Below are 41,921 nucleotides of genomic sequence, written 5' to 3'. Positions count from 1 at the left end.
GACGGCAAACCAACCGGATTCATCAACACAATAGTCAGCTCTGGCCTATCGGCGAGCCGTTCTTAGTTATTGGCAAATCGTCCTTTTTTCTAATTGTTATTGTTCTGGTTAATTTTGTTAAATTAGGGAAAATTTATTTATCATGAGAAAATCAGAATCTGTTACAAAGTTTGCGAATTTGTTTGTTAAGTTTTTAGAAGAAAAGGACATTAATGTATTGATAGGATTGAAAAGAGAAATCCTAGTTCTATATAAAACTATCCCTTTTAACGAATCTAAAACAATCATAAAGAATCAAGAATGCGTTTATTAGATATTACTACAGATTCATATATTAATAACATTGCTAATACAGACGCTTTATCTCTTCTTTTTGGAGATTTTCATAGACTTCTAATACTTCTTCCCGAATCTCTTTTAGATGATTGAGGTTTTCAATTTTCTTATTCAAGTATTCTATTTCTGATTTTAGCGATATAGTTAGTTGTTCAATTAATACATTTTACATTTAATTTCTATTTTGACACGGGATACCGCAAGTTTAATTACTTTATATTTATCTATTAAAAATAAACTTTATATGAAAAATTCACTTCTACTATTTTTTATTGTTGCTTTTATTTCTTGTTCATCAGATGACAGCTCTTCAAATAACTCTCCTTATAATCCTCCATCTTGGATTCACGGAACTTGGGGACTTGCTAAAACTGAATTCTCTGACGAAAATCCTTTTTATAAATTTACTTCCGATAATGTTTGTCAATTAACCCAAGTTTCTTCGCTATGTTGGAAAGAGTCAGTTATGGACTTCCCACAAATTCATTCAGGCTCAGACAGCAGTTCTGACACTATTTATGAATCGAAATTTGTTAGCGTTGGCGGAACTACAATTACTTTGAACTTTCAAAAAGTATCTTCGTCAAAAATTCTGTGGTTAAATAGTGGTTCCTCTGAAATTGAACTTGTAAAACTAAAATAACTATGTTCACACTTGAAGTTCTAGATTCTATCCTTGCATCTTTTCATAAAGAGACAACCCATAAGAAATATTTTAAAACTATAGAAATTCTCCTTTATCAAAATATTATTTATAAGAATAAACTAACACATTTGATGATAGAAAAATCTTTGGAAAAACTTATTTCAGATAATTATGTTGTTAAGATAACCTCCGAAACTCTAACTAAAGATTCCACAGATATATTTACTTATGAGCTTACTTGGGAAGGAAATTTCTTTTTATTCCAAGGAGGTTATATGGGAGAATATTATAGAGAGAACGAAGAAAAACAACGTTTAATTAAAGTTGAGAAGGAGCAATTAACTAACGCCCAAAAAATAGAGGAACAATCCAAAAAGATGACGTCCTTAACAAGAGTTCTTGTTGTTTTGACTGCTGTAGCCTCTTTATACTACCTGATGGAAATTGGGAGATTTCTATATCCACATCTTTATAAGTATTTTTAGCTACACTCCTTGTAGATATATAATACCAAATTCCCATTACAAGTCCTGTAATGAATAAGGTTGTTACTGTTAACATTATAAATAATCCTGCTATTAGTATCATTTTTAGTTATTGTTTCTTTGTTTTTACGACGTTTCTTTTCTTGGATGTTTGCCAACAATGTTATATTAAACATTATGTTCTACGTCAGAAATTGTTTATTCTCCCAATGCCATCTGCAATAATTTTCAATTAACCATTCCTCTTTTTATGTTCCTTTCCTAAGTCCTCAAGAACTTTTACAATCTCTGGGTTATATACAGTTACTTCTTTACCAGTTTTTTTATTGACAATTGTAACTTTAAGTGGAAGATTCTTAGTCTTAGTCAGATTATCAAACTCGTTTTGTAAAACCTTTCCAAGTCCAGTATCTACAGGTGACTCTTCATTTATAATCAAATCATGATATCCTACTTCTAATAATTCAATAAGTTTGTTCGTATGTTCATTATTAGGTTGATAGACATTATTCATCCATTGACTAACCGTAGTATGGTGCACATCAAGTAAAACAGCAATTAATTTATTATTAACCCCTTTAAGTTTAGCCACTTCTTTTATTCTATTCCTGACTTTATTATTAATCATTTTAAAACAATGTTTTTTTTATAACAAAAGTTTGGGTATTACTCAAACTTTTGTTATGTTTGTATTATAATTAATGCGACACTAATAGTTAGGCGCTTAGCGTTTTAACTCATGATGTCTCTCTATATGGGAATAATCCGGTAAATTGTCACCCTAGAGAGTCAACCATAAGGTCGCCTTATTTGGATTTTTCATATCTTTGAATCTTCCAATGGGCGGTCTATGCGTTTGTACTTCGATGGGTAAGAGATTTATCTCTAAGGTTTTCGACCGGATTTCCACACATTATCGAAGGAGCTAGACCACTTGTTGGTTATTTTCAAAACTTCATAATATTTCCCTAAGAGAAACATCGTTCCATAATTTCAATTGTGAGAACGATTTTTTGTTTTTAGCCAGTAGTCTTCACTACTTTCTTAGAAAGAAAATGGCTTCAAAAAATCATACTCGCAAGAGATGCTGTAATAGTTGGGTGTGACACCTAAATATTGCAACATCCAAAACCGCCCTAGGTTCCCCATTTTTTGGAAGAAACCCAGTTTGGTGCTTATTTTAAAACGCGACAGCTTAAAAGTAGTATCAATCTTAACGTTTTCCAAATGTTTTGAGGTTTTACCTAAAATATAGGACAGAAAGGGCTTTTACAAAACAATACTAACATTTTAAAACCAACTCATTTGCCTATGCTTACACCTCATAACTGATACCATACAACACCAATGGAGCTTGCCATAAATACCTCGCTATTGCCAACTGCAATCCTCCATCCCTAAGAAATGGCAGCACTATAAAAAAATAGTGCCACATAGCGAGCAATTGGATTTAGTCTTTTGGGAATGGGCTGCCGGTTAATGGAAAACTGGTTAAGGCCGGCGGCCCCGCTTCCCTTATCACTTAATATAGATGCCTATGACATAAAATTTACAAAAAAATAAATTGGTCAACCTATAGATTGACCAAAAAAAAGACCCGCTCCCAGTTTTCGACGACGTTGGAGCAGGCCAAAAGTTAAAATAAATGTATCACTTTAACCATTACAAAACTATGACAAAAAATCATAACTTGTGTAGGCGGCCGCGTATATATGCCTGCTGTCTCTTCTTCCTAAGTATTTCCCTGACCCTTTCTGCCCAAGACCTGCTGGTCTCCGGCCAGGTTACCAATGGGCAATTGCCCATCTCTGGCGCCAATGTGCTTATAAAAAACACCAATACGGGTGTGGTATCTGATTTTGACGGGCGCTATACCCTTACGGCCAGACCAACGGACAGCCTCCAAATTTCCTATTTGGGCTATACCTCCCTTACCATCCCCATCCAAGACCGCAGTACCATCAACATCATCATGTATGAAGATGCCACCGCCCTGGGCGAGGTACGCATCAATGCGGGGTATTACAGTACCACTGACCGTGAAAAAACGGGAAGTATTGCACGGATTACGACCAAGGATATTGAAAAACAGCCGGTCAATAACCCGTTAGGGGCCATGCAGGGTTATCTGTCTGGGGTAAATATTGTCCAGAATACGGGCGTTCCGGGTGGTGGGTATGACATCCAGATCAGGGGAAGGAATTTTATTAACGGAGGCACCGTTCCATTGTACATCATTGATGGTGTGCCCTATGGGTCGCTCTCATTGGAATCTGCCGATATCTCTGCGGGCATCAACGGCGCTGATATCAGTCCGCTAAACGCTATCAACCCTTCCAATATCGAAAGCATTGAAGTTTTAAAAGATGCCGATGCCACTGCTATTTATGGCGCTAGGGGCGCCAATGGCGTAGTCCTGATCACTACCAAAAAAGGAAAGGCAGGAGCCACACAGGTAACTGTAAACCTAAGCAGTACACTCGGGCAGGTGTCCCATTTTCTGGATCTGCTGAAAACTCCCGAGTACTTACAATTAAGACGGGAAGGCATTATTAATGATGGCCGCGGGGATCGTTTGGAAAATCCACAGTTTAATTACCTGTATCCTGAACTTAAAACGTGGAGCCAAAATCGTTATACTGATTGGCAAAAAGAACTTATTGGTGGCACGGCCTACCGCAATGTTGCGCAGCTCTCCGTATCGGGAGGTGGTGCCCAGACCCAATTTTTAATCAGCGGTGGGTATCAAAAGGAAACCACGGTTTTTCCGGGAGAGTCGAATTACAAAAAAGCTTCTGCGCTCAGTAACATCAACCATCAATCCAGTAATGAACGGCTCAATATTACCATGACCGCCAATTACACGAGTGAACAGAACCAAATGCCCCGCACGGATTTGTCGGGTGTGGCCTATAGGTTACCGCCCAATGCGCCCGAGCTCTACACACCAGAAGGTGAGCTTAACTGGGAAAACAACACTTGGGACAATCCTTTGGCAACGTTGGAGGAAGATTATAATGTCCGTATAAATACCCTGCTGACCAATGTGGGCGTTGCTTATAAATTACTTTCCAAACTGGAATTGAAAGCGAATTTAGGATATAACACCTACCAGCTTGACTCCTATAAATTGCTGCCCAATACGGCCAGAAATCCCAAGTTTGGGTTCACGCCGCAAGGGTATTCTTCAATCACGACAAATAACAGCTCACGCAACAGTTGGATTGTGGAACCACAATTGCACTGGAAGGAAAATTGGAAGGATCTTGATCTGGATGTCCTGGTGGGAACCACTTTTCAAAGTCAGACTTCAGAACAGTTGGTACTTAAGGGCAGAGGATTTTCAAGCAATAGCCTGTTAAAAAATATTGCCGCAGCAAATAGTATGGAAGTCAGGGAAGCGGACGATAGTGACTATAATTATCAGGCTTTTTTTGGTAGGGTCAACTTAAAATTAAAGAATACATACATACTAAACCTGACTGGCCGACGGGATGGCTCTTCACGCTTTGGCCCCAACAGGCAATATGGGAATTTTGGAGCCGTCGGTGCTGCTTGGATATTTTCAGAAGAAGCTTTTTTGAAGACCAATAAAATCCTTAGCTATGGAAAAATCAGAGGCAGCTACGGTACCACCGGGAGTGACAATATAGGCGATTATAAGTTTTTAAATACCTATAACGTTACCGGTTCCAATTACAACGGCACCTTGGTTTTGGAGCCTACCGGAATCTTTAATCCCCTATTTGGTTGGGAAGCCAATAAGAAAATGGAAGCAGCTCTGGAGCTGGGCTTCCTTAAGGATCGCATTGTAATAAATACGGCCTGGTACCAAAATAGATCCTCAAATCAACTGGTCGGGATTCCATTGGCAGCTACCACTGGCTTTGGCAGTGTGACGGGTAATTTTGATGCTACTGTTGAAAACACGGGGTTAGAGATAGATTTAACTAGCATTAATATCCGTAGTGCAGACTTTCAGTGGAAAACTACATTTAATATCAGCGTTCCCAAAAATAGATTGGTAAAATTCCCCGGTTTGGAAACCTCCACCTTCTCATCCGACTATATCATTGGCGAACCCTTATCTATTATTCGTCTCTACCGATCGCTTGGGGTAGACCCTCAAACTGGTATCTATCAATTTGAAGATTATAATCAGGACGGTGAAATAACCAGCCTGGACGATCGGAATTTTATTGAAGATTTGGCGCCCAAATTCTTTGGAGGTCTTGGAAACACGGTCACTTATAAGAATCTTTCCTTGGATGTTTTTTTCCAATTCAAAAAACAAAAGGCATTTAACCATTTAAGATATGCATCGGCACCTGGGATTCTAAACAATGCACCTTCCTATTTTTATGACAGATGGCAAAAAGCTGGAGACATAGCACCACTAATGATGGCTACCAGTGGCGGTAATTTTAGTTTATTCCCCAGCAGGTTCAATTATAGTTCGAGCAACAAAGCGTTTTCCGATGCTTCTTTTATAAGGCTCAGAAATGTTTCTTTGAATTATAACCTCCCGAAGGGAAACAATAAAATGGCGATAAGCATCTATCTGCAGGGTCAGAATCTATGGACGGTCACAAAATTTGATGGTCCCGACCCTGAGCAACCTTCACATGTGGCCCTGCCCCCCTTGCGTCAAATAACCTTGGGCACTCAAATTGGCTTTTAACTTAAAAACAATCTCATGAAAAATCACATTTCCCATTTAATATTCCAATCAAGATTCTACTCTAATGGTATCCATTTGAAAAGGTACCTTAAAACCTGCTGTTTATTTTTGGCTGTGGTGTCCTGCTCTAATTTTATTGAAGTGGATGCACCAAAAAACGTCCTGATTTCGGAAACCGTTTTTGAGAACGCTTCAACCGTAGAATCTGCCATGGCAAATATTTATTACCGTATGAGAGAGGAAGGAATGGCCACCTATGGATTAAGTGCCCATCTGGGACTCTATGCCGACGAGTTGGACTACTATTATGCTGATTTCAATTTACTCTCCCTTTATACCAATAGTCTACTGCCAGAAAATTCTATCGTTTTGGAATATTGGAAAAACACCTACAGCATTATTTATGCAACAAATGACGTCATTGAAGGGGTTACTAAATCAACCACGTTAACCGTAGAGGAAAAAGAAAAATTCAAGGGACAAGCTTTATTTATACGTGGTTATCTGCATAGCCTATTGGTTTCCCTTTATGGTGACATTCCCTACATAAAAACAACCGATTATATAGAAAACAACACTACTGCACGTAGGCCCAAAAACGACGTTTACCAAAGCATATTGGCAGATGTGGTTTTAGCGCAAAGTCTCATGACTACCGATGATCCAACAGGGATGTCTGTTATTCCAAACCGATCTGCCGCCACTGCGCTTTTAGCCAACATCTATTTAAAATTGGAGAATTGGGAATTGGCTGAACACAATGCTACCGAACTTATTGAAGCTTTTCAGCTGGAACCGGACCTCAACAAGGTGTTCATAAAAGACTCCAAGGAAACAATATGGCAATTTAAAGATGACCTGATTACCAGCAGGAACACCTTTCAGGCCAATCAGTTTATTATAAAGGCCATCCCCGGCCAAACATATTCTCTCACCAATACAGTGTTGGACGCTTTTGAAACGGATGATCTGAGACGTTCGAGTTGGGTTGGGAGCTTCACCAGCAACGATGGATTGACTACCCTATACTATCCCTATAAATATAAGGCCAGTTTGAGCGACAAGGAATCTTTGGAATTCTCCATTGTTTTTCGATTGGCAGAGCAGTACCTGATCCGTGCGGAGGCTAGGGCACATCTAGGGAATGTATCGGGTGCCAAAAACGATTTAGATGTTATTAGAAATCGCGCGGGCCTGGAGGCCACTACCGCTGCAACAAAAGTGGATATATTGGATGCGATCCTACAGGAACGTTTTGTAGAATTATTTTCGGAGCAGGGACATCGGTGGTTCGACTTAAAACGTACAGGCAGGGATGGCGACATATTAGGCGCTTATAAACCCAATTACCAACCCACTGACGCACTGTGGCCTATCCCAGAAACTGAACTGGAGATTAACCCCAAACTGAGGCCTCAAAATTCTGGATATTAATTGACTTTTAAAATTGGGCTTGGCATTCTGTAATTGAAAGGAATCCCCTGCCTATCATCCTTCTTTACCAAATAAAACCGCAATAAAAATGAGATTGTATGTATTAATATTCTGTATGCTGATACAATTCAAAAGTTTTAGCATACCTAAAGTAACACAGCTTGAAGCTATCAGTGAGCGTTTAGAAACGGAAAAGACCTTTGATTCCAATTTCATCAGCGCATCCCTAGAAAATGACAAACTCTATTTTGGAATACCTGTAGCAATGCTCAACCAGCCCATGCTGTTGGTCAATCACTTTGATGGCCTTAGCATTGAGTTTAAGAACATCGTCTGGAAGATCCATGATAATCGGATTTTTCTGGAATCTTCCTCTACTGTCCAATCCTCGTCAGGGGTCATCATTCCCGTTGAGAAAGACCAACCCTTGAGCCAAAAGATTATATCCATATTTCCAATCTTAAAGGAAAAGCGGACCGACCAAAATATTTGGATTAATGCCACTGACCTGTTTACAGATCATACAATAGCCAAATGGAACCTCTTTTCTGAATTGAGAGCTCTAAAGGAACATTCGCGTATAACTGATGTCAAATATCTTCCAAACGAAATTATTGTAAGGACTCTGCAGGTAAGTTCAGAAAATGGTGAAACTTGGTCTTCATCGGTTGACTTTAGTGTTTATCTTCTGCCCAAACCAATGACACCCAGGCTATTTGACCATCGTATGGGGTTTGGCAGCGAAGATCAATCCAGTTCCAGTACCATTAATTATAAACCAGAAAGTCCGCTCGCAAATATTACCAGATGGCGCTTGGAAAAAAAAGATAGTGATCTGCCAATGAGTGAACCCATCAAACCAATAACCTTTTTTTTACCAATGGACATCCCAAAAAAGTGGACACCTTATGTGAAAGCTGGCATTTTGGAATGGTTGCCAGCATTTGAAGCAGCAGGTTTTAAAAATGCCCTTGTGGTAAAAGAGGTCTCCCATGGGGATTCAGATTTACATTTTAACAGTGTCAACAGTTCTATGGTGAGATGGGGAGATCAACGCGATGTTAGAGGATTTGAAGATGCCGAAGGAGGCACTGTAATGACGATAGTGGATCTAAGATCCGGTGAAATTTTAAAATCAGATCTATTCATCGGTGCATCCTATTTAAGTTTAATGGATAGGTATTTTGTAAGTTGTGCTCCCTTGGATGACCGCACCCTGCACTATCCTTTTCCCGATGAATTAACGGGAGCATTGATCCAATCTCTGGTTGCACATGAGGCAGGCCATGCTTTTGGTTTAAGAGATGGCCATTATGGAGAGTATGCCTATCCCTTCGAGAAAATGCGTGATGCCGAATGGTTAAAGACCATGGGTCACACCCCTAGCATCATGACCTATGCCAGGAATAACAACCTTCCTCAACCAACAGATCATATCCCGGCATCACTACTACTTCAAAAAGTTGGTCCAACTGATTTGTACAGTATTCGATGGGCCTACACACCATATGACGACACAACCCCTGATGTTGAAGGCACTGCTTTAGAAGCGATGGTTAGGGAACAAGATTCAGTAGCCTGGTATAGATACAACATACCTGTTTACGAACAAATTGGACCAGGATCTACAAATGAAGTTGTTGAAAATAATGATCCCATAAAAAGCACCGTGCTAGGATTAGCCAATCTAAAAAGGGTGATTGAACTATTGCCCATCGTCAACCAGAACCAAAAAGATTATGCGCTTATAGAACGACTTTACGGACAAATTCTGACCTATTGGTATAAGCAAATGGAACATGTGATGTCCTTAATCGGTGGTTACCAAATTCAATATAAATGCCCATCCCAACTAGGCGGTGTATATACCCCCATTCCCCGCATTGTTCAGGAGGAAGCGATGACCTTCCTGATCAAACATGCGTTTTCCGCACCTGAATGGTTGGTCAATCCATCATTTTCTGATACATTCAAATATTCGACGTATCGAGATCAGCTTATGGAATATCAAAAATTAGTGTTATTTGAACTCATAAGCCAACGCAGAATGAAACGATTTGGAAGGATGGAGTTCCATACCGACTATAAGGGCATATCACATCAAATGTTGACCACATTACAATCGGGTCTGTTTGCGGAACTAAATACACCTATACCCAAAGTAAATTCTCGAAAACAGGAAATACAACGCATATATATTGATGCGTTAATGGAAGCGATTTCCCAAAAGGGAGGAACATTAAATGCTGTGGGAAACACCATGTATGATGGTCGCTCCAAAAGTCTGTTTATGAATAATTTAGTAATCCTTAAAAAAGAACTGACAAAACAGGTAAAGAAAAAGATGGACCCTGAAACCTCGGGTCATTTAAAACTGCTATTACACCAGATGGATGGCATTCATTAAAACACAAGATAACTATTAGATAGCAGAAAAGGTGTCAACTGTGACACCTTTTCATCAAAACTTCAATCACCTCTTATTGTTTTTTAATAAATAAGGGTGTAGACAGATCCTCATCTGCAAATAATTGAAAGTCTTGGTACATACAAGGAATTTGTCCAACTGTAGGACAATCTGTACCCCCTGTCAATCGCTGAACACCAGGAATTGCAGGATCATCGTAAAAAGCAGGGCTACTATTTGTAGTCTCTGTTGCAAATGCCAATCCCATTGCAAAAACTACTGCAATAATTGGCAATACGGATTTAAAAACTTTTGTTTTCATAATATTTAAATTTATAAATTATGATCTACTCTATTGTTCAGGTTTTCGATCTTCCCCTGTCACTACGTAGTATTTTTGTAATTGAAATCATGTTTCCGGTTCCTTTCTATTAGAATTCCAATCAAGTCCTGCCCAATAAAAAAAACATTAAAAATCAAATGCTCCTTCCACCCCAACGCGTCCAATACGCCACCGCAGGAACAGGGGACATTGGCAGCAAGATTTATTATGGTAAGGATATATGCGGTAAACAGGAGTATCAGGAAAAAGGAGAGATAGAAACCCAAAAGGCGGGTCTTTCCAAAACATAACAAACCCGCGATCAGCAGTTCTAAGAGAATTACCCCATGAGATACCCAGGCTACAAACCCACCAAAAAATAAAAATTGCTCCAATTGTGCTTGAAAGGTTTCAAAATCCAAGAGTTTACTCATCCCTGCATACACGAACAACAGGATGAACAGCAAACTGACCACCGGCGGTATATTTTTCAGGAAAGATCTTGGCACTTTCATATCATTTGATTTGATATGGTAAAGGTCGTTACTTACATTTGATCTTAAAGGAGTATTATTTGCCTAATCGGGATTAATTTACTTGTAGTCAATACTATATGTCTTTGAAAAATCAATTTTTACGGAGCTCACTTGGAGAAAACCCATATCGGTTTTTGAAGGATCTCGAAAAGTGCGACATCGTTTTAAAACCTGACATCTGGGATGTGTCAGAAGTGCTTTAGGGGCATACGGTTGGTTTTCTTTAATCTGAAAGTCCATTCCCTTGAAGGTTCGTTGATGTTCAATTTTTACATAGTATTTTATATCATCGATGGTAATGGGTCGTCCATTGATTTCACGATTAAACGAAGCCACACAATCCTTCATAATCTCACGGGTGTATTTTTATAGATCCTCGCTATGGTCCTGCAACCGTTTCAGTTCGTATTTTGAGGAGTCTACGGTAATAGAATAAAACCGTGGTTCGTGCTTTTCAAGTTTTGCAGTATTGCCATCAATTTCCCTGACCACTTCCTCCCCTAAAATGCCCTCGCCATATTGGTTAAAGAAATGTTCCTTTTCCTGTTGCTCCAAGCCTTGGTTTTCCTTCTCCAGATAGCCAACAAAATCAGTCGAACTTTTAGAATAATTGCCTCCCATTTTTTGAGCTGTGATCGTGAGGTACATTACCTATAATTTAAAGTTCATTTTTGAGATTTTGCTTTTACCGCTTCGCTCTCCCTTTGGTCGTGAATCTCGTAGACTCGATTTCGCGAAAGTGAACTTCCTTTTTTTCCTCGGCATATTTCTTTTCCACTATCAAAGGTTTTTTGTTTGGCTGTTCTGTCTCAAAAAGGGATTGAATCATTGCAACCGTAGGCTTGGTTTGGGTCTTTTCAACATCCCTTATTATAGCGATTACTGCATTGATTCTTTTAAGCAACTTGGCTTCGATGGTTCTCCCTGTCGGACCTAATTTTTCTTTTGGTGATATCTCGTTATAGAAGAAAAAGTCAAGAATGGCTTCCATCGTTTCCGTATGTGTCTTGAAGTGTTTTTTTGAAAATTCCTGAAAACGTTTGGCAGTTTTCCTTTTGAACCTGATGGTGATGAATGAATCCATTTTCTTTCGCTTTTTTGTGTGTTTGACGTAAATCCATCCCAGTTTACAGGTGGTTTCGGGGCATTTGACGCAAATTGATGAAATCTAAAAAATCAATTAATTTTCAAGTAATTGAAAATCAATTATTTATAAACTAAAAGGAATATGTAACGTGGCTCTGCCCGTTACCCTCTTGCTAAACCGTTCGGTAATTTTCTTTTCAAAAACGGTACGCCGGATATATTCGCTAAGGCTCAATCCTGAGGCTGCTGACTTAATATTCAAGAGCTTCTTTTCGTAGATGGAACATCTGAACTTGACCAGATCACTTTTCCCCTTAAACACTCTTTTTTTTTCTTTGCGACCATCGGGAGCAAACGAGAATGTGTCCACAGACACACATCTCGAATTCCTACCCAGAATAATTCCCATTCCATTGGCATCCGTTTCCATATCCAATTCCACACTTTCAGAATATTTGAGTAATTGGGCAGGAATCTTTAGAACCTGCTGCTGTTTCTTGTCCCGTTCAATTTCATTCTTTTCTCTCATGGCACAAAAAGTCGTTTAAATCCTTATGGTCTTTATAACCGTAACTTCCATCCAGAACATGGCCGTATTTGTTTGTCAAATAAAGTGCTGCCTTTTTTCCCGCTTCATCGTTATCTAAATAGAGATGTACAAATTCATAACTTGAAATATGCACCTCAATATCTCTGATAAACGCAAGGGAGTTCAAAACTAAAATATCTGAAACGTTTATCAAAGTTTCATTCATTACGGCCAGGGATAGCAAATCAAACATCCCTTCTAAAATGACAAGCTGCATATTGTTCTTTTGGAGATAGGTATAGGATTTAGGGCTACATCCATTCTTAAAAATCTTATTGCGCAATTCCCACCCGTTCTTATTGTTCCGTAACCCAATCGCAAAAAATTTAGAGTTCTTAAAACTGTACCACACTTCATGGCAATAGGTATCGGCAATATGTAATGGAATCCCTCTCAGATTCAAATACTGGATCAATGCCGGGTGTTTGATGTTCTGAATTTTAGTGGTGGTTATCCCAATGTCATTCGTGTTGAAATTTTGTTGCTGTTGAAAAGAAAAAGAAGGCCAATCTTGATTCAAATACGCCAGAGCTTCTTTCACCGAACAATTCAAAATCCTACAGACCAAATCAATCACATTGCCTCCCATTCCTTCTCCATGGTCGTACCATCGGTTCATGGTTCTGGAGACTTTAAAAGAGGCTTGGGCTTCTGACCTGAAAGGACTCAGAAACCTAGCTTCTTTTTCCGCTGTTTTTACGGGAAAGTGCCCGAGTTTTGCCAGCGCCTTTTCGATGGGAAAAGCTCGGGCTCTTTCACAGTTTATTTTTCTTTTCATCAGCTTCTTCTTTTATAAGTTAGTATTTACCTACCTAGTTACCTATGCCAGTAATCATAAGGCATATAACAAAAGGTAAGTTCCTTTTTATGTTACCTAACTTACCTATTGAGGTCGTTAGGTAGGATTGAGGTAACTTCTTTTTAAATGATCTTACCTAAATAAACCCAAGCATTCTTTGGGCATTAGAACCATTAGGTAAGTAGGTAGGTTGTTTTATAGTTTTTTTGGTACTTCCAGTTCCCAAGGGCTGTTTTTAAAAATCGCTTTTGCCAAATAACCGTACACCTGTCTTTGGGGATGTTTGACTTTTTGAAAGTTAAAGCCAGAGAGTGCCCTTCCAAGATTGATGTGGTTCAACCGCACGTTGAGACAGGACAAGGCAACCATAACATCTGTGGCCGTCACAAAATCTTCAATGTCGTCGGAGCTTTCGTAATACTTGGCAACCATCTCCTGTTCGGAAGTCAGTTTTGTATACCGTTTGTTGCGCTCTTCATTTTCGTTCACATCTTTTGCGGAGAGTTCAGGATTAAAGGTTTTATCAATGTATGCAAGATGGTACGCCTGAGTCCATACGTTCTTTATATTTACTTCATTGGAATAGGAGAAATCGATCACGTCCTTTAATTCAAAACAAAGCCATCTTACCGATCCTGTTTCATCATTTAGAAACGAAGACATATTGGTGGAACCCATAAATGAACAGATTCTGGGCAATGTGGTGTTTTTCCGATCGTAGGGTAAACGTTCATTAATAAAGGTCTTGGAGAAAAAAGCTTTCAGGGCGTTGACATCCTTTTTTGAAAGCACGGCCAATTCATCCAGATTGTATAAAAAATTCCGACATAACTGAATTCTGGCATCTTTATCATTGCTGATGTCCTCGGCCATATATTCTGCAAGTTCCGGTGGGCATAAAAATCGGCACCAAGTAGATTTCCCTGAGCTCTGTCCTTTATGGCTTATAATAAGCGCCTGCTTATTGAAGTAACCAGGTTCCAAAGCACACTTTATGGATCTTACCAACCATTTTTTAAAGTGATACAGAAAGACCTCAGGTTCGTAGATGGGCAAATAGGACGCTAATTTTGAAATATGGTCCACTCCGTCCCACTTTGGCAGCGACTTAAAATACTCCTGAATGGGATTGTATTTTTTAATAAGCTCGGACTTTATGAGTATTTCAAGCTTGGCAGGATTGATCTCAACACCTGCTTTGTTCAGTTCGATGATCAAAGAATTCAAATTGATGTAATTCCATTCTTTATGACCTTTTAACGATATCTGAAAATCGTGTGAGATCTCATTATAGAGGATATCATATTTTCCATATAGATAGTCGATCGCATAATCGAAAATTGTTTTCTTTTTGGGATTTTTAACAATATATAATTGCTGTTTATTTGTTTCCATAGACGTTGGCTTTAGTGAATTAGAATTAGCACATGTTGCTGATCAAATACGCTTATTCCTTAAGGAATAGGCCAATGCCTCACTTTCTATATCGTGTTGCGATTTTCGCTTGTTTTGAAGTAGCCATTCCACAAGTTTACGTTTCTCGAAAAAGAGCATTTTACCGTTGGGTTTGGAGTGTGGAATTTTCCCTGAAGAGGTCAGTTTGTAGAGATAGCTTCGGGATATGCCTGTATAATCACAGGCTTCATTAAAGGTCAAAACTTCTTTTTGTCCGACCATTAATTTTTCTAGACGATCCAATCGTTCAATTAATAATACAGTGTCCATTTTTAATAGTTTTTAATGATTAAAATGAACAAAAGCGCTTTTGTTTTCCCTTATGGGATGATGTAAATAAAAGTATAAAAAGAGGCTGTTGAAAGAAAATAGAATCGTGCGAAGTTATACACAACAACTTATGAACCAGTAAATTACACCAAATTAAACCAAATGATTTGACGAGAATTTCATTTAGCTCTTTATGTCATCATATAGCATTAAATGATACATCATAAAACAATGGGAAAACAGCCTTTTTGGGCGTTATTTTGAGTTATTAACAATGAAAGTTAATTACGCTTAGCCATAATGAGGTTTCAAAACTCTGATATTCTGATTTGGACACTTTTAAAAGTATGAAATACATTGAAACTCGAAAGACGTGAACTCAGAAAATGTAGTGCAACGAAAAGTGATTTTTTGAAATTTGTGCATTTCTTTTGATCTATTTTATCGCTTTTATGCGCTTGCAATCAAACCAAACAAGTATGTATCATCTTCCTCCCTTAGCCGACGTAGAATTGTCCTTGGTCTAATAATATTATGAAATCAGACTATAATGCTTATTATTGAAGATAAATGACTTTAAAAATCCAGATACGATGTGTAACAGTTTTAAATTATTCTTTGTAATTGTATTTCTCTTAGGTATTTCTACAAATACTATTAAAGCCCAGAAAACGGGTAACATCGTTGAATACTTCGGTAAAGAAAAAATCAATGAAGTGAGCGAAGGTGAAGTGTTACATGTTTTTAAAACTGGAATGGCATTACAAATGCAGAATATAGGCTTTGAATCCTCTTCTTTTCCGAACGATCCTGTTTTTAATCGTTTCCTAACTGATAATCAATATAGAGCCGTCAAAGAATCAACTTTTGATATTGACTTTTTAGGAAATCCAACACAATGGCAATCCATAAAAATTGATAGTACGAGCAGTTTTTCTGGCAGTAATTTAAGGTCGGCTTATGTGTATCTAACTTATACCTCCAATTCAGAACAGATTGTACTCTTTGAAGCTTCAGGACATTCAGTTGCTTTAATCAACGGTTTCCCTCACGAAGGTGACCACTACGATTTTGGCTATAGTCTTATTCCTATAAAACTGAAAAAAGGAGAGAATATTTTCATACTAAAGGTGGGGCGTTTCCCGCGAATTAGAGCAAGATTGATCACGCCTTCCATCGGCCTCCAATTTACATCAAGAGATATGACCATGCCCGATATTCAACAAGAAGAAAGCAAAACATACAAAGGCGCAATTAGAGTGGTAAATGCCACTGAAAACTGGATAAATGGGGCGATTATTGAAGCAAAATTAGCAGATCATACCACAAATACGATCATTGCTAATATTCCGCCCTTATCAGTACAAAAAGTTCCATTTTCATTTACTTTAAACGCCGGGGATGCCTCAAAAGAAAGTGGTGACTTACAATTAAACTTAAAAGACAAAAAAGATACGACTTTAAACAATCAAACAGTAACCATAGAAGTAAAATCAAAATACAAACATCATAAAAAAACGTTTGTTAGCGCTATAGATGGAAGCGTGCAATATTATAGTGTGGCACCATCAACAACCAAAGAAGCATCACAAGCTATGTTTTTATCTGTGCATGGCGCATCAGTTGAAGCGGTGAACCAAGCCAATGCTTATGCTCAGAAAGATTGGGGTACTCTGGTTGCACCCACCAACCGCCGCCCGTTCGGATTTGCTTGGGAAGATTGGGGCAGATTGGATGCTTTGGAAGTATTGGCAGATGCAAAAAACATCTATAAACCTGATGAAAGTAAAATTTACCTCACTGGACACTCTATGGGAGGTCACGGTACTTGGTATTTGGGAGCTACATATCCTGACAAATTCGCCGCCATTGCGCCTTGTGCAGGTTATCCTGATTTATTGGCGTATCGCGATGGATTTTCAAGAGCATTGTTAGAAATGGCACCGGAACAATTAGAAGAAAGAGGAATTTCAGCAAAAAGCGTGGAGCGTATGAAGTTGGCACCCATTAATACACCTCTGCAAAATATTATTGAAAGAGCAGGTACACCTAGTAGAACCTTAAAATTGGAACGCAATTATTTACAAAGTGGAGTCTATGTTTTGCATGGCGAAAAAGATAATGTGGTTCCTACTGCTATTGCAAGGGAAATGAGAGAACGTCTGGGCAAATTCCATAATGACTTTACATATTATGAGTATCCTGATGGTACACACTGGTATGGTAATCACAGTGTAGATTGGCAACCAATTTTCGACTTTTTCAAACAGCGCACTATTCCACAAAATTCAGAAGTTAAGAAATTAGAATTTTTTACGGGATCTCCAGGAGTTTCTGCAACATCCCATTTTATGACCATTCATCAACAAATAAAGCCTTTTGAGGTCAGTTCCTTTGATTTCTCTAAAGAAAACGGTTTCAATATGACCACAAATAACGTGGCATTACTGGAAGTCGATTTATCGACTTTAACCGAAACTATAAATGAAATTACGCTTGATGGAGATACATTGAAAGTGTCTTCAAATCTTAAAAATTTCTTTAAAAAGGATAACGACAAATGGATAACGACCTCTAAGCCATCCTTAAGCGAAAAAGGTCCACATAGAAACGGTGGATTCAAAGATGCCTTTAGAAATAATGTCGTTTTTGTGTATGCAACAAATGGTTCTACTATAGAGAACGATTGGTATTACCATAAAGCTCTTTTTGATGCTGAGACATTTTATTATCGTGCCAACGGAAATGTAGAAATGATTAAGGACACAGATTTTTCCCTGAAAAAATACGCTGATAGAAATGTTATCGTTTATGGAAATAAAGATAATAATTCCGCTTGGAAAGTTCTGTTGAAGGATAGTCCAATTCAGGTTAAAAACAACGAAGTGCGTATTGGCGATAAAATACTGTCAGGAAACCAATGGGGCATGTATTTTACAGTACCTAGAAAGGACAGTGATGTGGCGACTATCGGTGTCATTACCGCTACAGGGGATTTGGGAATGAAAGCAGCTTATGCTAATCACTATTTAGTAAACGGGACTACTTTTCCTGATGTCGTTCTATTTAATAGCGATTTGTTAAACGAAGGTACTGACGCCGTGAAACATGCTGGTTTTTTTGGTAACGATTGGTCTATAGAAAATGGAGATTTTGAGTGGAAATGAAAAATGAATGTGGATAAAATTTTAATAAACAGTTATGGAATTAAAGCCTATTAAATCTGAGAAAGATTACCGAGACGCTCTTGAAAGGTTGGAAGTAGTTTTTGATGCGCCAATCGATACAAAAGAAGGCGACGAAGCGGAAATACTTTCATTGCTTATCGAAAATTACGAAAACGAACATTACCCAATTGATCTATCTGACCTATAATTTTTATGGTTATGTTATCGATAATGATTAAAGAGGATATTTTATCTTTAATGAACTGTATAGCGCTCTAACTTTCATTCGCCAATGAATACTTGCTTCGTGCCAAGATTTGCTATTCTCGATATTTAGAATATTATCGTGTGAGCGGATCAAAAAACAAGAGAGTATAGAGAGAAACCTGATAATTTCCGTAATTCTTTAATCGTTTGCAGTAACGTAGAAGAAACAACGTGCATTTTATAAGGCGTAACGATAGAATGGTTTAGTACCATATCTGTTACTAACCAATTCACATACTTCATTACTAATATTTTCTTTAGTATCCTTCAGAATCTCTACAATCTCGTTTTTAGAATAATACTCCTCTAATAACTTAATGTCTTTAAGAAAAGAATCTTTGGTAGTGGCATATAAAGCTCTTGGAATGATAATAACCTTATCTCTTTTAAGAGATAATTTACTACTATCCATATCCCAAAACACATATTTAGGAAATACTTTTGATATGTCTATTTTGTTTCTCAAACCTTATTTTTATTTATTCAAATACTTGAAGTAAAAGAAAAAATCTTATACAAATATAGGAAATTGGACATAATTGCCCTGAAGATCTTCAGTCTAAGAAATATTCAAGACTGGAATACTATTAGCCGCTTCCTTCATTTTTGTATCAATTATTTTGGCATAAATCTGCGTAGTTCTTATCTCTCTATGTCCAAGACGTTTGGAAACCGTATAAATATCCGCGCCGTTTTCTAATAACAGAACTGCATTGGTATGTCTTGCACTATGAAATGTAATATGCTTTGATACGCCTGCACGATTGCACCAGCGCACTATTTCGTTATTATAAACTGCTGAATACTTTAGACCTACAAATACGCGATCATTGGGAGCACAACGCTCGCCTAACAATTCACGGGCTTGATCTGAGATATAAAGATATTCCACGCCATCAGTTTTCTTTTGCCTAAAGTTCACACGACTAATACCATCTTCATCACGTACCTCTGACCAAGTCATGGCATTAATATCTGACCATCTTAAGCCTGATAAGCATGAAAATAAAAAAGCACGTTTCAAAACTTCATATTTACATTCAGTATTGGCTAAGGTCTGTAACTCCTGAAAAGTTAGATATTCGCGTTGGCTTTCTGCTTGTTCAAAGGACTTTACTTTTGTAGCATAGTTAAGTGCTAAATAGCCTTCGTCAAAAGCAGCTCTAAGGGTCGCTTTAAATTTATTGAAATAGGAATATTTAGAATTGAGTGATAAAGGTAAATCGCTTTTTGTTCGTGCTTCCTTATCGATGTATTTCCGTACGCGGTTAACCAAGGCTTCGTCAATATCATCAAAAGTAGTGTTTGGAGAAATACAGCGCTCAAAATGTATTAGTGCGGCCGTCCAATTGCCATAGTTTTTAGGACTATCATAGCGCTCTTCTGCTTTTTCTCGAAAGAATTCTAAAAATCGTCTGATGCCTTTTGAGGTGGTTTTAAGATCAAACTTGCCTTGATAATATTCTGCTTCCCGAATAGCAAGAATCTTTTTGGCTAATTCCATCGTTTCCTTGTTCTCTTTTCTTTCAATAGCATTCTTCGGCTCACCATGTAAATTCATTTTCAGATTTTCATAGTCGCGAATGTGTTTTCTTTTGCCTTCTGGGGATATCTCCGATCCTTTGTAGTACTCTATTAGCAAGCTAATTTTTCCACTTGGCAGTTTGCGTTCTTTTAGTGTTATCTTCATTATGTGGTACGTTTGTACTACATAATTTAAAAATGTAGTACATGTGTGGTACCAAAAGTAATACTAAAAGAAATAGAAAGAAAAATTTTAACACTATAACTTACTGTTTATCAATCAAAAGAAGATATTAAGCAAGCATCGGAAATCAATTTTATTTGCCGATGCAAAAATTTGCAAAAATATTCCCCAACAAATCATCATTGGTAATCTCACCAGTAATCTCTCCAAAATGCAATAGCGCTTGCCTGATGTCAATGGCTAATAAATCGCCGGATAGTCCAGAATCCAAACCATATTTTACGTTTTGGATCTCTTCAAAAGCTTTTAATAGCGCATCATAATGTCGTGTATTAGTCACAATGGTTTCATTGTTTCTCAGGGCTCCTGTATTGATTAAATTTAGCAAGGTGTCTGTTAATTTCTCTACCCCAACACCTGTTTTAGCAGCAATAGGAATGAGGTGTGCCGTGTGAGGTGTGAGCTGCGTTGTAATATTGGCAAGTTCACTTTCTGAAATCTGATCAATTTTATTGAGAATGATTAACAGTTGTTTTTGAGGAAATTTATTCTTTATTTTTTCAATCTCTACGGTAAACGATTGCACCGCCATAGGATCAGAGGCCAACTGTACACTACTTATTAAGAACATCACCACTTGGGCCTGCTCAATTTTTTCGAAGGTTTTCTTGATACCGATGCTTTCTACAACGTCTTCAGTTTCTCTGATGCCAGCGGTGTCAATAAAACGGAACGCCATCCCTCCTATTACAATCTCATCTTCAATTGTGTCTCGGGTCGTACCCGCTATTTCAGAAACGATAGCGCGTTCTTCATTCAGTAAGGCGTTCAGCAAGGTGGATTTTCCCACATTTGGCTCTCCTACAATGGCTACAGGAATTCCGTTTTTGATCACGTTACCCACCGCAAAAGAATCGATCAACCGTTTTAAAACGTGAATGATTCTAGTGATCAACTTATAGAACTCATCCCTATTGGCAAATTCTACATCTTCTTCTGCAAAATCGAGTTCCAATTCAATCAAACTGGCAAAATTCAACAACTCATCCCGTAAATTTTTGATCTCATTGCTAAATCCACCACGCATTTGTTGCATAGCAATTTTATGGGATGCTTCGCTATCACTCGCAATTAAATCGGCAACGGCTTCTGCCTGACTGAGGTCCAATTTACCGTTCAAAAAGGCTCTTAAGGTAAATTCGCCCGCATTCGCCATACGACAACTGTTCTTAAGAAATAGCTGAATGATCTCCTGTTGAATATACAGACTGCCATGACATGAAATTTCAATCACGTTTTCACCTGTGTAAGACTGTGGATTCTTAAAAATAGTCACCAAAACCTCATCAATAATGCGAGGACCATCTATGATATGACCTAAATGCACCGTATGTGTTTTTTGTGCTGATAAAAATTTACCTGAAACCGATCTGAAAAATTTTGAACCTATGGTTATGGCGTCCTGTCCTGAAAGTCGAATTACGGCAATGGCACCACTTCCTGATGGTGTTGCCAAAGCTACTATAGTGTCATTTGAAATCATACTTTGAGATTTATCAGTAAAACTATTTATAAACGTATTCTAATAGACGTGAGTTTTTATCTAAAAGTCTATTAAAGTTTACCCATTTTATGCATTACGAGTAACACAATAATAGGCACGGCTAACAACCCAACCATCAACAAGTCTGTTTGAAAAAGCGATGGTTTTAGCATTAAGGTCACCACATATCCGCCAATGGCACCACCAAAATGCGCATCATGTCCAATATTTCCCACTTTATTCTTCATCCCATAAATGGAATACATCAAATACAAAATCCCGAAGATATAAGCAGGAATAGGCAGCGGTATAAACAATAGACCTAATTGCATGGAAGGTTCCAATAAAATAGCGGCATACAATACCCCCGTTACCGCACCACTTGCACCTACCGCACTATAGTGGTGTTCATTTTTATGGAAATAGAGTGATAATAAATTTCCTAACAGCAAACTTGCTATATAAATGATCAGAAAATACAGAGTTCCTAAGTGGTATATTACCACAGGTGCAAAAAAGTATAGGGTAAACATGTTAAAAATAAGGTGCATCATGTCTACATGCAAAAATCCGGAACTAAACATTCTGATTTTCTCCCCTCGGGTGATCCCGCCCACATTGAATTTATAGCGTTCAAAAAAACTATAATCGTTAAATCCTTTATAAGAAATAATGGCGTTTGCCGCGATTACAATAATGGTGACCAAATCTAAATTACCCATAAACTCGAAACGTATTAATTATATTTAAGCATATCTTTGCACCTGCAAATCTAATATTAAAAAATGCAATTTCTCGTTTACATCTTGGTTTATCCATTAATTTGGTTGATTTCAATATTGCCTTTTCGATTGCTCTACGCCTTTTCTGATGGTCTATATATTATCATCTACAAACTTATGGGATATCGAAAAAAAGTGGTACAGGACAATCTTAGATTAGTTTTCCCAGAAAAGCCACAAGCTGAGATTGATACAATTACAGAAAAGTTCTATCACCATTTTTGTGACATGATGGTGGAGGCGATTAAATCTATTACCATTTCTGAAAAATCGATGAAAGAACGGTTTAAATTTACCAATGTTGAGCTTATTAATGATCTTGAAAAGCAAAACAGAAGTATCGTCTTAATGTGCGGACATTATGGAAGTTGGGAATGGATTTTTATTCTCCAAAAATACGTGTCCCACAAAGGTTACGCGGTTTACAGCAGGTTAGGCAATAAATATTTTGATCGGTTGGTAAAGCGGATTCGTGCTAAGTATGACAGTACGCTGATTACCACAAAAGAAACTGTACCTACCCTCACCCAAACCAAAAAGAATGGCGAATTGACCATTAATGGATTTGTGTCAGATCAAACCCCGCGTGTGGCCAGGGCTTTCCATTGGAATGAATTTATGGGAATTAAAGTGCCTATCCACACAGGAGCTGAAATGCTGGCCAAAAGATTGGACATGTCTGTTGTATTCTTTAGAGTGAAACGTTTGAAGCGCGGGTATTACGAAACCACGTTTGAAACGCTTGCAGTCGATCCGAATAACTATCCAAATTACGAAATAACGGACATTTTCACCAAGAAAGTGGAACAGCAAATTTACGAAGCGCCACAATACTATTTATGGACCCACCGCCGTTGGAAACATCGAAATTCAGTGCCAGAGGCGTTTAAACAAAGTGTTAGCGCGCAGAGGTATTAAGACGCTAAGCTATTTTAATGAGTTTGTGATTATTGTATGCAGTCGAAAAGACAACTCAAGATGTTAATTTTCTCATGTAGGTATTTCGTGCAATTTGTGTCTAAAAACTACGCCTAACGCAATTGAAACATCTGCGAACTCACTGCACCATTTAAAAATAACATTATTCAAGTTCCAACAGTGTTTCGTGTAAATTCGTGCAATTCGTGTCCAAAAACTACACCTAACACAAGTGAAGTATTTTTAAATACATTGTGCACATTAAATTCCAACAGTGATTTGTGAGAATTCGTGCAATTCGTGTCAAAGAATCATTACAAATCAGCACAATCAGCGTACCTGCCCAGCAGATCTGCGTTCCATGCAACGTATCTACAACTCAAACCACTCCTCCACCGGAAGTTCAAACCTATCTTCCAATGCATTTGATGTATGCACAAACTCATTCGTCGCAGCAATATAATCGTAGTCCTTGGCCCATTCTTTATGATTTTTTGCTAGTGCCTTTAAACTTTTACAGAAATAAACCGCTTCTTCAGTAGCTGTTGTAGGATGAATAGACATCCGGATCCAACCTGGCTTACGCAGCAATTCTCCTAAAGAAATCTCCTGAGTCAACGCATTAGAAGTCTCCACATCTACATGCAATAAAAAGTGACCATAAGTACCCGCACAACTGCAACCACCTCGGGTCTGGATTCCGAAACGATCATTCAAGATTTTAACGCCTAAATTATAATGCAAATCATCAATATAAAAGGAAATCACACCCAAACGATCTTGGTGCTGTCCAGCTAGAATATTTATATTATCAACCGGGCTCAATTCACTAAAAATATAGTCGATGAGTTCATGCTCACGTTCTAACATTTTATCAACGCCCATCTGCTCTTTCAGTTTAATCGCCAACGCAGTTTTTATGGTTTGTAAAAACCCTGGCGTACCACCATCTTCGCGATCTTCAATATTGTCAATATATTTATGCTCTCCCCACGGATTGGTCCAACTGACGGTACCTCCACCCGGACTGTCTGGAATCATATTTTTATACAATTTCTTATTGAAAATCAACACCCCTGAGGTACCAGGACCTCCCAAAAACTTGTGCGGTGAAAAGAAAATGCCGTCTAAGGCTTTATCTTCATCTTCTGGATGCATATTAATATCCACATAAGGCGCTGAACAGGCAAAATCCACAAAACACACCCCGCCATGTTGATGCATCAGTTTTGCAATCTCGTGATAGGGGGTTTGGATGCCTGTAACGTTAGAGCCGCCCACTACGGAAGCAATTTTAATTGGTCGCTCCTCATATTTCTTAAGCAGTTCTTGTAAATTTTCCATACAAAACAAACCGTCTTCTCCTGGTGGAATCACCTCAACTTTAGCAATGGTTTCCAACCAAGATGTTTGATTGGAATGGTGTTCCATATGTGTAATAAACACAACAGGTCTCATTTCATCAGGAACTGTGGTATGCTTCTGCAAGTTTTCCGGGACTTTTAAGCCTAAAATGCGTTGCAATTTATTAATAGCTTCCGTCATGCCGCTGCCACAGCATATCAAAACATCATCAGCATTACTGTTCACATGATCTTTAATGATGTGTTTTGCTTTATGGTACGCCTTGGTCATTGCTGTTCCTGATACTGTAGTCTCCGTATGGGTGTTCGCAACATACGGTCCAAAATCATTCATCAACTTTTCTTCAATAGGTCTGTACAAACGACCAGAAGCTGTCCAATCTGTATAGATGATCTTCTGCTTTCCGTAAGGCGTCATAAATTCTTGATCAACCCCAATGATGTGCTGCCTGAACTGCTGAAAATACACTTCAAGTTCGGTTGTCTTCGCTGTTATATGTGTTGAAATCATTTAGTTTACAATTTTCAATTCTATGTGTTCCTGCTAAAATGCAGATCCTTTTCATTCGTTAATTGTGCGATGCGTACTTAAGCTCATCACTAGTAAAACGAATTTCATTTTACTAAATATTTGCAATGGTCCTAATTTCAGAAATAATCTTATCGCCCAAGGCATCCGCTTCTTCTTGTGAAGGCGCTTCCGTGTAAATTCGGATGATTGGCTCCGTATTACTCTTGCGCAAATGGACCCAACTGTTACTGAAATCTATTTTAACCCCATCAATAGTGGTTAAATTTTCGTTTTGGTACCGCTCTTCCATTTTTGCCAAAATACCATCCACATCCATTCCAGGCGTCAGTTCTATCTTCTTTTTACCCATAAAATAATTAGGATACGTTGCTCTCAATTCACTGGTAGTCATTTTATTTTCGGCCAACAGACTTAAAAATAGTGCTACCCCAACAAGGGCATCACGACCGTAATGAAGTTCAGGATAAATAATTCCTCCGTTACCTTCACCGCCGATAATGGCGTTGTTTTTCTTCATGAGTTCCACAACATTCACCTCTCCTACCGCGCTCGCCTCATAAGTACCACCGTGCTTTTCAGTAATATCTCTCAACGCTCTGGTTGAACTCATATTACTTACGGTGTTCCCTGGGGTTTTGCTCAATACATAATCGGCACAAGCCACCAAGGTATATTCTTCACCAAAAATTTCTCCTTTTTCGTCCATAAACGCTAAACGGTCTACATCTGGATCCACCACAATACCTAAATCGGCATTTTCTTTAACTACCTCAGCAGCTAAATCGTATAAATGTTCTTTTAAAGGTTCTGGATTGTGGGGGAATTGACCGTTAGGCTCACAAAATAATTTGATGGTATGCACACCCAAACGTTCCAATAATAAGGGGATAGCAATGCCTCCTGTAGAATTGACACCATCTACAACTACTGTAAATTGCGCTTCTTCAATGGCTTTTTTATTGACTAAAGGCATCTTTAACACCTCATCAATATGAATATCAATATAGGCTTCGTTTTTTGTAATTTTTCCAAGGTAATCTACTTCTGCAAATATCATGTCGCCCGCTTCAGCGATTTCTAAAATCTTGGCGCCTTCTTCACCATTTAAAAATTCGCCTTTCGCATTCAAAAGCTTTAAAGCGTTCCATTGTTTAGGGTTATGGCTTGCCGTTAAGATAATTCCACCATCCGCATGCTCCATTGGCACCGCAACCTCAACCGTTGGGGTGGTTGACAACCCCAGGTCAATCACATGAATGCCCATACCCACCAAGGTGTTCATCACCAAGTTTTGAATCATTTCTCCAGAAATACGCGCATCACGTCCAACCACAACCCGATAGTTGTCTTTGTGGCGTTGTTGCTTTAACCACACACCATAAGCTGATGCAAATTTTACGGCATCAATTGGCGTTAAATTATCGCCTACCTTACCTCCAATGGTTCCTCGTATTCCAGAAATTGATTTTATGAGTGTCATAATGTGTTTTTTAAAGTGAAAAGCAAATATACAATTACAATCTTGGATATCTAAATTGCAATTCCGTAAATTAGACCAATGAATTTTTTAGCCCACATTTATCTTTCAGGAGACAACACTTCAATTACCATTGGCAATTTTATAGCAGACGGCATTAAAGGGAAGCGGTACGCAAAATATCCTAAAGATATTCAAATTGGTATCCTGCTCCATCGTGAAATTGACACTTTTACAGATGCACATCCTACCGTTAGATTGAGTACCAAAAGGCTTCATGAAAATTACAGCCACTACAGCGGCGTGATTGTAGATATTTTATACGATCATTTTTTGGCTAAAAATTGGTCGCGCTATTCAGATACACCATTAGAGCTTTATATTGAAAACTTTTACGAAGACTTGAAAGCAAATTTCACCATCCTGCCCGTACGGATTCAGAAAATGATGCCCTATATGATTGCAGATAATTGGTTATTGAGCTACGCTAAGATTGAAGGCATTCAAAAAGTACTAAATGGCATGAACCGTCGTACCAACAATATTTCAGGAATGAACAAAGCTACAGACGAACTTCAGGAGTTTTATGAAGAGTTTGAAGAAGAATTCACCGTTTTTTTTGAAGAACTGCGTGCTTTTTCTAAAGAGAAACTAGCCGAATTGCAACACTTGTACGCTTTAGAATAGTTATCATTCCCGTAAAATTTATCATGAGTGTCCGGTAGAAAAGGCAAAAAGTTTACAAACCCCATTAAAGCATGACTTGGTACGAGATCTTAAAAATGACGCCTTGCTTATTGAAACCCATCTCATTTAGAGCGATTGGGCAAATTTAATTTAGAATAACGATTGTTTATCAGTTAGTTATAATCAAATTTTTGTTCTTGTCTCGAGCTATCGGGACTATAAGCGCAGGGGTCTTAATTCTTATCGAACAATAATTAAAAACAATAAATAACAAAACACCTATATCAGTGGCCAAACCTAAAAAAATTCTTAAAATAATCGCTGGAGTAATTGTCTTCTTTACGTTACCCACCTTGCTGCTTTTCGGTTTTGTATATTTCAAATACGATGAAGATTTACCAACAGGCACCAAAGGTGCACCCGCAGAACAATTAGCAAGCACGATGCTCAATGCTTTGGATCATGAAGCCTATAAAAAAACTAATTATTTAGAATGGACCTTTAAAAAACGCCATCATTTTAAATGGAATAAAGCAGAAAACACCTGCGAGGTCTATTGGAAAGATTATAAAGTCAATTTAGATTTGAATGCTACTTCAAAAAGTGAAGTCTTTCAAAATGAGCAAAAAATTGAAGGTAACGATGCTCACGACCTCATTGAAAAAGCCCTTTCCTATTTTAACAACGATTCGTTTTGGGTAGTGGCACCTTACAAGGTTTTTGATTTTGGTACGGAACGCAGTGTGGTAACCTTGGAAAATGGATCGGAAGCACTTTTAGTAACCTATAAATCTGGAGGTACCACACCTGGAGATTCCTATTTATGGCATTTGGATGCCTCAGGGAAACCTGAAAGTTTTCAAATGTGGGTAGACATTTTACCTATTGGCGGATTGGAAACGTCCTGGACCGATTGGACTACTACAGCATCTGGAGCCAACCTGCCCACCTTCCATAAATTTTTAGTCTTCGGAATAGAAATTACAGATCTTGTTGCCGAATAAAAGTGCTTTCAATTGAAATGGTTCATGAAGGAATTTAATAATAGAGGATAATTTCCCCCTCATTTATTTAACAAAACTCTAAATATCAACTGCTTTATTTTTTACACCATTATCTGTACCTTTGCAAACTTATCTGTAAATCAGGTGAGATTGCACTACTATGAGTAAATTTGAAGATACAATTGAGGTTCAAGGCGCACGCGTTCACAACCTAAAAAATATAGATGTTACCATTCCTAGAGAGAAACTTGTAGTCATTACAGGATTGTCCGGTAGTGGTAAATCGTCCTTGGCTTTTGACACAATTTATGCGGAAGGTCAGCGTCGCTATATCGAGACCTTTTCAGCCTATGCACGTCAATTTTTGGGAGGTTTGGAACGCCCTGATGTGGATAAAATTGATGGCCTTTCTCCAGTGATCGCTATAGAACAAAAAACAACTAGCAAGTCCCCACGGTCTACAGTTGGCACCATTACTGAAATTTATGATTTTTTACGTTTGCTTTACGCCCGGGCGAGTGACGCTTATAGCTATAACACTGGCGAGAAAATGGTGAGTTATACCGATGAGCAGATCAAAAGTTTGATCAAAGAAAGTTTTAACGGCAAACGTATCAATATTTTGGCGCCAGTCGTACGTTCGCGTAAAGGCCATTACCGCGAATTGTTTGAACAAATTGCCAAGCAAGGCTTTGTAAAAGTTCGCGCAGATGGTGAGGTGAAAGATTTGGTGAAAGGCATGAAATTGGACCGTTACAAAATGCACGACATTGAAATTGTCATTGATCGTCTTAAAATTGACAATACGGTGGACAATGAAAAACGCCTTACTGAAACGATTAATACAGCCATGTATCATGGTGATGACGTGTTGATGATCCTCGATCAAGACACCGATGAAACTCGCTATTTTAGTAGAAGTTTGATGTGTCCTAAGTCTGGGATTTCCTATCCGAATCCAGAACCGAATAACTTCTCGTTCAACTCACCAAAAGGTGCCTGTCCTAAATGTAACGGTATTGGCAAACTTTATCAAGTCAATGATAAGAAAATAATCCCTGATGAGAGTCTATCCATAAAAGGAGGCGCTTTGGCACCTCATGGACCTTATAAAAACAGTTGGATTTTTAAGCAATTTGAAACCATTGCCCAACGGTTTAATTTTCAATTGACCGATGCTTATAAGGACATTCCTGAAGAGGCAAAAAAAATGATCTTATACGGTGGTAACGAAAAATTTTCTTTAGAAAGCAAGACTTTAGGCGTTACCCGCGATTATAAAATTGACTTTGAAGGAGTGGCCAATTTTATAGAAAATCAATTTACCACGGCAGAAACCACGTCTTTAAAGCGTTGGGCCAAAGAGTATATGGATAAAGTGGAGTGTGATGCTTGTCACGGTTCACGCTTGCGTCAAGAATCGCTTTATTTTAAGGTCAACGGACTCAATATTGCCGAATTGGCCAATAAAGACATAGTGGATTTGGCCAACTGGTTTGCGGATCTTACACCCCAATTATCTGACAAACAACTCAAAATTTCAGAAGAAATCATTAAAGAAATCAGAACCCGCCTGCAGTTTTTATTGGATGTTGGTCTGGAATATTTATCATTGAACAGAAGTTCAAAATCACTTTCAGGCGGAGAAGCGCAACGCATTAGATTGGCAACCCAAATAGGTTCACAACTGGTAGGCGTCCTTTATATCTTGGATGAACCTAGTATTGGTTTGCACCAGCGGGACAATGAAAAATTGATAAAATCGTTGATTGCCCTTCGTGATATTGGTAATTCGGTAATTGTGGTTGAGCATGATAAAGACATGATTGAATGTGCAGATTATGTCATTGATATCGGACCAAAGGCCGGTAAATACGGTGGCGAAATTATTAGTGTGGGCACACCAGATGAATTAAAAACGCACCACACCTTGACGGCCGACTATCTTAATGGCACCAAACAGATTGAAGTCCCTCAAACACGTCGTAAAGGCAACGGGAAATTTTTAGAACTGAAAGGCTGTACGGGTAACAACCTTAAAAATGTATCGGTTAAATTTCCTTTGGGCAAAATGATTGGTGTGACCGGTGTCTCAGGGAGCGGAAAATCGACCTTGATTAATGAAACCCTCTACCCGATTCTTAACGCGTACTATTTTAATGGCGTTAAGAAACCAATGCCTTATAAAAGTATTAAAGGTCTGGAGCATATAGATAAAGTGATTGACATTAACCAATCGCCAATTGGACGCACACCACGAAGCAATCCGGCAACCTACACTAAAACTTTTGATGAAATTAGAAGTTTATTTGCAAAAATTCCGGAGGCGATGATCCGCGGTTACAAACCTGGGCGCTTCAGTTTTAACGTTAAAGGTGGCCGATGTGAAACCTGCCAAGGCGGTGGTTTACGGGTTATTGAAATGAATTTCCTTCCAGATGTCTATGTAGAATGTGAAACCTGCCAAGGCAAACGTTTTAACAGAGAAACTTTAGAAATTCGCTACAAGGGAAAATCCATCAGTGATGTCTTGGACATGACCATTAATGAAGCGGTTGATTTTTTTGTGCATATTCCAAAAATCCATCGGAAATTAGAAACCATCAAGGATGTAGGTTTAGGTTATATCACCTTAGGGCAACAAAGCACAACGCTTTCTGGTGGCGAAGCACAACGTATCAAATTGGCTACAGAATTGAGTAAACGCGATACCGGAAACACGTTCTATATTCTAGATGAACCCACAACCGGGCTACATTTTGAAGACATTAGGGTATTGATGAACGTTCTTAATGAATTGGTTAACAAAGGCAACACCATTTTAATTATAGAGCACAACATGGATGTCATCAAAACAATGGACCATATTATTGATGTTGGTTATGAAGGTGGTAAAGGTGGTGGACAAATAATTGTAGAAGGAACACCAGAAGTGGTGGCGCAGCACAAAAAGAGCTATACCGCCAAATTCCTGAAAAAAGAACTTGAAATTGCCAGAAAACAGGAGACTACTTAGAACGGGTCTTTATGCCGTTCACGGATAATGTTAAAAATTTATTCATATTCGCACTTCAATACAGTCAAAACTTTATTACCTTAGTATCATAACTTTAAAACTATCAATTATGAGAGGTATTCTTTGGCTTGTAGCCGTAATTTTAATCGTAGTGTGGCTTTTGGGCTTTTTAGGTGTTGTAGAAGGCATTGGAACTGGAGGACTCATACATGTTCTTTTAGTCATTGCAGTTATTGTGATTTTATACAACATTATATCAGGTCGTAAACCACTTTAAATAGTATAACACACAAAGAACTTATTATGAGGCAAATCGAAAGATTTGCCTTTTTACATTTTAGACAGCAACCGTATTAAGAGGTTCATTTAAAACGTATTGCCTACAATTTGTGCTTAAATCATTTTAAATACCAAGTGAATAGAAGTTATTATCGCAATTTCTTTTAAATTTGTGTGTTTTGGCAGTTCTCAGGGTAAGGATTCTGATTGAAAAAAAGCCATCGCTACACCATAAAATAATACACTTTATAATACAAAAAATGAGATTAGAAAAACACAGTAAAGCTTGGAATGCAATAAAGACAAATGATTCTTGGGCCATTTTTAAAATAATGGGTGAGTTTGTTAATGGATATGAAAAATTGAGCAAAATTGGACCATGTGTGTCTATTTTTGGTTCAGCACGTACCAAGCCAGATCATAAATATTACAAATTGGCAGAAGAGGTTGCCAAAAAAATAGTAGAACACGGTTATGGTGTCATTACCGGTGGTGGTCCTGGAATTATGGAAGCAGGAAATAAAGGCGCTCATATTGCAGGCGGGACCTCTGTAGGATTAAACATCGATCTTCCTTTTGAACAACATGACAACCCGTATATTGATGGCGATAAAAGCTTAGACTTTGACTACTTCTTCGTTAGAAAAGTCATGTTTGTAAAATATTCTCAAGGTTTCGTGGTAATGCCAGGAGGTTTTGGAACCTTAGATGAATTATTTGAAGCCATTACATTAATTCAGACCAACAAAATTGAAAAATTCCCGATCATTCTAGTAGGAACTGAATTTTGGTCCGGTCTTTTAGAATGGGTACAAACAACCCTATTAGATTCTTTTGCCAACATTAGTGACAAAGATTTAGACCTCGTACATTTGGTAGACACTCCTGATGAAGTCATTGAAATTCTTGATGCCTTCTACAAGGAATTTGAATTGAGTCCTAATTTTTAAAGCCATAGTCTTTTTAGAGTATAGAAACCAGTATTTTTAACTTACATAATTCACTTTAGAGCACATTCTTCATGAAATTTAAAATGTGCTCTAAATTTTAAGAAAAAAAGTACTGGATGTTCTAGACATTTTTCACAAATTACTCCCATCAAAAAAACCCGAAACACTTTTAATACGATATATATAATTGAGAGTTCAGGTTTATGCGCATCTTTAAGCAAAAAACCGGTCCATTCAAAAGCATTTTAAACCTAAAGTCGTTATAGCATATTGACCAAGTATATCCTTTTTAGTATCATCCTATTGTGTTCCGCAATTATGTCTGGTCAGAATGAGATCAGCATTGATGCCCAATTCAACATGGCCAATAGGAGCGCCAAAGTATCGGAAACTATTCGTTATCAAAACAATTCACAAGACACTTTAAAAACCATCTATCTTAACGATTGGAATAACAGTTTTTCAACCAAACGCACCCCTTTAGCAGATCGGTTTACAGAAGAGTACAGCACCAAATTCCACTTTGCCAAAAACGAGATGCGAGGCTTTACAAACATCACGTCTATAAAAGCGACTAATGGAGACGAATTAATCAATAACAGATTAAAATTGTACCCAGATGTTATTGAAGTGCAACTCACGGAGCCTTTACCACCAAACCAATCTTACCATATTCAATTATTTTATAATTTACAGTTTCCTGACCATACGTTTACAGATTATGGGGTAACGGACAGTAATGAGTTCAATTTAAAATATTGGTACATCACGCCTGCCGTTTATGATGGCGTATGGCATTACTACAGCAATAAAAATCTCGATGATTTATTTGTACCTAAGGCTACCGTCAATTTCAAGTTAGAATTCCCAAAAAATTACGGCTTGTTTTCTGAGTTGGACATTCAAAACATCACCCAGAATGACAGTACGCAAACCTTCCACCTCTATGGTAAAGATCGTGTGGACAGTAAATTATATCTCAACAAATTTCCAAAATTCAATTTTGTACAGACTGATAATTTCACGGTCATCACCAATATCGAAACCGAAGGGATCACCCCAACGGATCGCGCTATCATCACCGATAAAATAACCAAATTCATCACTAAAAACCTTGGTCCCTATCCGCACAATTATTTATTGGTCACGGATATTGAATATCGAAAGGACCCACTTTATGGCATCAATCAACTCCCTAAATTTATTAATCCTTTCCCTGGAAATTTACAATATGAACTCAAACTTTTAAAAACCACTTTAAAAAATTATTTGAACAACACCGTAGTCGTAAACCCGCGTAAAGACTATTGGCTTAAAGATGGTATTCAGATATATTATTTGATGAAATATGTTAAAGAACAATATCCGGACCTAAAATTATTGGGCACCTTATCTGATTTTTGGGGCGTGCGGTCGTTTCATGCCGCTGATGTCGATTTTAACGAACAATACAATCTCTATTTTATGCAGATGGCGCGCACCAATAGAGATCAGGCATTGACCACCGCAAAAGATTCACTTTTAAAATTTAATGCCAATATTGCTGGAAAGTACAAAGCGGGTATCGGCCTTAAATATTTAGATGATTTTGTGAACGCCGATGTGCTCGAAAAAACCATTCAACAATACGTTCAGAAGGCTGTTTCAGAACCAACCACGCTTTCGGATTTTGAAAGTTTACTAAAACAAAACACTGATAAAGACGTCGATTGGTTTTTTTCTGATTATATCAACAGTAACAAAAAAATAGATTTCAGAATCAAGGATATAATCAAGACCAAAGATTCTGTGACCTTCACCATCAAAAACAAAAGAAACAACGATGTGCCCATTTCGCTCTTTACGTTAAAACACGACTCGATACTCTCAAAACAGTGGATTGAGCATGTTAAAGGCTCAAAAACCTTGACCATTCCGCACCATGACGCCACAAAGTTGGTATTGAATTACGATAATACCATTCCGGAATACAACCTGAGAGACAATTGGAAATCTTTACAAGGCTGGTTTTTCAACAATAAACCCTTACAATTTAGGTTGTTTAAAGACATTGAAGACCCCAATTACAATCAGGTATTTTTGATGCCTTTAGTGGAGTTTAACAATATTTACGACGGACTTACCTTAGGGGCTAAAATGTACAACAAGACCCTCCTGATGAAAAATTTTAGTTATAAGCTGTCCCCAAAATATTCCTTCAATTCTAAAACCCTAACTGGCGGTGCTAGTGGCGTCTATACACAACATGTTGAAAACAGAAATTTATTCCGCATCAATTACGGCCTTGGTGGCAGCTACTCCTCTTTTGCTGAAAATGCCTTTGTCACACTCATTAGTCCGAGTGTATCCTTCTATTTTAGAGATAAAGATAATTACAGATCCAACAAATTGAGCTATCTGAATTTTCGATATCTGGACATTTCCCGTACCAACAATAATTCGTTGCTCACCGTAACGAATCCGGATTATAGTGTCTTCAACATAAGGTATGTAAACGCACATACAGATTTGATTGACTATTCAAAGTTCTACTACGATTTTCAAGCGGCCGAAAAATTCGGGAAACTCTCCGTCAATTATGAATGGCGAAAACTTACAGAAAATAACCGTCAGTTTAACTTCCGCTTTTTTGCGGGTAGCTTCCTCTATAATAAAACTGACGAGAATTCAGATTATTTCAGTTTTGCATTAGACCGTCCAACAGATTATTTGTTTGATTATAACTATTTAGGGCGCTCAGAAGCGTCTGGTATTTTTAGTCAGCAAATCATCATTGCAGAAGGCGGCTTTAAATCGAAGTTAGATCCGTCTTTTGCAAATCAATGGATGACTACGGTAAACGTCAGCACCACCTTATGGCGCTATATTGAAGCCTATGGGGATATTGGATTGGTCAAGAACAGGTCCATAAATCCTGAATTTGTGTATGATTCTGGGATCAGGCTCAATTTGGTGACTGATTATTTTGAACTCTACTTCCCAATTTATTCCAATTTGGGCTGGGAGGTTGATGAACCTAATTACAGCCAACGCATTCGCATTAAATTCACACTGGATCCTCAGGCACTTTTGGGACTTTTTAGACGTAGATGGTATTGATCTATAGCGCTTACCAAGAAATTTTAGAATCACTCCTACCCCACATCAATTCCACGTTTAATTAATAGAAATTCATTGGGCTTATCTTTTTAAAATTATGTAGTTTAGTCTTTTTGTGTTTTAAACTATAAATAATGACAAGATCCTTTTTCTTTAGTATCCTTTTTTCAGCATTGTTCATCAACGTCTACGCGCAACAGAGCGATCTATCCGTTGAAAAAATTATGCAAGATCCTCAATGGATGGGCACCTTCCCTTCAAATATCAAATGGGATCAAAACAGCAGCGCTATTTATTTTGATTACAATAAGGATGGTGATCCTGCAGACTCTTTATACCGCATTCGGTTAAAAAATTCTAAAAGCATAGAAAAGGTAAGCTGGACAGAAGAAAAAGACACTGATTTTGCCAGAGGCACGTACAATAAAGCACAGACAAAGAAGGTATATGCCAAAAGCAATACCCTTGTTCTTTTTGATATCAAATCTGGCAAAGAGACAGAAGTATTGCAAATGCCAAAAAACATCAGCAATCCGGTGTTTTTAGCAAACGAAGATTGGATTGCCTTTGAAATTGAGCATAATGCCTATGTGTATTCACAAGAAAGCGGTGTTTTAAAAAAACTGACCCAAATCCAAACGGGAGAAGAACCTAAAAAGAAAGAGACAAAGTCATCAGATAAAGCCTCTTTTTTAGAAGAAGAAAATCTCAAGTTACTGAGTGTGGTTAAAGAACGTGAAGACAAGAAGGAAACTTCAAAACAACTAAGAGACGCGCGCAAAGACAAAGAGCTGTTTACGTATTATGCCGGAGACCGTCAAATCATGAACTTACAAGTCTCTCCAGACGCCAAATATGTGACCTTTACACTTTATGATCGCGGTAAGAGTGACAATACGATTGTTCCAAATTATATTGATGCCTCCAGTTATACTAAAGATTTAAATACCCGCTCCAAAGTAGGAGCTGATGAAACCAAAGTAGAATTGGCCGTCTATAATATTGAAAAAGATACGGTGTATACGGCTAATACCAGCACCTTACCAGGCATCAAAGATTTACCGGATTATGTAAAAGACTATCCTGACAAAGAATGGGAAGAAAAAGAACGCGAGGTCATCAGTTCTCAAGCGTATTTTTCTGATAACGGCCAACACGCTATCGTCAATGTGCGTTCCAAAGACAACAAAGACCGTTGGATTGCCAAAATGGATTTAAGTACTGGTGAACTTACCAATTTAGATAGGCAACGCGATGAAGCATGGATTGCTGGACCTGGAATTGGCTGGACCATGAGCGGCGGTACGATGGGATGGTTACCAGATAACAAACATATTTACTTCCAATCTGAAGCCACAGGTTATTCTCATTTATACCTATTGGATGTCAACAATGGCAATAAAAAAGCCTTGACTTCGGGTAATTATGAGATTTTTGACCCATTTATCTCCAAAGACAAAAAAAATTGGTATTTAACTACTTCTAAAGTAGGTCCAGATGAAAGACATTTCTATAAGATGCCATTAATGGGCGGAAAAATGGAGCAACTCACAAGTAGGACCGGTAATAATGATGTGAGCCTGTCTCCAGATGAAAAGCATTTGGCCATTCTTCATTCTTACAGCAATCAACCATGGGAACTCTATTACAAAAAGAATGCGTCAAAAGCAGAAGCGGTGCAACTGACTTCTGGACAATCTGAAGATTTTAAATCTTATAATTGGAGAGATCCGCAACTGATTACCTTTAAAGCAGAAGATGGTGTCCAAGTTCCGGCACGGCTATATGTGCCTGAATCTTCAGTAAAAAACAATGCCGCGGTAATTTTTGTTCATGGCGCTGGTTATTTACAGAATGTCCATAAATGGTGGTCGTCGTATTTTAGAGAATACATGTTTCATAATTTGCTGACAGATTTGGGATACACGGTTATAGATATTGATTATCGTGGCAGTGCAGGATACGGTAGAGATTGGCGTACGGGAATTTACAGACATATGGGCGGTAAAGACTTATCTGACCAAGTGGACGGTGCTGAATATTTAATCGAAAATTATGGTATAGACAAAGAAAAAATCGGCATATACGGTGGCAGCTACGGAGGTTTCATCACTTTAATGGCGCTATTTACAGAAGCGGAAACATTTACATCTGGTGCCGCTTTAAGATCGGTTACAGATTGGGCCCATTACAACCACGGGTATACCTCCAACATATTAAATGAGCCATTCAATGACCCTATTGCCTATGAACGCTCCTCGCCTATATACTTTGCTGAAGGTTTGGAAGGCAATTTACTGATCGCTCACGGCATGGTAGATGTGAATGTGCATTTCCAGGATGTGGTGCGACTTTCACAACGTCTGATTGAATTGGGCAAGGACAATTGGGAAATGGCCGTTTACCCAGCAGAAGACCATGGCTTTGTTGAACCGAGTAGTTGGACAGATGAATACAAGCGCATCCTAAAACTCTTCAATGCGACCCTTTTAAAGAAATAAAATCATTAACAACTTAATTATCAGCACTTGACACACAGACTTATAGCGTGTTAAGAACTGGTAATTAAACGCTGGTTCAACCCTTCAACACGAATTTCAATTGCAAAACTTGTCTGTTTTGACTACTTTTGCAATATCTAAAAAGCACATCATGCAGACAAGTCCTAAAACTACTACCGATATATCTTTTGAAGAATTTCAATCCGAAATTCTCAGTGATTACAAAATAGCCATGACGAGTAGAGAGTGTAGTTTACTTGGAAGAAGAGAGGTATTGACCGGAAAGGCTAAATTCGGGATTTTTGGAGATGGTAAAGAAGTGCCACAGTTGGCATGGGCGAAAGTGTTCCAAAACGGCGATTTCCGTTCTGGTTACTACAGAGACCAAACCTTTATGATGGCCATTGGAGAACTGAGTATCCAACAGTTTTTTGCCGGTCTTTATGGCGATGCTAATATTGACAATGATCCAATGTCTGGTGGACGCCAAATGGGAGGTCATTTTGGCACCCATAGTTTGGATGATAAAGGCGATTGGAAAAATTTATTACATCAAAAAAATTCAAGTGCTGACATCTCTCCTACTGCGGGCCAAATGCCACGACTTTTAGGATTGGCACAAGCGTCAAAAATATACAGAAATGTTAGCGGCATCCACAGTCCGAAGTTTTCAGAGAATGGAAACGAAGTCGCTTGGGGTACCATAGGAAATGCAAGTACCAGCGAAGGCTTGTTTTTTGAAACGATTAACGCAGCCGGGGTATTACAAGTGCCCATGGTGGTTAGCGTTTGGGATGATGAGTATGGTATTTCGGTCCACGCTAAACATCAAACCACCAAAGAAAATATTTCAGAAATCCTAAAAGGTTTTCAAAGAGATAATGATACAAAAGGCTACGAAATCTTAAAAGTTAAGGGTTGGGATTATGTCGAGTTGGTAGAAACCTATCAGCGCGCTTCCAAAATTGCAAGAGAAGAACATGTACCAGTACTGATACATGTTGTAGAATTGACACAACCACAAGGGCATTCCACTTCAGGTTCTCACGAGCGCTACAAAAACAAAGAGCGTTTAGACTGGGAAATTGAGCACGATTGCCTCCAAAAAATGCGCGATTGGATCATCACCCACAGCATTTCAACTGAAATTGAATTGGATGCTATCGATAAAAACATCAAGAAACAAGTAAGAGAAGGCAAAAAAGCCGCTTGGGAAGCCTATCAGAATCCCATTAAGGAAGAGCAACAAGAAGCCATCCAACTGATTACTGACTTGGCTAACTCTAGCCCCAATAAGGTCTTCATTGACTACCTTGTTACTGAATTATCTAATGCTTCCGACCCTATCAGAAAAGATATTGCTTCAGCAGTTAGAAAATCATTGCGGTATGTAATTTCTGAAAATTCGGCAGCAAAAGATGCCGCACACCAATGGATTGACACCTATTTAGAAAGAATTCAACCAAAGTACAGTTCTCATTTATACAGCCAATCAAAAAAATCAGCCTTACAGATTAAGGAGGTAAAACCTACCTATGACGCATCGGCAGATGATGTAGATGGCCGATTGGTACTTCGTGATAATTTTGATGTTATTTTTAAAAAATATCCTCAAGCGTTAATTTTTGGTGAAGATGCAGGAACTATTGGCGATGTCAATCAAGGATTGGAAGGTCTTCAAGAAAAATATGGCGAACTTAGAATTGCTGATGTAGGCATACGGGAAGCCACTATTATGGGTCAGGGTATCGGCATGGCCATGCGTGGTTTGCGCCCTATTGCTGAAATCCAATATTTGGATTACATTTTATATGCTCTCCAAATTATGAGTGATGATTTGGCAACTTTACATTACAGAACCCACGGAAGACAAAAAGCCCCCGTGATTGTGCGTACTAGAGGCCACAGATTGGAAGGTATTTGGCATTCTGGCTCGCAATTGGGAGGAGTGCTGAATTTGATAAGAGGCATCCATGTTTTAGTCCCAAGAAATATGACCAAAGCTGCCGGTTTTTATAACACTCTTTTAGAAAGTGATGAGCCAGCGCTTATTATAGAATGTCTTAACGGCTACCGACTAAAAGAAAAGTTACCGACCAATTTAGGTGAATTTAAAACACCGGTTGGCGTTATTGAAACTATTAAAGAAGGAAAAGATATTACCCTAGTTTCTTATGGCTCCACCTTGCGTTTGGTAGAACAGGCGGCTAAAGAATTATTGCAAGTTGGTATCGATGCAGAAGTGATTGACGTACAATCCTTATTACCATTGGATGTAAACCATGATATTGCAAAAAGTGTTGAAAAAACGAGTCGATTGATGGTTATTGATGAAGATGTTCCTGGTGGTGCTTCGGCCTATTTGCTCAATGCAATTCTGAACACACAAAACGCCTATCAATATTTAGACAGTCAACCAAAAACACTAACAGCCCGCCCGCACAGACCAGCTTACGGCACAGATGGAGATTATTTTTCAAAACCTTCTTTAGAAGATATATTTGAAAGTGTATATGCCATGATGCACGAGGTCAGCCCTAGTGATTATCCGAAATTGAGATAATCTGTTGAAACCAAGAAGTAATTAACTAAAGATTTTTATCTTTATAATAAAATATTACTCTTGAAACTCTACTCCAATAACTATCTGATTGCATGTGGATTATTCGTGTTCCTATTTTATAGCAGTGCGTTTTCGCAAAAAGAATCAGCAAATTGGTATTTTGGCGACTTAGCGGGTTTAGATTTTAATAGTGGGGCTCCAGTAGCTTTAACTGATGGTCAATTAATAACTAAAGAAGGTTGCGCTACCATTTCAGATCCACAGGGAAATTTGTTATTTTATACTGACGGCAGCATCGTTTGGGACAGGCAGCATAACGTTATGAAAAACGGGATGGGCTTATTGGGTCACAGTTCCAGTACCATGTCTGCTTTAATTATCCCTAAACCTGGAAATTTAAATGCATATTATATTTTTACTATAGATAAACCCAGTTATTTTTTGACGAATGGTGAGCCCATTGATGGGGTCAACTATTCCGAGGTAGACATGTCATTAAATAATGGTTATGGTGGTGTTGTAGAAGCTAATAAGAACGTCCATTTAATAACCTATGATATAAATGACCCTGTTCAAAGTGAGTACAAGTCTTCTGAGAAAATTACAGCAGTTACGCATAGCGACGGAAGTACCATTTGGGTAATTACGCAATTCATTAATAAATTTTATGCCTTTAGAGTAGATGATAACGGCGTTAACGAAACACCAGTAATATCTACTGTTCCTCAATCTGTATTTCCAAGAATCAATGATATTGGTGCCAACATTTCAGCCATTGGTTATATGAAATTTTCCCCTGACGGAAAAAAATTAGCTATCGCTCATAGTGCTATATCTTTAGGGAGTCCTACAACTGGCACCAAACGTTCTGGTAAAGTTCTGTTGTATGATTTTAACAACACCACAGGCCTAATCTCTAACCAGCAAACCATTATTTCTGATACTTATCCTTATGGCATCGAGTTTTCTCCAAATTCAAAATTATTATACACCACAATTTTAAGTACATGACAAAAAA

The 41,921-nt window shown here is 38.2% G+C and carries 31 protein-coding genes and 1 pseudogene; 17 read left to right on the top strand and 15 right to left on the bottom strand.

The window, feature by feature from the left end; translation table 11 throughout:
- The first annotated feature begins 580 nt into the window (after positions 1-580).
- Together JEM65_RS10045 and JEM65_RS10040 are read left to right on the top strand one after the other, a co-directional pair.
- The gene (locus JEM65_RS10045) at positions 581-979 is read left to right on the top strand and encodes a hypothetical protein (RefSeq protein ID WP_199599041.1); all 399 of its coding nucleotides are present in this window, start codon (positions 581-583) and stop codon (positions 977-979) included.
- A gap of 2 nt (positions 980-981) precedes the next feature.
- Positions 982-1,467, top strand: coding sequence for a hypothetical protein (locus JEM65_RS10040; RefSeq protein WP_199599040.1), 486 nt, complete (start codon positions 982-984; stop codon positions 1,465-1,467).
- 232 nt (positions 1,468-1,699) lie between these two features.
- On the opposite strand, the gene JEM65_RS10035 is transcribed toward JEM65_RS10040, so the two are convergent.
- Complete coding sequence (locus JEM65_RS10035) at positions 1,700-2,095, bottom strand: helix-turn-helix domain-containing protein (protein ID WP_199599039.1); 396 nt, start codon at positions 2,093-2,095, stop codon at positions 1,700-1,702.
- 1,044 nt (positions 2,096-3,139) lie between these two features.
- Between JEM65_RS10035 and JEM65_RS10030 the strand changes: the two genes are divergently transcribed.
- The 3 genes from JEM65_RS10030 to JEM65_RS10020 all read left to right on the top strand — a co-directional run bounded on the left by JEM65_RS10030 (position 3,140) and on the right by JEM65_RS10020 (position 9,989).
- Positions 3,140-6,148, top strand: coding sequence for a SusC/RagA family TonB-linked outer membrane protein (locus JEM65_RS10030; protein ID WP_199599038.1), 3,009 nt, complete (start codon positions 3,140-3,142; stop codon positions 6,146-6,148).
- 15 nt (positions 6,149-6,163) lie between these two features.
- Positions 6,164-7,582, top strand: coding sequence for a RagB/SusD family nutrient uptake outer membrane protein (locus JEM65_RS10025; protein ID WP_199599037.1), 1,419 nt, complete (start codon positions 6,164-6,166; stop codon positions 7,580-7,582).
- 115 nt (positions 7,583-7,697) lie between these two features.
- On the top strand, positions 7,698-9,989 hold the full coding sequence (locus tag JEM65_RS10020) for a zinc-dependent metalloprotease (RefSeq protein ID WP_199599036.1): 2,292 nt from the start codon (positions 7,698-7,700) through the stop codon (positions 9,987-9,989).
- Between the two features lie 73 nt (positions 9,990-10,062).
- Here JEM65_RS10020 and JEM65_RS10015 read toward each other — a convergent pair whose 3' ends face one another.
- The 8 genes and pseudogenes from JEM65_RS10015 to JEM65_RS09975 all read right to left on the bottom strand — a co-directional run bounded on the left by JEM65_RS10015 (position 10,063) and on the right by JEM65_RS09975 (position 15,046).
- Positions 10,063-10,311, bottom strand: coding sequence for a DUF6520 family protein (locus JEM65_RS10015; protein WP_199599035.1), 249 nt, complete (start codon positions 10,309-10,311; stop codon positions 10,063-10,065).
- A gap of 62 nt (positions 10,312-10,373) precedes the next feature.
- Positions 10,374-10,826 (bottom strand): MauE/DoxX family redox-associated membrane protein, encoded by a 453-nt coding sequence (locus tag JEM65_RS10010; RefSeq protein WP_199599034.1) that lies wholly within the window; start codon positions 10,824-10,826, stop codon positions 10,374-10,376.
- A gap of 213 nt (positions 10,827-11,039) precedes the next feature.
- A pseudogene (gene mobB, locus JEM65_RS10000) lies at positions 11,040-11,495 on the bottom strand (MobB family relaxase); the annotation flags it as partial.
- A gap of 37 nt (positions 11,496-11,532) precedes the next feature.
- Positions 11,533-11,931: a BfmA/BtgA family mobilization protein gene (locus tag JEM65_RS09995; RefSeq protein ID WP_199599033.1), complete on the bottom strand. Its 399-nt coding sequence runs from the start codon at positions 11,929-11,931 to the stop codon at positions 11,533-11,535.
- Between the two features lie 126 nt (positions 11,932-12,057).
- Positions 12,058-12,462: a plasmid mobilization protein gene (locus JEM65_RS09990; RefSeq protein WP_199599032.1), complete on the bottom strand. Its 405-nt coding sequence runs from the start codon at positions 12,460-12,462 to the stop codon at positions 12,058-12,060.
- Complete coding sequence (locus tag JEM65_RS09985) at positions 12,446-13,300, bottom strand: toprim domain-containing protein (protein ID WP_233530606.1); 855 nt, start codon at positions 13,298-13,300, stop codon at positions 12,446-12,448. Before JEM65_RS09985 ends, JEM65_RS09990 begins: the two co-directional genes overlap by 17 nt.
- Before the next feature lie 216 nt (positions 13,301-13,516).
- Positions 13,517-14,716 carry a VapE domain-containing protein gene (locus JEM65_RS09980; protein WP_199599031.1) on the bottom strand — a complete coding sequence of 400 codons (1,200 nt, stop codon included), beginning with the start codon at positions 14,714-14,716 and terminating at the stop codon, positions 13,517-13,519.
- A 42-nt stretch (positions 14,717-14,758) separates the two neighbouring features.
- On the bottom strand, positions 14,759-15,046 hold the full coding sequence (locus JEM65_RS09975; protein ID WP_199599029.1) for a helix-turn-helix domain-containing protein: 288 nt from the start codon (positions 15,044-15,046) through the stop codon (positions 14,759-14,761).
- Positions 15,047-15,606: 560 nt separating this feature from the next.
- On the opposite strand from JEM65_RS09975, the gene JEM65_RS09970 reads away from it, so the two are divergent.
- Together JEM65_RS09970 and JEM65_RS09965 are read left to right on the top strand one after the other, a co-directional pair.
- Positions 15,607-18,213, top strand: coding sequence for a prolyl oligopeptidase family serine peptidase (locus JEM65_RS09970; protein ID WP_199599028.1), 2,607 nt, complete (start codon positions 15,607-15,609; stop codon positions 18,211-18,213).
- 34 nt (positions 18,214-18,247) lie between these two features.
- Positions 18,248-18,421 (top strand): hypothetical protein, encoded by a 174-nt coding sequence (locus tag JEM65_RS09965; protein WP_306465087.1) that lies wholly within the window; start codon positions 18,248-18,250, stop codon positions 18,419-18,421.
- 237 nt (positions 18,422-18,658) lie between these two features.
- Here JEM65_RS09965 and JEM65_RS09960 read toward each other — a convergent pair whose 3' ends face one another.
- The 4 genes from JEM65_RS09960 to JEM65_RS09945 form a co-directional block, all read right to left on the bottom strand.
- Entirely contained in the window at positions 18,659-18,946 is a 288-nt protein-coding gene (locus tag JEM65_RS09960) for a DUF6922 domain-containing protein (protein ID WP_199599027.1), read from the bottom strand.
- A 93-nt stretch (positions 18,947-19,039) separates the two neighbouring features.
- Positions 19,040-20,170 (bottom strand): tyrosine-type recombinase/integrase, encoded by a 1,131-nt coding sequence (locus JEM65_RS09955; protein ID WP_199599026.1) that lies wholly within the window; start codon positions 20,168-20,170, stop codon positions 19,040-19,042.
- 151 nt (positions 20,171-20,321) lie between these two features.
- Positions 20,322-21,731, bottom strand: coding sequence for a tRNA uridine-5-carboxymethylaminomethyl(34) synthesis GTPase MnmE (gene mnmE / locus JEM65_RS09950; protein ID WP_199599025.1), 1,410 nt, complete (start codon positions 21,729-21,731; stop codon positions 20,322-20,324).
- 71 nt (positions 21,732-21,802) lie between these two features.
- Positions 21,803-22,453 (bottom strand): rhomboid family intramembrane serine protease, encoded by a 651-nt coding sequence (locus tag JEM65_RS09945; protein ID WP_199599024.1) that lies wholly within the window; start codon positions 22,451-22,453, stop codon positions 21,803-21,805.
- A gap of 63 nt (positions 22,454-22,516) precedes the next feature.
- Here JEM65_RS09945 and JEM65_RS09940 point away from each other — a divergent pair, with 63 nt between their 5' ends.
- Positions 22,517-23,431 (top strand): lysophospholipid acyltransferase family protein, encoded by a 915-nt coding sequence (locus tag JEM65_RS09940; protein ID WP_199599022.1) that lies wholly within the window; start codon positions 22,517-22,519, stop codon positions 23,429-23,431.
- Positions 23,432-23,803: 372 nt separating this feature from the next.
- Here JEM65_RS09940 and JEM65_RS09935 read toward each other — a convergent pair whose 3' ends face one another.
- Positions 23,804-25,306: an aminotransferase class V-fold PLP-dependent enzyme gene (locus tag JEM65_RS09935; RefSeq protein ID WP_199599021.1), complete on the bottom strand. Its 1,503-nt coding sequence runs from the start codon at positions 25,304-25,306 to the stop codon at positions 23,804-23,806.
- A 112-nt stretch (positions 25,307-25,418) separates the two neighbouring features.
- The gene (gene glmM / locus JEM65_RS09930; RefSeq protein ID WP_199599020.1) at positions 25,419-26,807 is read right to left on the bottom strand and encodes a phosphoglucosamine mutase; all 1,389 of its coding nucleotides are present in this window, start codon (positions 26,805-26,807) and stop codon (positions 25,419-25,421) included.
- Positions 26,808-26,885: 78 nt separating this feature from the next.
- On the opposite strand from glmM, the gene JEM65_RS09925 reads away from it, so the two are divergent.
- The 9 genes from JEM65_RS09925 (at position 26,886) to JEM65_RS09885 (ending at position 41,914) form a co-directional block, all read left to right on the top strand.
- Positions 26,886-27,491 (top strand): ACP phosphodiesterase, encoded by a 606-nt coding sequence (locus JEM65_RS09925; RefSeq protein ID WP_199599019.1) that lies wholly within the window; start codon positions 26,886-26,888, stop codon positions 27,489-27,491.
- A 287-nt stretch (positions 27,492-27,778) separates the two neighbouring features.
- Positions 27,779-28,495 (top strand): hypothetical protein, encoded by a 717-nt coding sequence (locus JEM65_RS09920; protein WP_233530605.1) that lies wholly within the window; start codon positions 27,779-27,781, stop codon positions 28,493-28,495.
- Between the two features lie 160 nt (positions 28,496-28,655).
- A complete protein-coding gene (gene uvrA / locus JEM65_RS09915; protein ID WP_199599018.1) occupies positions 28,656-31,511 on the top strand; it encodes an excinuclease ABC subunit UvrA in 2,856 nt (951 codons plus the stop codon).
- Positions 31,512-31,620: 109 nt separating this feature from the next.
- Positions 31,621-31,788, top strand: a complete 168-nt coding sequence (locus JEM65_RS09910; protein ID WP_199599016.1) for a lmo0937 family membrane protein — start codon at positions 31,621-31,623, stop codon at positions 31,786-31,788.
- A 262-nt stretch (positions 31,789-32,050) separates the two neighbouring features.
- Positions 32,051-32,740 (top strand): TIGR00730 family Rossman fold protein, encoded by a 690-nt coding sequence (locus tag JEM65_RS09905; protein ID WP_199599014.1) that lies wholly within the window; start codon positions 32,051-32,053, stop codon positions 32,738-32,740.
- 270 nt (positions 32,741-33,010) lie between these two features.
- The gene (locus JEM65_RS09900; protein WP_233530604.1) at positions 33,011-35,839 is read left to right on the top strand and encodes a metalloprotease; all 2,829 of its coding nucleotides are present in this window, start codon (positions 33,011-33,013) and stop codon (positions 35,837-35,839) included.
- A gap of 134 nt (positions 35,840-35,973) precedes the next feature.
- Entirely contained in the window at positions 35,974-38,340 is a 2,367-nt protein-coding gene (locus tag JEM65_RS09895; protein ID WP_199599012.1) for a S9 family peptidase, read from the top strand.
- Between the two features lie 151 nt (positions 38,341-38,491).
- Positions 38,492-40,903, top strand: coding sequence for an alpha-ketoacid dehydrogenase subunit alpha/beta (locus JEM65_RS09890; protein WP_199599010.1), 2,412 nt, complete (start codon positions 38,492-38,494; stop codon positions 40,901-40,903).
- 60 nt (positions 40,904-40,963) lie between these two features.
- The gene (locus JEM65_RS09885; RefSeq protein ID WP_199599008.1) at positions 40,964-41,914 is read left to right on the top strand and encodes a hypothetical protein; all 951 of its coding nucleotides are present in this window, start codon (positions 40,964-40,966) and stop codon (positions 41,912-41,914) included.
- Positions 41,915-41,921 lie beyond the last annotated feature (7 nt).

Source organism: Gelidibacter salicanalis, from assembly GCF_016469035.1.
Lineage (GTDB): Bacteria > Bacteroidota > Bacteroidia > Flavobacteriales > Flavobacteriaceae > Gelidibacter > Gelidibacter salicanalis_A.
The sequence above is the reverse complement of the archived record's forward strand: the minus strand, read 5'-3'. Positions and strand labels throughout refer to the sequence as shown.

Coding starts and splice junctions, on each gene's coding strand:
- JEM65_RS09965 (WP_306465087.1), top strand. CDS start 18,248: ATGGAATTAAAGCCTATTAAATCTGAGAAAGATTACCGAGACGCTCTT.
- glmM (WP_199599020.1), bottom strand. CDS start 26,807: ATGACACTCATAAAATCAATTTCTGGAATACGAGGAACCATTGGAGGT.
- JEM65_RS09890 (WP_199599010.1), top strand. CDS start 38,492: ATGCAGACAAGTCCTAAAACTACTACCGATATATCTTTTGAAGAATTT.
- JEM65_RS10015 (WP_199599035.1), bottom strand. CDS start 10,311: ATGAAAACAAAAGTTTTTAAATCCGTATTGCCAATTATTGCAGTAGTT.
- JEM65_RS09945 (WP_199599024.1), bottom strand. CDS start 22,453: ATGGGTAATTTAGATTTGGTCACCATTATTGTAATCGCGGCAAACGCC.
- JEM65_RS09990 (WP_199599032.1), bottom strand. CDS start 12,462: ATGAGAGAAAAGAATGAAATTGAACGGGACAAGAAACAGCAGCAGGTT.
- JEM65_RS09955 (WP_199599026.1), bottom strand. CDS start 20,170: ATGAAGATAACACTAAAAGAACGCAAACTGCCAAGTGGAAAAATTAGC.
- JEM65_RS09975 (WP_199599029.1), bottom strand. CDS start 15,046: ATGGACACTGTATTATTAATTGAACGATTGGATCGTCTAGAAAAATTA.
- JEM65_RS10045 (WP_199599041.1), top strand. CDS start 581: ATGAAAAATTCACTTCTACTATTTTTTATTGTTGCTTTTATTTCTTGT.
- JEM65_RS09905 (WP_199599014.1), top strand. CDS start 32,051: ATGAGATTAGAAAAACACAGTAAAGCTTGGAATGCAATAAAGACAAAT.
- uvrA (WP_199599018.1), top strand. CDS start 28,656: ATGAGTAAATTTGAAGATACAATTGAGGTTCAAGGCGCACGCGTTCAC.
- JEM65_RS10030 (WP_199599038.1), top strand. CDS start 3,140: ATGACAAAAAATCATAACTTGTGTAGGCGGCCGCGTATATATGCCTGC.
- JEM65_RS09910 (WP_199599016.1), top strand. CDS start 31,621: ATGAGAGGTATTCTTTGGCTTGTAGCCGTAATTTTAATCGTAGTGTGG.
- JEM65_RS09985 (WP_233530606.1), bottom strand. CDS start 13,300: ATGAAAAGAAAAATAAACTGTGAAAGAGCCCGAGCTTTTCCCATCGAA.
- JEM65_RS10020 (WP_199599036.1), top strand. CDS start 7,698: ATGCTGATACAATTCAAAAGTTTTAGCATACCTAAAGTAACACAGCTT.
- JEM65_RS10010 (WP_199599034.1), bottom strand. CDS start 10,826: ATGAAAGTGCCAAGATCTTTCCTGAAAAATATACCGCCGGTGGTCAGT.
- JEM65_RS09925 (WP_199599019.1), top strand. CDS start 26,886: ATGAATTTTTTAGCCCACATTTATCTTTCAGGAGACAACACTTCAATT.
- JEM65_RS10025 (WP_199599037.1), top strand. CDS start 6,164: ATGAAAAATCACATTTCCCATTTAATATTCCAATCAAGATTCTACTCT.
- JEM65_RS09895 (WP_199599012.1), top strand. CDS start 35,974: ATGACAAGATCCTTTTTCTTTAGTATCCTTTTTTCAGCATTGTTCATC.
- JEM65_RS09940 (WP_199599022.1), top strand. CDS start 22,517: ATGCAATTTCTCGTTTACATCTTGGTTTATCCATTAATTTGGTTGATT.
- JEM65_RS09935 (WP_199599021.1), bottom strand. CDS start 25,306: ATGATTTCAACACATATAACAGCGAAGACAACCGAACTTGAAGTGTAT.
- JEM65_RS10035 (WP_199599039.1), bottom strand. CDS start 2,095: ATGATTAATAATAAAGTCAGGAATAGAATAAAAGAAGTGGCTAAACTT.
- mnmE (WP_199599025.1), bottom strand. CDS start 21,731: ATGATTTCAAATGACACTATAGTAGCTTTGGCAACACCATCAGGAAGT.
- JEM65_RS10040 (WP_199599040.1), top strand. CDS start 982: ATGTTCACACTTGAAGTTCTAGATTCTATCCTTGCATCTTTTCATAAA.
- JEM65_RS09995 (WP_199599033.1), bottom strand. CDS start 11,931: ATGGATTCATTCATCACCATCAGGTTCAAAAGGAAAACTGCCAAACGT.
- JEM65_RS09980 (WP_199599031.1), bottom strand. CDS start 14,716: ATGGAAACAAATAAACAGCAATTATATATTGTTAAAAATCCCAAAAAG.